The organism is Bacteroides sp. FSHCM14E1, from assembly GCF_019633785.1.
GTDB lineage: Bacteria > Bacteroidota > Bacteroidia > Bacteroidales > Bacteroidaceae > Bacteroides > Bacteroides hominis.
In genome coordinates this window covers 1-57671 of sequence record NZ_JADKYL010000015.1, presented here as the reverse complement: position 1 = coordinate 57671, position 57671 = coordinate 1, and the positions used below count along the sequence as shown (strand labels likewise).

The following is a 57671-nucleotide window of genomic DNA, read 5'->3' as shown; positions in this document are numbered from 1 at the left end:
TAATATCCGCGAACATTATCACGATATGAAAATATTCGAACTCAACGAAGAACTTAACAACAAAGACGAAGAGTTTATCAAATCGTTGACCCAATTCGTCATCGAACATATCGAAGAACCGGAATTGAGTGTCGATCAATTGACTGCACACATGAACATCAGCCGAACCCAACTATACAATAAGCTGAAGAAACTGTTAAATCTGAGTGCCACCGAATTTATAAATAAAATCAAGATCGATGTTGCCAAAGTAAAGATTATAAAAACCAATCTGACTATCGCCGAAATCTCATGGCAGCTTGGATTCAATAATCCCAGCTACTTCAGCAAAACATTTAAGCGTTTCTGTGGAGTGACACCCAATGAATTCAAGAACAGCAAAGGTCAGTAAACAGACCGGTTCATCACCCATTCGGAAAAATACATTCTAAAAGTGGTCGGATACATTCGTTTTTTGTAAATGCCGGATAATAGCCTCTACTCCCATAAACATTACCCATATGAATAATAAGAGCTATTAATATTCTGTATTTTAACACGAATACATGCTCAACAACATACATACCAGTTCGTACCTGTTCAAAATATTATGTATATATTTGCCATTGTTAATCCAAACACAATGAAAACAGGAACAATATTCAGCATAGAGGAGTTTGCCATCCACGACGGACCGGGAATCCGAACAACGATATTCTTAAAAGGATGTCCTTTACACTGTGCATGGTGCCATAACCCCGAGGGCATCTCACCACAACCACAATACATGATTAAGAAAGGAGTCAAAAGCATTTGTGGATATCAGATAACTGTAGAAGAACTGATTGCCATAATTGAAAAGAACCGGGATATCTATAGGCTTAACCGGGGAGGAATAACACTAACAGGAGGAGAGCCTTTGTTTCAACCGGATTTCATCACCGAATTGCTCGAACAACTTCCGGATATACATACTGCTATCGAAACAAGCGGATATGCAAACACTCATACTTTCAGCAAAGTTATTTCCTTGGCAAATCTGATCCTGTTCGACATCAAACACACAGATCCGGAGATGCATCGAAAATATACAGGTGTAGATAATACGATCATACTAAAAAACCTTACCGTACTTTGCGATTCAGGGCAGGATTTCATCCTTCGGATACCACTGATTCCAGGTGTCAACGATACCCGGGAAAATATGACAGCCATTTTCGAAAGAATCAAAAATGCCCAAAACCTGATACGCGTCGAGATCCTCAGATATCACCGGACAGCAGGTGCCAAATACGCAATGATCGGAGAAAAGTATCACCCTCCGTTCGATACCGGAAAAACACCACAAATCTATAATGTATTCGAAGAAAATAATATCAAAAATCTAATTGTATGAACGAAAGAATTAACTATCTAAAAACGTATATTTTAGATAAACAACACCACTCACAAAGAAGAACACTACAGAGCGTAGGACTTGATAAATTGAGTACGTCCTATGCTCTACATGGTTTATCTCCTGTAGAACGCGCCACAGCTTGCTTTGCTGCCTCAATGGATGCCGAAACTCCGGTTATACTTCCGGGTGAAAGAATCGTTTTTACCCGCACCCTCACCCAAATACCGGATCCCTATACCCCGGAAGAATGGAATGAAATCAAAAGCAAACATTATATCCATGAAAAAGGTACGGTATGTAACATCTCTCCTAATTATGCTTACACAATCCGACATGGGTTGGAAGCACGGAAACAAGAGATTCGGAAACGTCAGGAAACACCCTCATTAAATGAAAGAGAAAAAACATTCCTGCAAGCAATGTATCAAAGCATCATATCCATACAAAATTTAATTGAGAAATACGAGCAATATGCATTATCCATTAACGAGACAGAAACAGCATATACTTTGCACACCGTCAAAACAGAAGGAGCCCAAAACTTCAGACAGGCCCTACAACTTTTGAGGATTCTCCATTTCTCCATTTGGGAAGCAGGTAACTATCACAACACACTCAGTCGTTTCGACCAATATATGTATCCTTTCTATCAAAAAGACTTGGAAAATGGAACACTTACCAAAGAGGAAGCATTTGACTTACTTGAAGAATTTTTCCTGGTATGCAACAAAGACAGTGACCTGTATCCGGGTATGCAGCAAGGCGACAACGGTCAGAGCTTAGTATTGGGAGGACGCAACGCAAACGGTGAATACTTGTTCAACGACCTGTCACGCATGTGTTTGCAAGCAAGTTACGAATTGAAGCTGATTGATCCCAAAATCAACATTCGTGTAGACCAAGGTACTCCCAACGAGATATTCACTTTAGGTTCCCGCCTGACAAAAATAGGGCTGGGCTTTCCACAATACAGCAATGACGACGTCATCATTCCGGGACTTATCCGCAAAGGATATTCGAAAGAGGACGCATACAACTATGTCGTGGCTGCCTGCTGGGAGTTCATCATCCCCGGTAAAGCCATGGATATTCCCAATATAGACGCTGTTTCTTTAATAGGATGTGTAGACCGATGCATTGAAAAGCTCAACACTTGCCCGGATTATCCATCTTTTTATACACTGGTTGAACAGGAAATACAAAAAGAAGTCGATACAATCTGCGAAAAACACCGGAATCTCTACATTATCCCTTCTCCTATGATGTCTTTGCTTATGGATGGCACCATTGAAAGAGCCAAAGATATTTCAGAAGGATCTTACTATAATAACTATGGCATTCACGGGACCGGCATTGCAACTGCCACCGACGCCCTTGCTGCTCTGAAAAAATACTATTTTGAAGAACAGAACATAGATTATACCACTCTGCTTACTGCTATAAGAAACAACTTCCAAGGCTATGAAGAGTTACAGAAAAAGCTAAGAGAAGAAGCTCCCAAAATGGGACAGGATAATGATTATGCCGACCTGATAGCCGGAGCTCTACTCGACTCTTTCGATCAGTCGTTAGCCGATAAACGAAATGAACGCGGAGGAGTTTATCGGGCAGGTACCGGAACAGCCATGTACTACATTTTTCATTCCAATCAATTGCGTGCTACTCCCGATGGACGTAACGATGGTGAAATGATCCCGGCAAATTATTCCCCCAGCCTGTTTCTCAAGCAAAAAGGACCGATATCTGTTATTAAATCATTTACCAAGCAGCACCTGGATCGTGTTGTCAATGGCGGCCCCCTCACCCTGGAATTCGACCAGTCTGTATTCAGCAACGACGAAACCATTGAAAAATTGGGTATGCTTGTGAAAACCTATGTTGTCCTTGGTGGTCACCAGCTACAGTTAAATACAGTCAGCCGGGAGAAACTGCTACATGCCCGTAAACACCCCGAACAACACAAGAACCTGATTGTCCGGGTATGGGGATGGAGCGGATACTTTGTAGAGTTAGACGAATGTTACCAGAATCATGTTATTAACCGGATCGAATTCGGTCTATAAAACATCTGCATTATGAAAAATACAGTAAAGAATTTCATGTTTTACATTGCCTTCGTGGCATCCCTGGGAGGATTACTTTTTGGATTCGATACCGCAGTAATATCCGGAGCCGAAAAATCCATCCAAACAGTATATGGCCTATCCGATTTCAGCCATGGTTTTACCATTGCCATCGCTTTAATCGGTACTATCATCGGAGCTTTCATCTGTAGTAAACCCGTAGAGAAATACGGACGCCTGAAAGCACTAAAAATAATTGCTTTCCTCTATTTTGTTTCTGCCGTGGGCAGTGCTGCCATCATCGACTGGTATTCCTTTTTATTTTTCCGCTTTGCCGGTGGACTGGCCGTAGGAGCCTCATCCGTAGTCGGTCCCATGTACATTGCCGAAATATCTCCTTCACGCTGGCGTGGACGTTTTGTCGCATTCTTCCAGTTCAATATTGTCTTGGGTATTGTACTTGCCTACTTCTCCAACTATTGGATACATGGCATTGCACACGACTGGCAATGGATGTTGGGAGTCGAAGCCATTCCCGCCATTGTGTTTGCACTCCTACTATACACCGTACCGGAGAGCCCTCGTTGGCTGGTAAAGCAAAACAAGGAAACCGAAGCCCGTCGCATCATAAAAGAAGTCAGTAATGCGGATATTGAACAAGAAGTACATGAAATCAGAGAATCTCTGGTAGCGACAGGAAACTGTGGCGAAAAGCTCTTCCAACGCAAATACCGTAAACCAATCCTCTATGCTTTCCTTATTGCTACCTTTAACCAGTTATCTGGAATCAACGCTATCCTTTACTACGCTCCCAGAATTTTTGAGATGTCAGGTGTATTTACTGACTCTGCCATGATGCAATCTATAGTAATCGGGCTGACAAACCTCACATTTACCATGATCGGAATGATTCTGATAGATCAGGTAGGACGAAAAAAGCTACTCTACATCGGTTCTATCGGTATGGCTATTTCTTTGGCATTAGTAGCTAAAGGATTCTGTCAGGATACTTTCTCAGGTTATTATATGCTTGCCTGTCTGATGGGATTTATCGCATTCTTTGCTATTTCACTGGGTGCGGTTATTTGGGTTTTAATCTCTGAAGTTTTCCCCAATAGTGTCCGGTCTAAGGGGCAAGTGCTGGGTAGCATGACACACTGGGTATGGTCCGCCCTGCTTTCTTGGATGTTTCCTGTCTTCATCCGTACAGGAGGTACTTTCATTTTCAGTTTCTTTGCCATTATGATGTTCTTAAGCTTTTTCTTTGCCCTCAGACTTCCGGAAACAAAGAACAAATCCCTGGAACAAATACAAAAAGAACTGACCAATTAACCATTTGCGAATAATAAACTAAAAACATGAATCGTATGAAAACTAAACTCATCATTTTATTAATACTCACTGCCATGATACACACAAACACAGTACAAGCTCAACATTCACAATTGAAAAGAGCCGACTTTCAGCAAGTAATCGACGGGAAACAAACCGATCTCTACTTTCTGAGAAACAAAAACGGAATCGAGATTGCCATTACCAATTTCGGAGGACGAGTCGTTGAGTTCTGGACCCCGGATAAAAACGGTCATTTTGAGGATATTGTCCTCGGACACGACCATGTGGACAAATACCTCCACTACAAAGGTGAAAGGTTTCTGGGAGCCACTATCGGACGATATGGTAACCGAATCAGGAAAGGAAAATTCACTCTGAACGGAAAAGCCTACCAACTGCCAATCAATGATATTCCCAACAGTCTTCATGGTGGATTCAAAGGATTCGACATGGTAGTATGGGATGTTGAACAGCCGGATAGTCAAACTTTACAACTTACCTATCTGTCTAAAGACGGAGAAGAGGGATACCCGGGAAATTTACAAGTATCCATGAGTTACCAACTGACGGATAAAAACGAATTTATCATCACTCACCAAGCTCGCACAGACAAAGAAACGGTTATCAACCTCACCCACCACTCCTTTTTCAATCTACACGGAGCAGGCAACAAAGATATCAACGATCACATACTCATGATCAATGCAGATAAGTTTACTCCTGTCGACCATACACTAATCCCTACCGGTATTCTTCAGGAAGTAGGAGGAACTCCAATGGATTTTCGCCATCCCACAGCCATTGGAAAACGTGTCAACGACTTATTTGAGCAATTAAGTTTCGGCCATGGCTACGATCATAATTGGGTACTGAACCGCAAGACCTCCGATAAGCCCGAACTGGCAGCAACCGTTTATGAACCAACCTCAGGACGCTTTCTTGAGGTATGGACTACTGAACCCGGACTACAATTTTACGGTGGTAACTTTTTCGACGGCACAATGACCGGAAAGCATGGTAAAAGATACAACTACCGGGCTTCTTTGGCACTCGAAACGCAACACTATCCGGACAGTCCGAATCAACCTGCCTTCCCGTCAACAAACCTTCACCCCGGCGATACTTATAAACATATATGCATCTATAAAATCAATGTACAATGAAAACCACAACACATTTATCCGTTGCAGCGGTACTCACAGTACTGATGCAGATGGGGTGCCAGTCTCCTGCAACTGACACCCGGCAAATACTCCACCTACCGGAGTTAGACCAGGTCCGGATAGAAGATGCTTTCTGGAGTCCGAAACTTGAAACCTGGAGAAAAGTAACAGCTAATGATGTATTAGACAAATTCGAAGGAAAGTATACTCCTTTCCCCGGATGGGACGATACACGAGATGCCTTCCGGAATTTCGACCGTGTTGCCAAAGGACAGAGAGATATCAAACAACACGATGGTCCAGAATGGTATGACGGACTCGTTTACGAAAGTATCCGGGGCATTGCAGACTTCCTTGCCGGACATCCCAATAAAGAAATGGAAAAACGAATCGACGGATATATCGACCGTATTTATGCCGCTCAGCAAACAGAACCTACCGGCTATATCAACACCCACACCCAACTCATGGAAAATGACCATAGATGGGGAGATAATGGGGGGCTCCTGCGCGGACAACACGATGTATATAACGCCGGAATGCTAATCGAAGCCGGAGTACACTATTATCAGGCAACCGGAAAAACACGCTTACTTGAAATAGCAACTCGATTTGCCAACTATATGGCAGATTATATGGGGCCGGAACCACGTAAAAATGTCGTTCCTGCGCATTCCGGTCCCGAAGAAGCCGTAATGACCCTCTACTGGTTGTATAAAAATGAACCGGAATTGAAAGATAAACTCTCCATACCTGTCCGTGAGTCAGATTACTACGACCTGGCCACTTTCTGGATTGAGAACAGAGGACATCACTGCGGTTATCCGCTATGGGGAACATGGGGATATCGAAAATCTGAAAAATGGATTAAAGACGCTTGCTATCACCAAACGGAATTCGGTCCCCATTCCCGTCCCTGTTGGGGGGAATATTCACAAGATTCCATCCCGGTACTTGAACAAAAAACAATCGAAGGACATGCTGTACGAGCTACCTTGATGGCAACCGGTTTAGCCGCAGCCGCACTTGAAAACCAATCTCCTCAATACATTGAAACGGCTAAACGTCTTTGGGAAAACATGGCAGGCAAACGGATGTTCATCACAGGCGGAGTCGGTGCCATCCACGAAGATGAAAAGTTCGGTCCGGACTACTTCCTGCCTACCGACGCCTATTTGGAAACCTGTGCAGCCGTAGGAGCAGGTTTCTTTAGTCAACGCATGAATCAATTGACCTGTAATGCCCGCTACATGGACGAAGTGGAAAGAGTACTCTATAACAATGTACTGACAGGCGTTTCTTTGTCTGGTGATAAATACACTTATCAGAATCCCCTGAATACTGACAAACCTGACAGATGGGAATGGCATGTATGCCCCTGTTGCCCACCGATGTTTCTGAAAATCATGTCCGCCATGCCCAGTTACATCTATGCATATCAGGGAGATAATATCTATGTCAACTTACTCATAGGAAGTGAAGTACGCATACCGATCGATAAAAATAACAGTGTCCGCCTGAAACAGTTAACCTCTTATCCGTGGCACGGTGCCGTTTCCATTCAAGTCAATCCCGATAAAGCCAGTACCTTTTCTATAAAAGTGCGTATTCCCGGATGGGCACAAGGTACAGAAAACCCATATGGGCTTTACCAGTCGAACCTGAAAGCCCCCGTTAAATTGAAAGTCAACCAAAAGGATATTCTCCTGAGAATTGTCGATGGATATGCGGAAATCAGCCGGGAATGGAAAAAAGGCGATCACATCGAACTTGAATTACCGATGCAACCTCGCCTGATCACTGCGAACGAAGCAGTCAAAGACTTACGTGGACAAGTTGCGCTGGCATCAGGCCCCGTTATTTACTGCTTTGAGGATGCGGATAATCCGGAATTGCCTACACTGACACTTCAACCACAAACACCACTGGAGCTTTCTCACGACAACGATCTGCTTCATGGAGTCAATATCATCAAATGCCAGAGTAAAATTCCGGCAAAAGCCATCCCATATTATGCTGTAGCCAACAGAAAAGAGAGTCATAGTTACAAAGTATGGATTCCCCAAGAGTAAAGAAACAGATGATTACTACAAATTTATCTCAAATGAAAAATAATGTATCGCCATTTATACGTAAATTTGCGGAACAAGAATCATCTTAATTATACAATATCATATGGAAAAGAAAACAATCGTGGCACGCGTAGAAGTGCTACCCGGCAAAGAACAAGCATTTTTACAGGCAGCCGATGCTTTGATTAAAGGTACGAGGGCAGAAGAAGGCAACATTAGTTATAACCTGTATCAAAACCCCTCTCAACCTGTAGCTTTCATCTTTTACGAAGAGTACAAAGACCAGCATGCTATGGATGTACATGCAGCATCACCCCATTTCCAGACTTTTGGAGAAGCGATCAAAGGAATGTTGGCATCCGACCTGATAATTGAAACTTTCTAAATGAATATGAGGGTGCTTTAATGCACCCTCTATTAACTCATCACTCCATTTACTCAGCTACTGCCAACGTCAACACACTGATACGTATTCCGCTCACCCTTGCGAACGCAGATGCACAAGCCACAGTCGTGGCTCCGGTAGTTAACACGTCATCAACAAGCAAGACATGCTTCCCCTCAAAATGAACAGTATCACATAGCCTGAAGATTCCTTCTACATTCTCCCAACGTTCAAAAGTAGACTTACGGGTCTGAGTTTCCGTATTTTTTTCACGTATCATACACTCTGCACATAATGGAATACCCGTTACAGAAGCTATCCCACGGGCAATCCATTCACTTTGATTGTATCCTCTAAGTTTCTGTTTCTTTCTGTGCAAAGGTACAGGAATTATCATATCCACGCCATCAAAAAATTCTCCCGAAGATAGTTCTGCTGACATATAGCGTCCCATCACCTCTCCCAATTCTTTATATCCGCCATATTTCAGCATATGCAGAATGCGTCTGAAATCACTACCCTTACGATAAAAAAGAAAAGAAGAAGCTCTTTTTAGGCCAGGAATACGTCCCCAGAAAAGACACTCTACCGGATTATCTTTCCGCAAATGAAATCCGGTACGGGGTAAATTTATATTGCAACAGGTGCACAAACACTCCTCCCCTCTTGACAATGGCGAACCACAGACTACGCAACAACGCGGAAACAAAAGAGACCAGAAAGAATGGAACCAGGTATTCATGATGTGTTTTTCTATTTGATCAATGTCCGAAACTACATATCCAACGGAGGAACTTCTTCCAGCAACTGCTGAAAGACAGCATGCAAAGGACCGTTAGTAGCAATTATATGATGCCCTTCTATGAAATGTTCACTTCCATAAAAGTCAGTTACTTTTCCACCCGCTTCCAATACAATCAACGCCGCAGCCGAATAATCCCATTTCCCGATAAATGCTTCTGCCCAGGCATCAAAACGTCCGGCAGCCACATAACAAAGAGCCGATGCAGCCGAACCATTCATCCGAATGCCCCCTACCACCCCATACAATTGCTTCAGCAGATATTCTGCCGTCCGTTTATACTGTTGATGATTATAGGGAAGTTCGGTTATTACAAACGCCTCTTCAATGTTCCCCACTTTCGAAACATGCAACTCTTCTCCGTTCATCCAAGCCTTTCCACCCTTCCAGGCATAAAAACACTCATCCCTGCAAACTTCGTATACTACACCTAAAAGTAGCTCCGTACGACTCCGGAGGGCAATACTGACACAATATGGAGCATTGTCATGAATATAATTAGTTGTTCCGTCCAGCGGATCAATTACCCAGCAATATGCCTCATCTTTATAAACACCAGAACCTTCCTCGGCAATGAACCCGGCCTCGGGCAACAGAGCAGACAGTTGCCCCACTAACAGCCTCTCAGATTCCTTATCGACATATGATACATAATCATGCGCATGCTTCTCTACTACGCTTTTCCGGCTAAAGCTCTGCCGTTCTTTTCTCAGAAAATTCCCCGCTTCGGTTGCTATCCGGCGCACCTCAGTAGTAAGTTGTTGAAGTTCCAGTTCCATATTCGACTTTTAACGTATTTCGGCAAAGATAAATGATTCTTTTGAAAAAACATTGCAGCATTCAGCATATCTCTGCGTCTAAAAAACATAAAGAACTTAACTATGCAGAAATTCAGATTGACAATACTATTGATTATTTGTAGTAACGGACTTGCTTACGCACAAACGTTCAATGAAACGCCTATACTCCCCTTTATGCCACAAAAAGAAATGAAGTTCCCCAAAATCTCCGGACTTCCCGACATAAAGAGTACTCTGCCAGAAACGAATCCGGTTTTCAGCAACAGCCTGCCATTAGCCAAACAATATGAACTAAGAAAAAGATTCTCCTATCTGGATCCTGTCTTCACCAGTTATTTCAATCAAGAGCAACACCGGCTGCTCAATTCCCATTATTTCGGATATGAATTATACGGCTCCAGTTATTCACTCCGGGGAGTAGGAACTCAAAATATGGCAGGTGGCAGATTAGTATATCACCTCAACAAACAACTGACTATTCGGATAGGCGGTAATGCTTATCAATACCGTTCCAACGGGCGCATGTTCAATGACTTCACACTGAATGCGGACCTTACCTACCGCCTCAATAATTGGCTGACCGCTTATGTTTACGGACAATACCGGCTAAACTGCACTCCCAACTCCGGCGTACAAGGTTTCCCATTATCTCCACAATCTCATTACGGCGCTTTGTTCCGTATAAACCTTCTGGAAAAGAAAGAGTATGGCATCGACCTTAATCTCGGCACCGACAGAAGCTACAATGCTGCCACCCGACAATGGGAAAATACTTACAGAGTAGGCCCTGCCATACGGTTAAAATAATCGATCCAATATAAACCTGGCTATGAAGAGAGGGCTGTCCGGTACCGCCAATTTTACCGGATAGCCCATTTTATTACCTATCTGCATATAAACACCTTACATTCACCGGGAGCAAGCTTTACTATCCATCCGGTAGAAGTATCAGGAACAATTCCACCTTCCATGACATTATAAACCTTGTCCAACGACAATCCTTCCACCGTCTTTTCATTCAGCTCCACATCCACCGGACCGGATATCCGGTTCAGGCAGGCTATCGCTTTACTTCCGTCACTCAACGGCTTTACCCAGATATCATAATGATCGGCACGAATGGCACGTTCCGCCTGAATACCCAACGGATCCTGGTTGATAGCAATCAAATCTTTATTCAGAAGAATCTGCAGCGTACTGTCATTCATCTGCCGTACATCATTGCCACAGAGTAGCGGAGAAGCCATCATGCACCACAAAGCAAAATGTGACTGATACTGCTCGTTCGTACAACCTTCCGATTCATAACCGATGCTCTTACTCTTTCCGTCAATCCCCACAACAAGCATATCCGGATCATTCCATCCGGCAGGCCCCGCATATTCATTAAGCGGAGCATTTATCTCTAAAATATTCAGAACTCCACGAAGGCCGCCTTTCTGATCTGTAGACCGATTCCATAAATCACCGATATCACCGGATACACGCCAAAGATGTCCGCCCACTTTCTTTGCCCATTTCCAGGGTTCACGCTGTCCCCATTCACAAACAGAGAATACCATAGAACGTCCGGTCACCCGGAGTGCCTTCCCCATTTTTTCATATCTTTCCATCGCCTCTACCCGTCCGGCAGGCGCATTGCAGTAGTCATATTTTAAAAGATCGACACCCCAGGAAGCAAAATCCCGTGCATCCGTTTCTTCATACCCGTAACTGCCACAAACCCCACCACAGGTTTTGTCCGCGGCATCCGAATAAATTCCAAGCTTGAATCCCCGTTCATGCAAATAGTCAGCTACATATCTGATGCCCCTTGGAAACTTTGTTTTATCAACCTGGATATGTCCGTCTGCCCCTCTTTCAGGCAATTGCCAAAAGTCATCAATGTTTATATAGGCATATCCCAAGTCACGCATTCCATTCTCTACCATTGCATCCGCAGTTTGCAACACCAATTCCTCTGTCAGATGACGTCCGAATGTATTCCAGCTGTTCCATCCCATTGGGGGAGTCAACAGTAACTCATCACCTATCTTAATCAATAACTCCCGTGTATCAGATCCGAGGGCATTTTCTGCTTTCAGCACCACTTTATATGTTCCTTTCTCAGCTACTTCCCCTTTGATAATCCCTGTTTTTTTATCCAGCTTCAATCCTTCGGGAAGATTTTCAGCATGCCACTTTATCGGTCGTTCTCCGGAGGTGGGAATATAAAACAAAAAAGGGGTAGCAGGATAGTTTCCCACCACATGAGGGGGATTAATACACGGTTTCCCCTCAAAAATAGCGGTTCGCACTTCGCTCGCCTGTACTGTCGGACTCGCCAGCATCACACATAAGCAATATAAAAAAGAAACATAACTTGTAATTTTCATACGTTTAAAAAGAATTTATATAGATTTTATTTTAATGTTACAACAACCATTACCGGATTATCCTCTTCATCCAATCGGTTTATCAATTCATCCAGTTCTTTTTTTCTTTCCGGCAGTAAAGCTTTCGAATAGCGTTTACCTTTACTCAGATAACCTACCATCCGGGCATTTGCCAACTGATTTCCCAACCCTGTTCCGGGAGGAGTAAAATCAAATCCTGCCGCCAAATCATCTTTTATAATCACATTTGAAAAACTCTTCTTCTGTCTATCATACAATCCCACAAAACTTTCATTCTTCAGAACATAAAGCACAAAGAAATAACGGTCTGACTCAAAAACCTGTTGTACTGCGATAGACTTAAAACGTTTTGCGGGATCTATCTCATTGGCCGAGACATCCACATCTTTACCCGAACAATCAAGTTTCCAAGCCAAAGTCTTCTTTCGATCGGTATCAATCTTGTAAACCAGATTCTCCAGTGCCGGTTTAAAATAAACACTGCCACCATGAAGATACATTACGTCACGGGTGGACAAGTTAATACCATACTTCTTGCCTGGTTCAATATACCCTTTCCAGCTTTTCAGCTTCTTACCATTCCCGTCAATAAGAAACAGTTGTTGAGGATTATCCTTCCTTATGAAATAGTTATTATCACAATATAAGATGGATTCTCCGCTACTTACAGCTCCGGTACCCATATTTAAATGAGGAGCCGGCATACGACGGATAAATTTACCATTGAAGTCATAACAGATTAAATCCTGAAAATCCTGAACATACAGCTTTTGGTTATCAGGATCAGTAAAAAACAACAATCCTACCGCATATTCTTCAGGCCCTTGTCCATGCTGACCTATCTTATTCATAAACTTACCATTTTTATCAAATCGATAAAAACTTCTGGTCTGTGCATCACCTGCAATAATAGAATTTCCGGCATAAACAATACTGCACTCATTACCCAACAGACAATTATCAGTTGTCTCTAAAGGGAAATAACGCACATCAGATGCCAGTTCACTCAGCATTACCGTTTTAGGGCTCTGCGTAATGGCTTTCGCCAGATTCAGTGTTATGGCTGCATTTTTCTGGGCAAAAAGCGGAAATGCCAATACATGGGCCAATAAAATACAAAATGTAAACGATTTCATGGGACCTCCTATTTTTTAAATTTATAAAGAATCACTACCGGATTGGCATCATCCCCTACATTCAGCGCAGCAGGAGCCTCTTTCAGGTATCCTTTCTCCCGTAAAGAAGAAAGTATATCTGCATTGACCACCTGTGCACGTTCCCCGTCAGCCAGTGCATACTCCGGCCAAAAAGGTATTCCCCCATCTATATCATTATCAATGCCAATTATATTACTACCCGGAATACTATTGCTGCATTCCAAATAATCTTTCGGAATGCGTTGTGATTTCAACTCACCGGTCTTTTTATCAAATCGTTGTATAAACAACACATCTCCTTTATACAAGCGTAAATAAAGATAATGAGAAGATTCAAACAGATCGTAAAGCCCAATGACCTGATCCGTTTCGACTGTCTTATCTCCAAACTTATTAATATTGGCAATGTCCATATAATATTCAACCGGATTTTCTCTCTTCAGCACATAAGCCGGTTCTATTCCATTATTAGAAATCGCAGATACCGTATCATTACAGGCAGTAAATACCAATACCCTTTCGTCCGAAGGAGAGAAACAGATTTCTTTCATAAAGCAAACATCCCGGGAAAGCCCCGATGGGAAAAGGGCCTTACACTCTTGTAACGAACCATTGGGTTGTTGTAATGCTCCTGCCCATGGCGCCTGCTGAAAAGGTTTTATAACCAATCCTTTCAATGCCCTTTTTCCATCCGGAAAAACATACATCCCGCCTGCTTGTTTCACAGTTGTATCATTTCGTAGAAAAGTCCCGTCATACGAATAAACCAAAGCATCTCCTCCATACTGAAATAAAGACAGTTCCTTATTCCTGTCATCAACCGCCAGATCACTTATCATGCCATACTCTCCCGGACCGTTTCCCTGACAGCCGATCTTGCGTATAAATTTACCTTCCCGATTGAATTGCAGCACCTCTTCAGTCTTTCCATTATACATAAACATGTAATCTGCCGTCACCTGTAGATTCATCAGATTACTTATCAGACATGAATCAGTCGTTTCCAAAGGAACGTATTCTATACTCTCCACATCTTCCTTCATGGAGATCGGAGCCTCTTCTTGCAAAGCAGAGCGGATATTGACAACCGGACATTCGGATAAAGAAGCTACAGGTTTCGGCTGGCAAGCCACCAGCCCGAACAGCCACAAGCTGTTCAACAATAATATTGTGTTTTTCATAATGATTGTCTCTTTAATATTGTTTTTAGGGAAGTGTATATACAAAGATACTTCTTCAATTTGAAAAATCACTTAAAATCAATCTATTTTTATTCCCCATTATAAATCCGACAATCAAATATCATATAAACTTAGTATAGTCAGTCCGGAAAAATTAGTTTTTCAAGCCACCTCAACATCTCTGCTTTACTCCTTCTGCAAGTAGCCAACAATGCTTCTAAATTACGTTTATCCCGCTCCCCCATATCAAAACCCGAATTGATACCCCTCGGATGATGAAGGTGATATAACGGTCCTTTTACACGCGCAATGGGCAACTCTAATATTTCCAGGCGTTTCACTCTTTCGGCATCTTCGGGTCCCCAACCATAAAACGCTTCATTCTCTCCGCCTGCCCGCAGATAGGCAACCCTGTTCACAAGAAAAGCTCCTCCCACCGAAGGTCTCATCCCTATTGAAGTAGCATCCACCTTTTCCAACACTGATACGTCCTTACGGATTCTGTCACTCATAGCTTCATTCAGAAAGATAAAACGCCCGTCATACGGGAAACACATCACACAGCCCGAACAAATCCTGCCGACCGCCTCTCTCAACTGAACCGGCGGAATAATCACATCCGTATCCCAGATACCTGCAATCGGGAACTTAGCCGATCGCAACAATATATTTAAATAACGTGTCCGGTAGAACACCGGATCATCATCTTTCACAAACCGATAGCGTACCCTCTCACACGTCTCAGACAAATAAAAACGTTGCTCCGTATCCGCTTCAAGAATATCCACAGACACCTCTGTCTGCTGTAGCAGCAAAGAAAGGATAAACCGAAGATTCTCCGCCCTCTCCGGATTATCTACCCGCAAGGGGATGACAATGCTAACCTCTCTTGTCAGATCCATACCGCCTCCCTTCCAGATGTAATCATGCCCTTCTCACAGTACTCCATCAGTTTCTCGACTTTTGCATTGAATACATCCAACCGATGCAACAGGCAAAGAATAAAAAACACCTCTTCGAAAAGTGAACTTTCCCTGACTCCGGGCAGTGAGTCTGCTATCCAGTCAATCAGGTAAATTAAATGCTCTTTCATTCGCAGCACCTTGATGTCTTCCTCACCTTTCCTCCGGGACAACCGGTAATACAGATAATAAGCGAGACCACAAATACCTTTCACGATGCCTAAAGTTCCGATCGCCCTACTATTAATCGTGTTAAATACCCTGCAATCGATCTGCCACAGAATCTCGTCGGCATCCCCTTCCACAAAGCCCTCCTGCAACAGATACTCAATTCCGACACCTACTCCGCACAAACCGTCACCATAAGTCACCGGAAGTTCCAAAGAACAATTCTCCATCACCTCATCCAGCAACACTTCTGCTTTCTCTTCCCACTCTTCTTCAGCCGTCTGCCGATAAAGACGATAGAATCCGATGATTTTCCCCATTTCTCCCATCATCCCCGGATTTTCTATCCCTCTTACGCTTTCCATATTTTCTTTATTGACGTAATCAATCATTTTATTACACCGACCAGGCAACCACTTCCGGAATTTGCCTTTCCTCCTCCGGGGGAAACGTTCTATAATCTCCATAACAACGGGTCAGATAAGTATCGTATCCTGACGGAACCGGAAACTCCACTCCTTCAAATCGTGCAGTATCCAGATATTCCACCTCATCCAGCCGCAAATGAATACGGCTCTCACTCAAATTCCGTTCAAAACTGTTCGACAAAGCATTCTCATACTTACCATCCCAATCATAGATGAAAAGATCCAACTGTAATCCACCGAACTGCATCGGCTCGGCCGGAGTCTTTTTATCCGGAACATACCGGCTGTGCCGATCTCTCAACCGCGCCTCAACCAACCAGCTCCATGGAGCCATGGCCGGTTCTGTTTCCGGAGTCTGAAAGAAAATATCCTGAGGCAGTTCCGGTACACCCTTCTCCAGAAAGAGTGCATAATCACTCCTTAACATCCCCACATCCGTATCTGTATCCCAAGGTATAAACCCCTGATGCCGGATAGCTCCCAGCAGTGTACCATAATCGAGCCAATAATCAATATCGTGCTTCTTGCAGACAGTATCGAAAGACTGCAATAAATAAAGCATCCTCCGATGTGCCTCCTTTATATCTATATTCATAATTTATATTTTAATATTCCGGCCAAATACCGGTTTTCCTCTTTACTCCTGATAGCAATACGAATATACTGCTTTCCATACATTCCCCTCTTCAAGCTACAGTCTTTTACCAGAATATCATGCTCTCTCAGCAAAACTTCCGCAAGCTCTCGGGCGCTGTACTTATGGGTCACTTCACATAAAAAGAAGTTTGCTTGTGAAGGAAATACCGCTAAATAGCCTACCTCCTGAAGTTCTTCAAAAAAGAGCGCTCTTTCCTCTCTAAAGCGGGCACATGCCTGCCGGTAGTCGATTGCATATTTGTCCAGAATCTGTAAATAGTACTCCGCCAAAGAGTTTATATTCCAAACCGGAAGTTTCTGCTGTAATTCATCCATTAATTTATGGTCACCGGAAACAGCAATTCCCAATCGTAATCCGGGAATTCCATGTGACTTAGACAGGCTCTTTATCACCACCAGGTGACTATACTCCTTCAGTATCTTGTCATCAATCAGAGAAGTTTCCTCTCCTCCCTCCGAGAAGTCAATAAAAGACTCATCCACAATCAGCCGTATCGAACGCTCCTGAGTCCATCCCGCTAATGAAATCAAATCCTCGTAAGGGATACTATTTCCAGAGGGGTTATCCGGATTCAGCAATAGTAATGAAGTCACTCCCTTATCCTCAAAAAATGTTTTCAGGTCGCTTACGGTATAGCGATAACCTGGCCTCAACGGCAAGAAAGTCTCTATCCGGTCATCACCTACCAGATATTCTTCAAATGTAGGAAGAATCACCCCCATTCTACCGGGAAGCAACTCCATCAGCTTTCTTATCAACTCTGCCGCGCCATTCCCCACCGCGACAGCCTCCGCAGGAATGTTCCAGTGCTTCGCCACCAATCGCCTGTTTACATAACTCCCCGAAGGGTATTGCCTGAGCAGTTTATCAAAATTAGCCTTCAGTTCTTCCAGCATCCTTTCTGTCGGGAAATGTGGATTCACCAGATAAGCAAAATCAAGCAAGAAAGGGAAACGCCAATACCCTCCATAACGTTTCTGGTAACCGGGCAAAAGCCCTTCTTTCTTACCAAATAGCGTTTCGGCAATATCTAAATCCTGCATGTCGTCTATCTCATACCACTTTTCACCCTCAAGCGGCAAAGCCTTCAGCCCGGCTTTATCCAACAAAGACAAAACGGCCAGTATTTGTTCGTAATATGCACTATTATCAAAACATTTGCAATAGGCTTCCAGAAAAGGTACGTACTTACCTACAGAAAACTCCTTACTAAAACGATAGATATTCACCGTCTTAAAATAAGTAGAAGTTTTTTCGTACGAAAAAGTATGTTTAGATACAAAGTCCACAATAAACTGCTTTTCATCCACAGTCACCATAGTCCCGTCCATCCAACTCTTATAACGGTCTACTACTGCTACATCCGGATACGGTTCTTCGAGCACTCTTTCAAGTATTCTCTTCTCAAAAACAATATCCGATTCTAACAATAAAGTATCATCAGACGCTAAGTGGTGCCGTGCCAGAAACAGAGAATAAATATTATTGGTATATGCATAGTAAGGGTTTTCCAGATAATAAATAGGAATTCCGCAATATTCATTTCCCAGATACGCCCGTAGTTTGTCACCTTGAAAACCAATCACAAGCACAATCCTCGATAGTCCAGCGATTTCGAGGTTTGCCAGTAACCGATCTATGATCCGGATACCGTTCACCTCAATCATACATTTAGTGTCGTACCGGGTCAATTCTCCCAGACGCCTGCCCATTCCTGCTGCCAATATAATAGCCTGCATATCTGGCCTCTTATTAAGTTCTTAACTCCGGCTAACTCTTCATACAACCGATAACACAATCCACTTCTTCGCTATCTCCCACTCCTAATACTAAACAGTATCACATATCTCTCTACCCATCAACGATCGAATAAAAAACTATCACTTACATAGAAGTTTCTTCTTGAATAACAAAGAAACATCATCGCATGGAAAGTATGTTTAGGATAGCTCTTACCATAATGTTTCGAAATTATGCGAAAACCAGAAGGGGTGCACCCCATGACATCCAACTGAAGATAGTAAAAAAAAACAATTTCATTTAACATCACACAAGTTATATGTATTAAGACAATATTCAACGTCTGTTATAGAGGAACAAAGAACAGAAAACAAACAATCAGAACACGGTTTAATATCTTTCCTTGTAACAAACCAATGTCTGTATTGAGAAAATTCTCTAATTAATAAATCATATACATTATCATAAGGAAGTCTACCGATACTTGGTTTATTTACATTTGAATAGACTTCACCATTAGATAAAATAACTAAATGCCCAAAGTGATTAGAATCAAGAGCTGAATTAGCCAAAAGCTGTTTTTCCTCATGCCTTCTATTGAAAAGATCATCTATTGAAAAAGAAAGATTTTCAACACAAAACTCTTTATTATTGCCAGTATAATAAAAGCATATAAAACAATTTTGAGAATCAGAGTAAGACTCTAATTCTTTCAATTCACGATCATCACATATTAAAAATTGGAAAAATAGCTGCTTAAACTCTGAATAATCTCCTAACTTGCATAAGTTATCATAAGAATTAGTCCAAACAACATAAGTTATATCAACAGATTTATCTTCAGAAAGAGCTATTTTCTTAAATTCATCAATCAGGATGTAGACAACTAAGTTTGTTTTCACCTTTAACATCTTTATCAGATTATTTATATTTACAATACTATCATCTCCAACATTCCCAATAATTAAATTAACCTGAGATAAATTAGGAAAATTACACTCAACAATCGTGTTTATCAGTTCAAAACTTAATTCAGTATTCTTTCCTATTTCAGGAAACATGTATTGTCTATATGCCTCAGGATACCCCTCCCATTTATCATTACATGAAGCATTTATAAAAAAAGATATCTGAAAAACATTTTCATTATAATGCACGTAAGATTTTTGACGACTATTTTCCGTAAAGATTTTTTCTTGAACAACCTTTCTATTAATAGCTCCAGGTACTTGTTCATTTAAAACTTTTAAAGAAGGAACTATATGTATTGGCATATGTTCACTATCTAAAGACAGAATATTACCAGATATCGATTCTAAAACGAACTTAGTCAATTCCTGAAAATCGATCACTTCAGCAATATCAGCATCTATTCTGATACCATAAAAGGATAGATCCGAACATTCTTCTAACAGACGAAGCTTTTCTACCAATAACAAGTTAGAAACTGTCATGTGAGCTCCATTTATAGTGTTATAAAGCAATGCCGTATGTTGGCTTAAAGAAATATGCACAAAATTATAAAAACACAAATATTCAGCCATATCTACTATTTTAATTTTACTACAATTAACGCAGGATTCAATTCTTCTTTTAAAGGTTGAGTTCTAACAGAAATCAAATAATTGCCATCTTGGGAAATATACTCCGGGAAAAAAGTATCACCCTCCAGATAAGGAGGAAGCTCACCTGTAGGTTCACCAAAATAATCCATCTCTTTTTTTGATAATTTTAGTTCGAAAAGATCCGCCTGATGATTTGCCTTATCATAGAATGCAGTTAAGTAATATTGCTTCTTCTGATCTATGTCTACTGTAATAGCCCCTAAGACTAATCCATTAGCAGTCATACTGAACAAAGGAACGTATGGCATGTGCAAAAACAATTCTTCGTCCGGATTTTCCAAAGAGTAACGCAATCTATCGTTAGATCTCAGCTTTCCCCAGTCGATTATATATTCAGGAGAAAGAGAGTGCTTTACCGTATCCACAGAGAAAATAGTGTCATTAAGCAACTGCTTAAAGTACAACTTATCATGTAAAGATGAAAATTGGGCTTCATGAGGAAAGAAACAAACTTTTTTTGCCTGATAGTTTTGTTGATATGGAATAGCCCCCCTCTTTTCATCCCGTCGATAGAACACAAGACGTTCTTTTTCATCTCCTCCATTCTGAGCTTTAAAGCCTATAAAGTTCTTGTCCGACATTGGATAAATGGCAGAAAACATTTCCGGAAGTGCCTGATAAGATTCAATAAACTTCCCATTTAAGGAGTAAACATTAACTTTATTGTTTAAGTCTGTAATCAAAACACGATTGTTTATATAAAGCAAATTCATCAACATTGTATATTCCTCCGGACCACTTCCTTTCTGAGCTATATCACAAACAAATTTTCCGGAATGAGAAAAAAGAGAGCACTTCTTACCATATCCTATGATAAAATACTGATCGGTCATTATTAACTGGCTCACGTATGGAATCAGTAACGAATCATTCGTCTCTAATTGCACAACCTCTACACTTTCCGCAATATCATATACAGATTTCTCCACCGGATTTTCGATAGCATCGGCTAAGTCTATTATAGGATAAAGACTATTTTCTTTCTTACTACACGAGTAAAAGAGAAATGTACTTAAACAAAAAAATAAAAGTGATTTCATAATACCGGTAACTTTAAATGGTTTCTAAATTTATGACACACATTAACCATATCACATATATAAGAAGTCATATCTTTACGAGAAACTGGGGCGCAATTTATATCATGTTGTAAAAAGCATTTGGGACAAGACTGAATCCTATAACATAAAGTACATTTAGGACGTAAAATATCATAATACGAATTATATCTCTCAACAACCTCTTTCAGGTTCAGAATAAATTCATTCTTATCATTTACATAACCCAATGAATATTTATAGCCAACTCTCTCACAAGGATGAACTTTACCATCTGCAGAAACAAAAAGTTTAGAAGTAAATGGAATACAGGCTCCCCCCGGAACATAATTCACATATTCGTAATCATTTACCAACTCCTTAAAAGTCTTATAAAAATAGCCACTATATGCTTCATAAAAACGACTCAATGTAATTAATGAAGGATTCAACTTTAAATAATCGTCAATAGGTATATTGTGCAGGCATAGTGCTTCTGAATTTAATCCACGATACATGTGATTAAAAGTTCCAAAAGCATTCTTTTTTACAAAAGAAGTAGCTAACGTAGAGATCATTGGTACTTTGTTTAATTTGTGATGATAAAAATGCAATAATGACGATAATTCATTTTGATCATGTAAAACGGCATTAAAAGATACATTCTTAACATAAAAATCAAAGTGCCTTTTTTTTAGCTCTCTAATATTAGAGTATACTCTATCGTATGATTGTCTCCCACTTTTTAATGTTCTATAAGAAGAAGCTTTCTTATCACCATCAAGACTAATAAGAAGAGAAATATCCTGCTCAACAATATAATCCATATATTTATCTAGTAATACGGCATTAGTTGTCATATTATAAGTAAATGTAAGAAACTCAGATTCCCGACTTTTTGTATAAGATATTATTTGCTGTACCAAATCAAATCGCAACAAAGGCTCTCCACCATAAAAGCCTATTGTAATAGTTCTTTTTAAACCACTTAATTGGTTTCTCATCCCCTTATTCAAGCAAAAATCAATGACAGATTTTGCTACATCAAAAGATAATTCATTCCCAACACAATCTTTTTCGGTCTCATATAGTTCTCCATACACACAATATTTGCAACCAAGATTACATTTCTGAGTCAACTCAAATGTTATAACTGGTACACTTGCAATGGAATATTCTATATCCTCTACATCTATACCCGCACCAACTTTTATATTGTCAAAATCCAAAAAACCATATTTCTCAAAAAAAGAGCATGTTCGCGCAGCTATACTATCCCCTTCCCAACATTCCCCTTCAGCCCAATAAACATCAAGCATATTATAAACCTCAGGAGTTATCTGTAGAAGTTTTTTCTTACCAAAGCTATACAAATAGCAATAATTATATTGATCCTTAAATATAATAGATTTCATTTCATAATTTACATAAAAGAGGTGGTAGTAAACTACCACCTACATTAAACTAAGCTCCAGGGTTACCTTGCCAAGAATAAACGTCCTTGTTAGAAGACATCTGCGTTTCTTTACTTGCATCTGTTTCTGTCCATGCATGGTTACTTACTAACCAACCTGTACATGTACAGTTACTTTCGCGACAAGTACCAGGCCCGGTACAACTACCAGCCCCTCCCGTAATCTTAAACTGCTCACCTTTTGAGAGATTTAAAACTTTTAGCTTTTTCATATTTACCTCCTTGTTAAATAATTAATAATGATAATATATCAAAATGGGATTATCCCCAGATTTATTACTCCTTAATGTTTCATCACTATTTGCATTGATATACCCCGACTTTCTCAATTGCTCTATTTCGCCAGAACTAATACTCGATACATAAACCTTTTGAAGAGGAAACGAATACTGGAAACGGATTGGAATATCACCATTCAAATGGTTTACATATCCTCCCAAAATACCATTAGGAGGATAATTGACTCCCTGAAGAACCTTATTTTTTATATCATATCGCATAAAGCATAAAGTTGGACACGGATGCGGAGCCTTTGGATGATAACAACATAAATAGAGACTGGAATCTGTTTCTATGGCCAAAGAGTTCCCACTAACTCCAATTCCTTGAACATGATCTATTTTATCTCGTGTATTACCATTAAACAAATGATACACCGGAAAAATAGAATCAACAGTTACCTTATACAAAGTGGTATAAGGCTGAACAATTGGGCTGCCACTTCCCCCATTATTCCAAACCAACATGCTTCCATCTGATTGATAAGTGAAACTATAATAGCTAACCTTACATAAAGCCAAAGTGTCAGACGGAACAAAATAGTTCAACTGATGTACCATTTCCCCCTTTTCTGAAAATACGGCTCCGCCAAAATAATTCTTATCAGTCAATGGCATACACCATGGTGAAAAAGCAGCCAGGAATTTTTCATTCAGTCGATGTACATATTGAGAATGATATGGCATATTATACAATTCAGCAATATTTCCTTGATAGTTACCATCATAATCATAGACTTCTGTAGTGCCCTCTGAACCGCCTTCCTGATTCAGATAAAGCAATTCCTTGAATTCATCAGCTCCAATCCATAATTTTAAAGACGAATAATCGTTGGATATAATCTTCTTTATAAGCTTTCCTTTCCTATCGTATTTAAAAACTCCTGCATCACTACCGGCCAATACGAAAATATAGTCTTTAGTCACTGCCATACTGAGTATACTGGCACGAACCGGCAATTTCACAAAATTATCCAACTGGACATACGAGATGCTATCTACCAATTCCTTCACTGAGATGGAGTCCTCTCTATCTAAAACACTGGTCATCTCAACAATCGGACAATCAGATGGCACCTGAGCTAACAAATCAATCTTCTCTGAACGGGAAGAAGAGCAACCGATCAGATGCGTCAATATACCACAATATAAAACTAATCTAATCTTGTTCATTTTGATTTTATATTTAAATAAAAGTCCAACATCTTATTTCTAAATAAGTCAAAACCATATAATTGTATATACCGATTAACCAAATAATCTTTAATACTTTTTTTTTCTAACAAATTCAGACTCAAAGCAGTTATCATCTGCTGTGCTAATATCTCAACATTAATAGAACAAATCTCTTCCTGAGATATATTAACTCTAAAAGGATAAGATGGTCCAACCATTTCATTTACTCCTGCTACAGAAGTTGCTACCAAAGGAATTCCTCTCATCATCATTTCAATCATTACATAACTACATTGTTCTGTATATGAAGCAATAACCCCTAAGTCAGCCATAGAATAAATACAATCCAATTTATCTTTCTCAACTCTACCAACAAACGAAACTTTATGCCATATTCTTTCACACAGTTTCAAATAAGTAGCGAATTCACCATCTCCAACAATGACTAAACGTACATTCTGTATTTTATCCTGTACTATGCGAAAGGCTCGCAATAGTTCTTCTATCCCTTTATTATGATCCAAGCGTCCTACAAATAATATCAAAATTTCTTTTTTACCTAGAACCGGCTCCTTTTCACATTCATTATCTTGAACAGATAGCTTATGTGGCAAGCCATTTGCTATATATTTGAGTTTAGCTATAGGGACTTGATAATCATTTATCAGGATCTCTTTAGTACTTTTTGAAAGACAAATAACATAGTCAACATAATTAAACATTTCTTTCTCAACCGTAAATGCATCAAACACATCTATTTCCTTCAAACTCCTTTTGGTCGCATCTTGAGATAAAATAAAATGGAAATAAGTCCTATTTCCCTTTAAAACAAAACACCAATTAAGATAATGCACGGTAAAACAAACCACACATCTTATCTGCCTGCTCCTCAATGATCTTACAATTGCCACATCTTGGTAAAAATTCAAATGAAATACATTAATATTAAATAAATCAATATACTCCTGAAGGATATATGATATATTTCGACAGTACCTTTCATACAAAAAAGAATTATCTTGAACATCAACACTAGGAATAAGAAATTGCCTTATACCATTATTGGTTCTCATTTCAATATTTTCAACATTTGCACAAATCTGGACTATTGTTAAATTTAAGTCCGCACGTTCTCTTACCACTTTTGTCAACTGTTCAACATATGTTCCTACACCATATTGTGAAGCTACACTTGAATTATTAACGATATAAATATTCCTCATATCGAAGATTGATCCCAAATTATTTTTAATCCTTTTTTCCAAGACAAATTATTATCGCCATCACTCCCTCTTATGATCTCTGCCTGTATCTGTTGTATAGAATAATTCACAGGACAAGCTACACATAATGCTTGAAGAAAAGCCGTATCAAAAAACGACTCTCTACCTATATCCAGTACTAAACGAATACGTATATATGAAGCTATACCAAGCAAGCCTGTTTCCAGAGAATGATTATTCATTTTTAAAAGATTGTATTCCAACAGCTTATTATCAAGAGATTTTAAAACGTCATCCACATTTCCATCTACAAATTTTTGCTGAAACAGATATACTATTCCCCACCCAATGCCACATAAGCCATCCGCAAAGTAAATCGGTATATCTTCATGAACATCTTCAAAAACCTCATCCAATAATTCACCAGCAAATTCCTCATATAAAGGGTTTTGTATATAACGGCTATAATGAAAGAAAAACAAGACAAGTCCCATCTTGCCATTAAAAAGTCCCAAACTTGGAAGGAAGCTTCCATGAAGCATATAGTATTGAGCTATTTGTTGTAGTTGTGAATCCATATCTTTATTAGATTTGTTTGCAAGGTATGTCCACCTTACTTCATATCCAAATATTATCAGAAAAAATGTACCGAACGTAGCCTTTTTTTATACCGAACGTCATATACCTATAGAAATAATCCTTATAAACAGAAATATATCTAAAAAACTGATACCTTTGCCTCTGACAAATAATCCTTTTTAACCACACAAGCATGAAAACCACAATACCAATCTTCTTTGCAATCAATGAAGAATACATTGACCATTGCTGTACCTCTATAGTATCTATTCTTGAGAATAATAGATCTTTGAATATAAGCATACACATTCTGACAGATTGTATTTCGTTAGAAAGCAAAGAGCTCCTTCAGGAAATAGAAAATGTATTTACCTGTGTAACGATCCAATGGGAGATAATAGATTCAGAATCATTCAAGCAACTCAAGAAAAAAGAAGGATACATCACCGAACACGCTCTTTATCGTTATGCCATTGTAGATCTTTTTCCCAATCTGGATAAAGCCCTGTACTTGGATGCAGATTTAGTAATCAATGGCAGCATAGAGCCATTGTGGAAACTGGATTTGGAAGGTTATTATTGCGCAGGAGTGGATGATATCTTTATAAGACGAATCAATTATAGAAAGATACTGGAACTAACGGAAAAGGATGTATACATCAATGCAGGCGTACTGCTGTTGAATCTGAAAGACCTTAGAAAAGATAAAATACAGGAAAAGCTATTGCAACACACATCAATCTATATAAACCGGGATCGATATCAGGATCAAGATGCGATTAACTGTATATGTAAAGGCAAAATAAAGCTGATTCCCAATATCTACAATTTCACTACCAGTGAAACTTTGCATACCCCTGAAATGTTATCCGGCATCATCATCATTCATTATACCGGAAGTATAAAGCCATGGCATCAAGAGTACCCTTGGCAAGTATTAAAAGAGCTATATTGCAAATACAATAGCTCTATGAACAAAATCAAAGATCGACTTTTATCAAGGTGGATGGAACGAACGATTGAGCTTTTTCAATTAAGCCAAAAAACGAACGATACAGAATTAGAAGAGGGGGCAGATAAATTACTGAACAAGATAATAGACCACTGCTCTCTGGCTGTTCCTATCACTTACGAGAATGGGTTATGTGGCATTGGAACGGGAATCGAATATTTACTGCAAAAGAAACTGATCGAAGGCAATAGTGATGAAATACTACATCAAATAGACTCCGCTGTATATTCAGTCATTGAACAAAAGTCTTTGACTGCCCTCGGATTAAGAAAGGGAGTTTCGGGCTTAGCTTACTATTTCTATTTACGTCTATGTGCAAGAGAAAACTTCAGCACTCCCACAGCTTTAAAAATAAAAGAATATTTCTCTAAAAGGGGAAAATCATTTCACATCTTTTAGCTTACACAATTTTGCCACCTTGTTACAAAATTCTACTATTGTTATCTTTAAATTTTCTGGAGCTGATAGATTTAATAAATCCAAAAGACTTATTTCCAGATTTACATACTTCAACACAGCCTGAAATGATTTTGTGCCCCAAGTATAATTATCACATTCATTGCCCCCCAAAGCATATATTAATGACGTTTTCACATTTTAGCATTTTCAATATTACATGTATTTGGATAAAAAAATAGCAGAGAAAGATAAAAAACATCTTTCTCTGCTATAAATTCAAAGAGCCATAAATGGATTCTTTCTATTTAAGATCACGCACACAACGCACATATCCGTTCCTATCATTCACAAGCCTATTTTTATCACCTCCCCACTGCGTGTCTACAGTCGTAACAAACCTGAGATAACCATCAAAATACATCTGATAGCCGGCACTAAATGATCTTCCTCCGTTCATATCCCGTCTGGAAAATCCTGTCCGAGAATGAATAACTTGTCCATCTTTCATATTCAAAGAAGATAAATTTCCACCAAAGTCATAGACTTTAGGTCTCTCACGGTCATCCCAGTCAAACAGACTTCCGGCCATTATCATCAGTTCGGCTTCATTGGGTAAGCGCCATGTTCCCAAATCGCTCTGATCCGGATTCTGAAAATAATAAGTACACGGAGAGTTTCCTTTCTCTATATCGTTCATCAAGGTAGTCCAAGTTTCGTAGTAATATTCACCACTCCTGTTCGGATTATCCAAATCCTTCCGCTTGTCTATTCTATTGGCTATATATTTGGCAACTTCGAATCCTTTCTGATAAATCGTATTAATCTGTGAGGTCTCGTTATGTGCCGGAAGTTCATAAATAGCCCTTGCAGATCTGGTAGTGTTGGAAGGTAAATTGTCAGCCCTGAAAATCAGATACTCATCCTCTGTCCATTTGTTGATCAGTGTCTTACTGAGTTCCTTAGCTATTTCATCAAGATGATAACTATGATCCTCCGAGGTTTCCAAGATTCCCAGATCCCTGATCAGTCTCACATCCGAAAAAGGAGTTCTTTCTCCAGGACTTGCCGTTTTCTGGTAATCAAAATTATATATAGGAGTCATACTATGCGATTCTTCTACAAAGATAATAGTATTAGGGCTGTTCAATGTCAAGTTGGTACTTCCCATAAAAGCTCTTGAGGTGAATAATGCTGTAGCATTATCCGACGGAGCGTGCCCAACAAGCCTGCTCTTTAACGGCAATGCCCGCTCTGCCACATACAACATGTTTGTTTCACAAACAGAAGGAATATACCATTGCATTTCATTCGCTTGCATCTGTCCGTCACGGTTGTTGTCCCTGTTTCGCAAGAACGGGGTGAAGCAGGCATATGTAGCATGATAATTCTTCATGGCCAGGTTAGTGTGATCCATACTTAGTGTCAACTTCGCATTATTGACCTTTGTCATAACTTGCCATAAAGTTTTCTCTTTTCCTCTAAGCATAGGATCAGGCATTATATTATCAGTTAATCCTCCGGTACGCCTGCTCATCAAAGACCATGTGTTTGCCCAACCATTGGAATAGTATTTATTATAAAAAGCATCCGGTTCACTAGGAGCTCTTACCGACCAATCCAAATCAGGGGTTTCATTCACATTCTCCACGCCCCAAACGCGCATACCGTCAGGACTGTTGACAAACACCGTTTTTATGGACATTTGCCGAATAGTAACAATGGCTTGATGATAGCGTGACTGTCCGTCAGGAGAAATTTCATGCGACGTGTTCACCAGCAAATCAAACGTACGATCCGGGGAGTTGGCAAAGGTTTTCCACAAATTTTTATCCTTGGGAGCATTCTCCTGCATAGGATTTTGTTCGTAAAAAAATTCATTGGCATAAACAGTTACTTTACAAAGCCCCGAAGCCGCATTGAATACATAATCAGGTTCATTCATCAGCCTGTAAAGGAACTGCTCCAGCGAAAGCAGATTAGCACCCGTATCGGAGAAATATTGCATATCCTCGTTTCCATTGTCGGCCAGAGTGCTTGGATGGATATAGAATTTGAGCCAGTTCGTATCAGCCTTTTTTTCTTTAGAAGGAATATAATTGTTATTCTTCAACTGTTCCAATTCCGCTTTCGTATAAGAGATAATCTTGTCACAGAACGGTGTGCGTATAGCAAAAGAAATCATGGCGTCATCTTTCAGAGTACCATCCGGGTTGAAGATGGCAAGTTCATCTTTCTTAAAACGCATCAGCCCCTGTTCATAATGACAGTCAAAATTGAATGACCGGTGTGCGTCATACACCAGTCCCTCTACTCCAGGAGCAGATTCCTCCTCTTTTGCCTTGTCCGATTTTGCTTCTACAACCAGATCATTCATGCCTTTAATGGTCACATTATAGGTATAATGTACGTTACGTTCTATATCATAATCATTGACCGGATCATTTTCTGCCGTATATCCCAGATAAATGCGGTAAGTCACCCTTCCGAAACGTTCGGTAGAAGTATCACCGGTTGCAAGATTCTGACGTAACTCACCTGTAAATTCAATATAGGGAGCCAGATCCGGGGCATATTCCGTCTCACCGTTTTGCAGATTAGGTTTGTCAGTTGCACCTGCAACGGGAGACTTCAGTTGCTTCTGCCTCAGGTCATACCCCTTCCTTTCCGCACTATAACCGGGGGAAGCCGGGGAAATAGCCTTCTTTGCAACCTTTCGGTTTTCGGGCATATAGAATGAAGTGGTGACATTGTCGGCATCACCCTCGAACTGGAAATATTCCGAGACCCAGTATAATTTTTTGTCCACCCCATCAGCATCCCATGAAGCAGTCTGATCAGCTCCTTTTGCATGTTCCGCAATGAAGGTCGATCCCGGCACATTACCAAGACGATATGTTCCAGGCTCAAATGTGAGTCCGGCAATTGTTTGCAGGTTCAACGTGATTTTGGCTTCCGAGCGTTTTAAGGAGACTTCGATCTGTTTTGTAGCGGTAGAAACCATTACTGTTTGGGTTAGCGACATCAATAAGTTACCATTCGGACGAAACAGGGTATGAACAGTCATGGCCGCTCTTACTTTTTCCAGGTCTGAATATTTTGAAATCCCGTTTAATACTTCAGACTCCACATGAAACAACCCGTCAGCGTCCGATTTATAGTTCCCCAGAAGAAACAGTGTCTTTTTCCCTGTTGTAAGACTGATATTTTTCAATAATCCCATGCTGGTGGGCGCATCTGCATCCACTTCACCTGTGGATGTTGTAAGATCAGTTGCAGCCTGAATAAGATCGGCTCTTGAATATTCACGTGAGTATTCCACGTTACCGGAAGAATTGAAAACCCACAGGTAAAGGTTATAGATTTTTCTCTCTTCACTTTCCAGTAAGACGGAACGTGTCTTGGCCGTATTAGCTGCCGTACCGACACTTATGTCCACCGTCGTGGGAACTCCCTCCGTGACACCGCTCCCTTGAAAAATTTCTTCATCCGTACAGGATGCAAAGAGGGACAGTAACAGCAGAATAAAATAAGTTATTTTCAGCTTGTATCGTTTCATAAATAATAAAAATTATCGTGATAAATTCTCGTATACATCATTGGAATGGAGGAAGATCTACCTTTTTACTATTCCAAGGCTCAACCCGATAAATAATCTCTTTATCTGAAGATTCCGGCAGGACTATGAATACTTTATAATCCCGATTCGGATAAATAGGACCGGAATATACTCCGGGAGAAGTCTCCTCACCAACATCAAGCAGGAAAGTCCTCGTTTTTGTTTGTGATTCATCTCCTCCTGTAAAATAATCCAATGTCAACTGTATTTTCGGGTGATTTTGCTTTTTCTGCCAGGAATTACTTTCCGGAATATAAGGAGCCAGATACTGGGGCACAACAAACTGTTCGTATAATCGAGCTTCCATTGCCACATAATCAATCTCTCCCTCGGCAGTAAGGGGAGCCTCGTATACAGTCAATTGTGCTCCTTCATTTTTTACCCCATAAGAATATGTACCTGTATGTTCCATAGCCTTTCCTGTTCCTGGGGTGGAGGCGGCCAGCTGAGTTTTCTCGGAATCATTTTCCCTGAAAGAGGGAGACATCAATACAGGAAAGTTCAAAAAGGAAATCCCTTGGTAATTATATGTAACCTGACCGTAACGGGGTGCGCTTGCTATATATACTCTGATACGGGCAAAATCACGGAATAGGGGAACTGTTATCTCTTGCGCCAGCTTTCCTGATGCGGGCAGAACAGATGCCACCGTTTTCCCCGAAAGCAAACTCAAATGTAGTCTGTTAGACACGCCGGGCAAATCTGCCCAAGCGACAACAGAAGTTCCTTTCCAGTCAATAATCTTTTCATCTGCAGGAGAAGGAGTTACACCGTCATAAGGATTATTCACAGGTAATCCCAGACTTCCATCCTGCTGTTCCTTAATAATAGCAGGAAAAGCAGCACCTGCAAATTCCTCTTTGGAGATTTCCTCCGTACCAGATCCTAAGAAGTCCCATGGAATCTTATTCTGAAGATTGCCTTCAGGAGTATAATAAGGTAGATCCTTTCCTGTCTGGTTAGGAGCATACAATGCATAAAACTCGGTTTCCCCCTTAGGAATACGTATATTGATCTGATATTGTCCGTCCACCCCGGTTGAATTGAAGGGAAGCAGTTGATTATACACATACCGGTTCAAATCCCTGTTAAAGATCATAAGTGCTATCCTTGGCTGGGCGGGAGCTTGAGGAAACAGCGTACCGGTCTTAAACCACTGAAAAGGATCAGAGGAAAGTTCATCCAGCAGATCGCTGTCACCGGTTTCAACACCTCTGGTTGTAAGATTTAGTCTGACAGTCACAGCATCCTCATCGGAAAACTGTTCCGAAACAGTATCTTCCTTCTGGCAGGATACCGAAATAAAGCAAAGGACCAATGACATCGTTATCATAGAATACCTCACAGCCTTCATCATACGAATATATTTAATATTTTTCAACATAATATTAATCAATCAGTTATAGGAACCACATCAACAGCTTCCCATGGTTTTACACTTATACTCAGTGAGAGGGGATTCTGGCGGAAAAACAGTGGAAGAACCGCTTCTTGCCGTCCCGTTATCCGTATCTGCTCGGGATATTGTGCGATATATTGTGCCACATCTACAGTACAAAGAACCTTGTCACCCTGCATAAGACGGATCGTTAGCGGGTCCTTGTCATCAAAGCGCAGGGTATTGAAGTCAAGCACGAAGCGATCATTCTCCTCGCCTGTGACAAACGGAAGGTCAAAAGAAGTTTCACCAGCCCGCTGTCCGGAAAGATAGAAACGTGCGGAAAGTGATTCCATTGTCAGGCGAAAACCTGCCTCCTTGTTCTGCTCAAACCAAGTCTGCGAATTGTTATCATCATCGGAAAGGACTACCGCATGGATTTTCACATGCTGGGAATAAAGGCGAACTACGTCACGGGACTCGTTCATAACTTTAGATGTAATAGCTGTTTCTCCCAGGTATAACCTGTCAAACGTACCGGATGCCCGTCCGTCCTTTTCCATAAGTTCGGGGCGGGAAACCGACGAACCTTTGTAGCTGTCCTCTTTACCGATAATCGTTTCTGTCAAAGCGTTGCCTACGGCCACCACTTTATAATCCCCTTCCGGAAGCGTGACCTCCAGCGGTGAAAGTAACCGTTCCCTCTCCAAGTGATGCCTTTCTACAAGAACTTCGCCTTTGGCATCAAAAATAAAGACATCAATACCATCCACATATTCCTGTAGATGTTCCTGATTGTCATCAGCCAGATAGGAAAAGACAATCGTGTTGCCAAGACAGCCGCTCAAATCGTCATATACCCGATCACAGGCGGTCACGAGATATAAAGTGAGTAGTAGCCCCAGCCAAGTGGGTATGTATCTTATGTTCATACTTTATACTAATTATTATAATTCAATACAGATAACTTCCCCGAATAGATAACATATACTTCTCCCGGGAATAATAAAAAAGGGAGGGGATAACCTTTCCCCTCCCCGAGAGTACAGGCGGATCCGGTATTGACCTGTCAGAGCCAACACGGGAGAACCGCTCCGGCAAGTGGCTATTACTCTCCTATCTATTATCAGTCAAGGATAGGGAATACGTTCACAGCAGTCCAAGCTTGTACTTGAACACGAACAATAACATTCACATTTTCATCTTCCAAATCTTCCTGACCGCCCGGTTCGGGAGTCACTCCTTCCGGAATGGTCGGATCTGTATCCACCAGGATACCTTGTCCGTTGTTCAATGTGCTAAGATTCAGATTAATCAGGTAACCACCCTTACCGGCCGGAACATCAGTCGTACCGTCTGTCGCACCTTCTGTCTTCGCATAACCGGATATAACTACAAAACGTCTGTCTGCAGATACGCCCGCATCACCAGTTTTGAAAACGAAAGCAAGTTTGGGAGCATTATTAGTCTTTCCGTAACCGGTAATTCCATTTGCGAAAAAGTTAAATGCCGCAGCTTTTTTACCTGCTCCGAAATCAAAGGCAGTTGCTGTAAAGTAGGAAGATACATCGGACAGGTCTGTCTTGCCATCAGGTTTGAATGTTCCATTGGTAAAATTATATCTGTCACCTGCATAAGTCTTGGCCCAGAACCAGTTTGCCTCTTCTTCCACTGTAAGTGCAGGAATAGAAAGCGTTCTGCTGAAACGGTTCATCAGGATACCCTGGTTCGCAGAGGTCACGTCAACAACCTGCAACCATTTGCTCAAAGCGGCTTTCTTGCTAAGGTCAGACTTACCATCCCACACTTCCTTATTGAAGCCATCGGCAGCAGCCTTGAAAGCCGTCCATGCATCATCACTGGTTTTTCCGTTGTTTTCAGCCTTACCCAGCCATGTCTTGCACCACAGTTCTGCCTCGGCCTTTTTTCCGTCTTTCCAAGTAACTTTGATAAATTTAGTTCCAGTCACTTGGAAGCGGTTCATGCTGGCAGCCAAGGTAAGTTCCGCTTTCTTAACAGTACGCTTATCCTGCTGGGGACTGACACCATAAGATTCAGCTCCAACAGTGGTAAGTACTTCGGAACCAGCATAAATCACTTCATTAATTTTTGCCTTCAACAGTTGTTTGCTAATATCAGACACAGGTTTGTTCTCAACCAACGCTCCTTGAGGGTTTGCAATAACAAGAGCTTTTGTTGCACCTTTGTCCACATTAAGGAATTTATAACCTCCTGTCGCTTCACCGGGTCCCACAGCGATAGTTGAAGTCAGCTTGTTAAAATCATCAGACCCCTTCGCAAACTCTTTCGCAAAGACAATACTATCTCCATTTAACAAGTACACATGCAGTTTTTCAACCGTTGCCGGATCACCATTGTTGGCAGTGTCCTGCAAATCGCCCATGACGGCACGTGTCCCGGGACCGGGCAATGCTACTGACATCATCACGTCAACCGGCTGATTAGCACCCTCCGGTACAACCAGATTTTCTTCATTGCTACATGCAGCAAACAACGCCAGCGAAGCCACTGCAAAATACTTCATTACTTTCATGATTTGAATTGTTTTTAAATTTAAAATACTAATACTATATATATCTGAGTTACATCCGTATCCCTTGTTTATTTTCTCGTCCTTCGGCTATTCGGAAAGTTTTTGCATGGAGCCACCGCTCACACCGGCTTTCTTCAGCAATTCTTCCGCCTGTCTCCAGTCACCCTTCATGTTATAGGCTACAGCCATGGGGAAAAGGGCACGGCTGTCATTCTTCACCGCCTCCAATACCCGCAACGCACCGTCCGCATCCTTCCCGTACTTCAACAGAGCGTTGGCATAGTTAAGGATTGCCACGATGTCATCCGGGAACTGTTCGTATGCCTTCTTGTACACCGGTAGAGGATTCTCACCTTGGGAAGCATACAGTCCGGCCAGCTGGTACATCTCGTACTGGCTGAGACACTCGGGTTTCATCTCAAAAATTCCAGGAAGTTCCTCCACCGTATAGGGTCTCACGTCAAAACTGAGACTGAAGGTTGTGCGTCGCAGGGACGGGTAGAACTCTTTCAAGAGCACCTGATAGCTTCTGCCGTCATCCAGAGCGCGGATGGCTGTCTCGCGTTCGGTATCACGCCCGTTATGTTCGATGATAAAAAGGATTTCTTCTTTGTTGGCAAGAGTGGAGCTGCTGACCGCCGCCTTAAGGCCCTCCCAGTCCTCCCCGACACCTTCGGTACGATAAACCGATGCTTTTTTCAAGGCGGGGTATTGACTGGAAATATATTCTGAAAGGGTTTGAGTCCGTCGTTGTGCGAGGGATTTGTTGTAGTCGAAACCTCCTTCAGGAGAGGCATAGCCTTTTATATTCACCTCCTTGAGTTCCGTTCCCTGAATGTTCAGGTTCTCCGAAAGGAACCCCTTCAGTCTGTCAAGCTCCTGAGCGTTGCCGGCAAACTGCTTCTGCAGGTCGTGACGTGCCACGGGAAAAGCCACCTTGCAGTCAAAGGAGTCCTTGTAGCACTTGACCAGCACTTTCTCCGGTTCAATGAAGTTGTAGGCATAATCCTTCGATCCAAAAAGTGGAATGCCAGCTTGAAACACAACACCTTCATTCTCACTCACACCACATTCGGCACAGCCATATAACTTTTCATCCACAACAAGATGACCGTCAGCCATCCATCTTTCAAAAGGAAAACTGCTTTTGAACGTCAGAGGTGTTTCTTTCAACTTCTTGACTGAATATACCTCTCCGTAGCCAAACTGGTCACTTTTCAGATTATGCAGGGTCTTGCGGCGTTTAATGACCTTATACCTCTTTTGACCGGAAATACATATAGGCTTCAACTCCACACTTTTTGTACCATCCACTGAAACAAAGCGAGGAGAAATACACATCATTTGCTGGCTTTTCAACTTTTCGACAAGCCCTATTGAGAATTCTATATCCAGCTTATTCCCATCCATACGTCTCTCTACACGGCTTCCGGAATAATCCCAATACAAGCCACCATCTGACGATAAAGTTTCCTGGGCAAAGGTCAACAGGGGAAACACCCCCAAGCAACCAATAATAAAAATCTGCTTCTTGTAATATTGTAACGATTTCATAATATACTTTTTAGTGTAAAAGAATAAAAACTCGGGTACGCAAATCAACTATTTCAACATATAAATAATGGAAATTGCCGCTCTGGTGGGACCGATATAGTCAGCATCCCCCTTTCCCTCCTTTTTCCCGCAGGTCGTGCACTTGTACTTATCATAACGGGTATGCACATAACCTACTCCAAAAGAGGCCTCGATATTGAAACGGTTGGAAATCACCCACTGGTAACCAGCACTCAACCCGCCTCCCCAGAAATAGCCCTCGTAGCGGTGGTCCTTCATTTTTCCATCCCCTTTTTGGAGGACGAAAGGCACGTCAATGCCACCTATGTTCATCTGCCCGCCATGCGCATGCAATCCGAAGAACCAACCGTTGAAAACGTCACACGTCCAGTAACGGAGCTCGGGCTGTACCAGCCAGTGGCTGAGCTTTTTTGTCTTATACCGGGAGGAGGTGGCATCTTTCGTATAAAAAAAGAAATTCATACCCACCTGGGTGTCAAGCGTCCATTTCCTTCCCATTGAGAACTCAAGGGAGAGGTTCGGAGTCTTCAAGGCGTCATACGCCAGATTGTTCTTAATGGCGACCTTTTGCGAAAAGGCCCCTACCGAACAAAGCAAAAATACCAGAAGAAAAATCTGTTTCATCATACTATTATTCATTTATTTTCATTGTTTATTAAAAGAGGACAGACAAGGATTATTTTTACATAACAAGCATTAACGGGAATGCAACTTCCAGGGAAAAAATCTAAAACTTTTCTTATGCGTATGGAGTGAATAGATGCAAACTCTTGACCGCGCCAAAATACTTCTCCCAAATGGAGAACATGTATAAAAAAGTCCTTCCGCCGATCTGGCAAAAGCAGAATAGGCAAAACCGTCCTGTATGTAAAGGTAAATCGAATCCGTATTGCACTATTCCGTATTAAATATTTCATAACTCATTCACATAACATAAACAAATTTTGTGTGATTTTTAATTCTATATTCCCGCTCCTAAAAAATCAGAAATATTTAAATGATCTATCAAAAACAGCATAATCCTCTTCTTTTTAATCACGCTGCAAAATTAAGATCTATGACGCGTCTTATTATTTCCACTTCAGCTCTATTATTTATCATTTCTATATGTGTAGGCTATTTTATTAGTTTTACTAACCTTTGTGGAAGATTCCCCAAATATATTTTGCTGGAACCCCCAAATACATAAGGAATTGCTGCCGTAATGAAGATTCGCATCTATACCTTTCGAGCGCGGGAAAATAGGAGTGAAACGTGATTGATAAAACCCCATGTATCATATCAAATCTCCCCCTAACAACAAAAGATAGCGATTTCCGACCGACCTATTTTCGATTATCTCCTTCCCGGCAAGATAGGAAAGATTCCGAGGGTTTAAAATGGGGGACTTTGCGAGTCGGGATGCATATGGTTATATGCTGTTGGATATTCTGCGCCTTCTTTGCTGCCCTTTTCTTTAAAGAAAAGGTACCGAACCCGCGCAGGAATACACTTCTGCCCCTGCCGAGTGCATCCTTCACGCATTTCATAAAACCCTCGATTACCAGGGCAACAGTCTTACGGTCAATCCCCTGCTCTTCGGAGATCCGGTTTATAATATCAGCCTTAGTCATATTACAGTTTTAATGTTCGTACTATTTCTGTCGTTTAGGAGCAGGGGAAAATCCCCACCACCAAGGAGCAGTCCGTTCTTCAGACATGTCCCTGCCCGATATCGTTAATACCGTTTGAACAAACAGTTATTGTTTCTTTATCAGGTCACGTATTTCTGAAAGTAGCTTTTCCTCATTGCTCGGGGCAGGTGGAGGCAAGGGAGCCTCTTCCTTCTTACGCCTGAGGTTGGAAAGCAGGCGGATAAACAGGAAAATGGCAAAAGCGATAATTACAAAATCCAGCATGGTCTGGATAAAGTTTCCATAGTTTATCGTGACAGCCGCCCGTTCAACCCCGTTGACCACCCGGGCAGGCTCCAACTCCCATCTCAGTTCCGAGAAATTGGTCCCGCCCACCAGCAGTCCTATCGGGGGCATGATGATATCTGCCACCATTGAAGAGATTATTTTCCCGAAGGCACCACCTATGATTATACCCACGGCCATGTCTACCACGTTTCCGCGCATAGCAAACGCCTTGAAATCTTGTAAAAAACTACTTCTTGACATATTTCTATTTTAGTTGTTAATGTATCAAACAAAGAGGAATGACAGGAAAAGCGCGTTCTCCAGTCATCCCCTTTCTATCATCGCTGTTTGTCACTATGAATACACACGATATGCACGAGGACAAGTGTCAACCCGAGGCCAAGTCTGCCAATTTGCCACCTTCCTTCTTTTCCTTCCGAGCAGTACACACCCAGCGTGATCGCTGGGTTTATATGACAGCCGGACACCCCGATCATCTCAAACACATACCTGTTCATAACATTTCAAATTACATGTGGAATTAAATACAGTCAATACATTCAGTTCATGTGACTGCACTTTCCCAGTTATTTCCCGGCAGCATTCAGCGGTTGCGTGATTCCGTTCTCGCGTTGATCGTACAGATACTTACCCGGTTCCAGTCAGGCTCCTCAAACATATTTCCTACTCCCTGACCTTCGGCCACAATCCGTTCTTCTGCAATTCCATACCTGTTCACCAGCATTTTTTTCACGATCTCCGCTCTTTGTCGGGCGATTCGATCGTTAACTTCCACGCTTCCCTCAGGGGAAGCATATCCTTTGATGACCACGCTTGCTTCCTTGTGGTTCTTTAAATAAGTCGCAATACGTTCGACGTTCGGGAGTTGGGAGTTGTCAACGGTTGTCCTGCCCTGACGGAAAGTTATGACGGATTCCAATGTCTTCCTGCTGTTGTCAATGGTATCTTTCACAATTTTCGGCTCTTGATTCCGGCATTTGTCCAGCGCAGTTTTCAGTTCCGTCACTTTCCGGGCTGCTTCCTCCAACGCTTCGGTATTTTTCCCGACTTGTGAATGAAGTTCGTTGATTTTCTCATTCAGGATATCTACCTCCTGCTGGTCGTAGGGTTTCACCTTTGTAAAGTAATGTTTCCCGTTGCTACACCCCAAATGATACTTCAGTCCAACAGATATTTCCCATACGGCCCGTTTAGAATGGAAACGCACGGCTTCAGCCCCCATAGCGTTCATGTCATAGACCAAAGCCGGTTTAAGGGCCAATGTCCATGCCTTGCTCTCTCCCAGATTGAAATTAAAATTCAGTCCCAGTTTTGTTGACATGCTGTTCTGATCGGAACCCATTCTCCGGTTCATGTAATAATGCAACCATCCAATCCCAGCCACAGCTTCGATTTCAAAGGGTCTGGGAACTCCCGTATAGGTTCCAAGGAGATTGTTTAGGTTCACCAGCCCCAACAGACTGACATTGGAACGGTCGAAAGCGGTCCTGCTTTGTGAAGTGTTAAAACTCCCAACTGCCTCCAGGCCGAAACCGAAAACCGGTGTCAATTGTTTATTCAATTCTATCCCCGTAATTGGGCGCAAGTTTCCAAAGAAAGAGTAATGTGTCAACGGGGTTGTCCCTCCCGCACTGATGCCGATGGACCAATTGTCCAGGAACTTGTTACCTTCTACAGCAGTCTGGGCATTTGTATGACACACAACAATACCTGCCAAAAACAAACTCACAAAAATTTTCTTCATAAGGCTTTATGTTTTAATTGTCTTGCAAATATTGGTGTTTTTGCAAAATCCACCATTTCCATTTCAGCTCTTTTTTTTACCATTATGATTTAAGGAACAATCATATTCCTAAAAAAGTATATTTAGTTAGGAATTTTGTCGAATTACACAACGGTTTGGCATTAATAATAAGGCAATGAATTATATAATAAGTTAAAGAAAGTGACTAATCAATAGTGCAATGAAAATCAAAGAACTGTTGTTAAGAATAACAGTACTATTCTTTTATATAGCAGGATTTACCAGTTGCAATAACGATAATCTAAATTTTCGGTTGCCCAAACTCTACAAGTGTTTTTCGATATGAAAAACAGCTACAATGGCACAGTGGATATTGCGTATTATGGTGGTGAAGCTACAGATTCCATTTACAAGGATATTCTGTTGACGTTAATAATTACGCCATTCACACATTAAATCCGCTCCTGCCAGATTACTGACATTAATCCTATTAAGCTATCATTAGAGAAAGACACCATACCCATGCCACACTTACAGGATAAAATATAATTTTTCATAAGCTATTAATCAATAGATCTGTTTTTAACTCTTTCTCTAAGAGCTGTAAAACCTCTCTTAACTCTGTGATTTTACATTTCTTGCCGATTGTTTCAACATTAGTTTGATGTAGTCACACGGGTATACTTTGACTTTTAGAGTTGACAAAGTTTTCTATTATCACCGAGTTTTAAGATACAAATACACACAAAGGATATTTCTGAAGGACCTGAATCATTCTATACTAATAAAATAGCAGATTTTATTTTAATTGTCGCTAATCGACTTGTTATGTAAGCAGGAATTCCCAAAAGGAATATGAAACAGAATATACAAGAAAAAGTGAAAAGACAATCGAAAAATAAAGAATACTCATTGTTGTAACCTCTTTTTAAGTAAGTCCAAAGCACAAAAGAAATCTTATGATAGTGTGAGATTCAGATTACTCGCCGTCTGAGACGGTATAAAAAATATTAGAGCGAATAGATTCTTTAGTTTTTATAATAAAAACACACATAACTATTCTCATTTTGGCTCTATCATTTACCAATCACTTACTACTATCTACTTAAGGTGTTTTCGACTCACTTTTTATCTGCTCTCTCCATTCTTTTGGAGAACATCCCAGGCATCTCTTACAAAATCTAGAGAAATGCGCTAAAGATGAAAAGTTCAGTTCATAGACAATACTTCCGAGTGGTATGTCTGTAACCGAAAGTTTATACTTGATTTCTCGCACTAACTGTTCCTCCATCCATACAGCCGGTGTTTTCCCGAATTCTGCCAAAAACTGTCTCTTGAAAGCGGACAGGGAAATCCCGCAGGTCGATGCCAGTTCTTTCACTGTTTTACACCTTTTGTAATTATTCAGGACCTTGTTTCTAAAGTCCTGAGAGCGACCTATAATCATGTAGAAGAAACCTGCCAATTCCTTCTTAGAATAGTAAAAACGCATACTCCAGAAAAGCTCCTTAATTTTTATCTCATGAAAATGGATACAGTTCGCCCCATCTTTCAGATAACACTCAAGGAGTTCAAGAAATCTGTATAATCGGTCCTTAATCTCAAGAGGTTCCATACGATATTCGATAACATCCCTCAAATGGAACAGTTCTGAAAAGGAGACCTTCTGACAAGGCCAAATACCGCCCTCGAACAGGGCAACCACAACCTCACATTTTTCCAACGAGTAAGTGCTGAACAGACTCTCACGACAAACAAAGACCATTTTCCCCTCTGAAATCGTAAATTGGAATTCGTTACACGAAAGGCGAAGGCTTCCCTTCAGCACAAACAGTATGCAGTCATTCTGTAACTCTTCCTCGTGTTCCAGCCCCTCATCAAATATATAGTACTGGAACCCCTCTTGCACACATCTCGCATAATTGTAACAAGACTTGTGTTCGTTCAAATAAAAAAGTTTCATAGTTTATTCTCTTCTTATTGGAGCTCAATATTATTTCTCTAATTATCAGACATTTATACAACAAATACCTATTTCATTGTCTAATTAGTATTACAACCCACAATATAAGTACAAAAAATATACATTAAAAAAATCAGTGAGAAGCACCCGTCAATCACTGAACTGATTGACGGACGTCCTCTTAACTAAAAATAAAAAAATTATCTTGTCAGATTCGGATTCTTTTGAGAATCAGTATCGGGATATGGAAGGTACATCAGGCCGTCATTCCACACTTTATTCGGATATTCCACTGCTTCTTTCACCTTAACGCCATTACCGACTTCTACGTACTCGTTGGCCACTCTTTCCTCAAAAGTGTCCTTCAGCTTATTCATACGGAACTGATCTGCACGACGTGTGACGAGAGCCACCCAGTAACCTGCCACCTCCCAGCCATGTTCCTTATAAGCTGCTTCGGCAAGTTCATAAGCAGAAAGTCCATTCAGTGCTCCCAGTCCGGCACGCCCACGGACATCATTCAGACACTTAAATGCCAACTCATCTGTCTGACCCGTCCTGGCCTTGGCTTCCGCATACCACAACAAAACCTCCGAATAACGAATGATTCTATGCCGATGATCATTGCACATGTTCTGACTGGCCGGCTTTGTATAGTCATACGGGGCATCAGTATTCACCTTTAACGCAGGATCCCAGTTTACGGAGAATATACTGAACATTGGGTGGTGTTCCGGAACGACGGGGGTACCATCCTCCTTTAACTCCCACCAGTCAACCAAGGTTCCGTCTTTCAGACGAATCTTGGGATCATAGGTCGCATCTTTTCTCGGACCGTCAGGAAACTCCTTCCAGAAACGAATTTCCCCCCAAGCGTCTCCCCAGCCACCCAGCGATTCAAACTGGTTACAGGAGGTGAGTTCCGAATCCTGAGTCCAATCCACGAATGGAGAATAGTTTATACCGAGTACTGTTTCCAAGTTATAATTATTGCTCATGGCATACACATCTTTGTAATCCTTATCGAGCTTGTACTCATATTCACCTTTGTTCACCCCGTCAATGACCTCCTTTGCCTTTTCAGCAGCCTTTGCATAGTATTCCGTTTTATTCATGGGCCAACCGGCCATAGCCATATATACTGCTGCCAAAGTTGACTTTACAGCTTGTCGGGTTACATACACGTTTACACCATTCATAAAGCGAGGAGCTGCACTATACACTGTAGGCAATATGGCCTCGGCTTCGGTCAGGTCCTGTATAATTTGTCCATATACTTCTTCCACTGGTGTTAGGGGCTTGGTATAATCGTCATTAACATTGTCCAGATTCATCGGCAATGCTCCCCAAAGACGTACAAGAGTAAAATAAGCATATGCCCTCCAATACTTCGCTTGTCCCAAAGCAATATTTATTTCATCCTGCGTGGTAGGTGTTTTCGATGCCCCTTGTATAATTAAATTAGCAGCCTTTACAATAGCGTAGTGCATGTTCCATGCATCTTTCACTCCCTTATTATTATTTACTGCTGCAAATTTATCCATTTCAGCGGCCGGCTGCTTGTTACTCCCCGGGTTAGTTGTTATATCATCCCCCTGCCACTGAGGTAATTGCATATTTGCATATATCTGAGAAGCATTAACCTTCTGATAAAGGGCATATACACTCATGTTCAACTCATCCTGTGTTGAAAAAAAATTTTTAGGAGTCAGTGTACCTCTGGGTTTCTCTGTTAAAAAATCACTACATGATAATAATAACAATGATAAGGTAAGCATGCTGCCTACAATTATTCTAATATTCATAAAGTATCTCATTTTTAGATTTAAAAATTCATCCGGAGACCGAAAGTGAATGTTCTCGGGGACGGATAGGCACCCATATCAATACCTGCATCCACATCAACACTATTGTTTGAGAATGTGGTACCGGCAGGATCCATTCCTTTATACCCAGTTATCGTAAATAGATTTTGACAACTAAAAGTAAGCCGCAAATCAGCAAAGCCCGTTGCCTTCTTGGGGAAGGTATATGAAAGGCTTATATTTTCCAGACGTAGAAAATCTGCGTTCTCCAACCATTTGGTTGAGACAGGCTGCAAATTATTGCCACCTGCGGTCAGACTCGGATAAATTGCTGACAAACCTACCTTGTCAAACCCCTTCAAATAAGCATCTGCCAAGGTCACGAAGCGGGAGTTTCCTTCAGCAGACGCCATTGTGTATCTTACAAGATTCAAACGTTTGGCTCCGAAAGAACTGTTAAAAAACAAGTTCAGATCCCAATTTTTGTAAGACAAAGAATTATTCCATCCCAAAGTAAAATCAGGAGTAGCCTTACCGATAGCTTTGCGGTCTCCACCATCTATCGTCTTATTGTCATCTACATCCTTGTAAGTATCATGTCCTTTTTCATCCAAACCGGTCCATTCATAACCCCAGAAAGTGCCAATAGCCTCACCCGGCTTGATGATAGTAGCATAATCGACCATACCGGAAGCCGGACTGGATCCGTTAATAAAATCATTCTCACCGCCGGAAAGACGTTCTACACGGTTCTTCAAATAAGTGCCATTCAAGGTGGAGGACCATTGGAATTGATCATTCTGTATGATTCGGGCGGTCACGCTCAAATCAATACCACGATTACTGATCTCACCGTCATTCACCCAGAAAGAGTTACCGCCGACATATCCGGGGATACTTCTTTTGAGTAACGCATCAGTAGTGCGCTTGTAGAAATAGTCCACACTGAAATTCAATCTTCTGTCAAACAAAGAAAACTCCACCCCTAGGTCGAACTGTTTGGTCTTCTCCCACGTAAGGTCCGGAGTCGCTATGTCATTTGCCCAATAACCGGTAAAATTACTGGTTGTCCCGAAATTGTATGCAGTAGCACTCATAAGCCCCATAGTCGCATAAGGACTGATGGCTTGACTACCCACAATACCATAGCTTGCGCGAAGTTTAATATCCTGAACCGTAGAAACGTTCTTCATAAAATCCTCATTGCTCAACGTCCAAGCTGCGGCAATAGAAGGGAAGCACCCCCATTTCTTCTTGGCGAAGCGAGAGGAGCCGTCGGCACGGAATGTACCAGTCAACATATACCGATCTCTGTAATTATATATGACGCGGACGACTCCAGACATCAGCGCCCATTGGTTGTAACCGTTGTTTGCATCACGAGAGGAAGCCATACTCACATTCCACCAGCCCACACCTTCGGTCAGCAGGTTATTACCCGTTATACCAATAGTCCTGGTTTCGGACGAGGTCACTTCATATACGGCCGTAGCTGTTAAATGGTGGTCGTTCCAGGAACCTGTATATGTCAGATTGTTAGAGCTTTGCAACATCAGGCGGTAAATATCATTATTACCCATTCCACTCTTGGTACCTACCCTTTTAGAACTGAAACTATAGTTTTTCTCGTCATAATAGTCCACTCCATTGGTTGTTGTGAATGTTAACCCTTTCATTACATCGAAACGTAAATCCACACGTCCGTTGAAAACGTTGGTCATTGTTTCTCCCGATTGTAACTTTAGGATACCAACCGGGTTGGAAGCTATGGAATTATAAGTATCGGTATTATAGTTCCCATTTTCGGCCATCATTGCCATTGTCGGCGAATAATTCAAAGCAATCCATATCGGATTGTCCTTGCTTGATGCAAAAGAACCACCATGACGAATACCATGGGAAGCATTGACATCGGCCGTAATATGCAACCTGTCTGCAAGTTGTGAGGAGATGTTTACCTTAGCCTGATAACGTTCGTTCTTCGACTCAATGACCACACCTTCCTGACTCATATAATTGGCAGAAATATAATATTGGGTCTTCTCACTACCATTGGATACAGCCAATTTATAATTTTGGGTAATCCCGGTCCGAAATACCTCATCCTGCCAGTCGATACCGGCTGAACCATTCTTATAGGATTGCATTTCCTCATCCGAAAAATCGATACCCTTGACCTCCTTCAATGCCAGAGCATAATCGTAAGATCCCAAAATGTCATATTTCTTATAAACATTGGAAATGCCCACTGATGCATCAAACATAATTTCTCGCACACCAGCCTTACCACTTTTAGTGGTGATCAGAACAACCCCGTTCGAACCTCTGGAACCATATATGGCCGTAGATGAAGCATCCTTAAGAACCTGCATGGAACGGATATCCTCAGGATTGATACCATCCAAACCACTTTCCCGGACAATTCCATCGACCACATACAAAGGATCATTGCTTTTACTGATAGAGTTCGCACCGCGGACACGAATCTTCACACTTCCGCCAGGGACACCACTGTTCTCTACATGAACACCACTGACACGCCCCTGAAGAGCATCTGCAACCTGAGTTATCGGCTGATCTTTAAAATTCTTATTATCCAGTACGGCAACGGAACCTGCCATATCCGCTTTTCTTACCACACCATAGCCAATTACAACCACTTCATCCAATATTTCAGTATCTTCCTTCAGAACAACATTCAAAGATCCCCCTGTCCAAGAAATCTCCTTAGCCTGATAACCTACATAAGAAATAACAATGGTATCCCCCTTTTTTACATTCTTCAAGGAAAAATCACCATCGAGCCCCGTAATAACACCGTTAGTTGTTCCTTTAGCCAACACGGATGCTCCGATAATACTTTCACCATTGGAATCCTTGACAACCCCATGGCAGATATCATTCTGTTGTACAATTTGTCCCCCCGAAGAAGAGGGATCAGGGAACGCATAAACCTGCATCCCACACAAAAGCGAAAGCGACAGAATTGCCCCCGCTGTTTTTTGAAGTGCATTCATAAGTTAATTAATTAAAAAAACGCTCTTAGGCATTACAAAATTTCAATACATAAATTACATTCTCCTATATTATATCTCCTTGGTTGACACATTAAAACTCTCAATAAGGAAATTTACATCCGTTGCATACTCCTTCTCCATACGGTTAACTTCTTTGTCATTAATCGAAGCCATTACTTTTATATGAAGTCGTTTACCCGCCTCCGAGATACTGTGAGGGAAGCATCACAAGTTATGAAAAAGACCTTTCCATTTATACAGCAAAATATGGCTGTCGCCTTTATTTAAGCAGAGTAAGAATCACCGATATCATCGTACAACATGACGGAGGTACTCTTGTCAGCACACCGATACTTACACCGAATGAATCAGTGTCACTGGCTACTGTTTGACTGTTCTGGTTATGAGCTATCGGACAACTATTGGCAGCGGTCAGTTTATGAACTTTATTATTTTCGTGCATTATAATTCTAATATTTATTATTTCTACAAATATCCAACAATCACACAAGATAAAGCTTATCAATTCAGACCTCATGCTTATCAATACGCACATCTATGAAAAGTAATTACAAACAACTTCCTTATTTAATCAATACCACAAATGAGTAACTTTTGCACATTGTAAGTAGCCCATTTCTTGATACAGACCACAGATATATCTTTTCGTATGTTTCAGAAATCCCGTGTTATCCCTCCTTATTTCCATACCAGGTATCTTCCGCAGCTACCACGGATAACCGCTCAACTCCCACTCGGCACAGACATAAGATACGGAACGAAGAATGCCCCTCCTCCCTTCCTCTCCAGCGATCCTTATATATTCCACCAGATTCTTATCTCCGGAAAATCCTATTTTCCAGGTTCAATCTCGTGGAGATTCCAAAAGATATAAGCCACCACGATATTAAACCCCATTCCTTTCATCATCTGCAAACGGTGGCGCCAATATTGGTGTGGAATATGGGTGTAATGACACATGTTATTTCCACTGACCAGCTTTAATATCGCCTTGCGACAAGTGATATTTATTGATTGGTCGTATCGGACTGTTTGTTATTGTTCAACGACACAACACGTACCCAATCGACCCACATCTCTCCCGGCAAATCTTCATCGTGAATTTCTCCCGGCCATGTCACCCTACCGTTCAAATCGCCTCCCAACGAGAAGTTCAGAATTATATTGAAAGTGTACTCACAAAACGGATACTGTAATTTCTCCTTATCCAAATATTGGTTCTCATATCTCCAGGTCTCTTTGCCGTCGACATAGAATATAAGTTCCTTTTCAGTCCGCTCCACTGCATATATATGATCCTCAGTCACATCAAAATTTTTGTCAGGATTCTTGTTGGTTACCCCCGCAGAACCGCTTTCTCCATTTATATAATAAGTATGTACCGTCTGATAGATCTGCATGGGAGTGCCTTGAACCCATTCCATAAGATCTATTTCTCCCCCTCTGGGCCATTCCGGTGCTCCTATGGGCATTTGCCAGATTGCGGGAAATCCACCACGAACCAACCCTGTTAATCTAGCCTTAACCTCTAAACGGGTATCACAGGGAAAACCTATTTTGGAAAACACCCCACCATTTTTATAAATCCCATTATCTTTACAGGCTCTCAACTTCAAATAACCATTTTCCACTCTTACATTTTCATACCCATCCACGGCCTTGAAATGCTGTGACCAGGCATTGTGGGCGTACGTGCAGAGTTTCCATACCGCCGTATCAGGTACGACGGAACTCCCGTCAAAACCGTCTACAAATAAGACATTGTCCAATGTACTCGATCCGACTTTTACTTTTTCTCCAGCACATACATGGGTAGCAATTCCACCCGCAATAAATAGCAAATAATATAAGATTCGTCTCATATAATTATATTTTGAAAAGATTATAAACTCTATTTTTTCTATAAAGCATGTCACTTGTTATTTTTCTCATCAGACTTTCGCAGCAGGACATCACCGTCATCCCAGTTCGAAGGCCATCCACCAAGGAGCACAGAAGAAAAAAACAAATAAAATTATTTTTCATACTTTTTTAAGTTCATATTTAAAACGTCCATCAACAAGAGACATCCAAATATCCACCCCCAAAACATCACAAAGAGTAAATAAAATCATATATATTAATTTAGGATTATTTATGGATGCAAAGGAAATGTGCATAAATCCAAAAACAGTCAGAAATCATTTAAAAAAACTCCTATAACATCCAAAAACATAAAAAACGCTTCAATACAGAAGCGACAAAAATCTAACACTAATTCCATCCCCTACATATTGCTTTTGAAGAGATATTTTGTAGATATCAAGGACTCTCTGCTTAAGCTTACCGCTAATTAACACAGTATCACCAAACAACATCAATGAGATATCTGGACTAACCAACACCAGAAATAGGCAATAAAACACTCCTATTTCCCAAACCATACTATACGCCAACAACCAATTAGTAAAACAGCATTATTCTACAGTCTACAAAAAACAATCAGGTTTACGATTCTTTAATAACGCTCTCTAATGATATCCTCAAAAAATATCATAGTTAATACCACCTACACGTTTTAAATTATCCTTAAATAAGATGCTGATACATCAAGAATGCTGAAAGCGGCCGAGCCGTCGTCATCAGCATAACGCACGCCCATTCCTTTTATTTATGAGTCATATTCCCAGTAAAACAGCATGTAGTGTATAAAGAAAACTATGCCATCAACTTTAACAGCAGAATCTTGGCTGAAACTTTATCCAACATAAAAGAAACATACGTCTTCTTTTGCAAACTAATCCCCAATAGTTGATTCCTATAAATATTAGGTACAGAGAGAGAAAAATCATGTAGAAAGAATTATGCATTATCCAATACCATATTTTTTACTTAGTATAAAGAATTAATGAACATTTCTTATTCAAATGCTGTTTATAAACAAAAAACGAACTTAAAATATCACAAAAAGTAAAAATGTACAGAACATTTACCCTATTTATAATATTGACATTTATCAATACATTCTCAATTTTAGGTCATGACATAAACTACCAGTTTACGTCTATTTCCATTGCGGAAGGATTATCTCAGTCCACCGTTCAATCCATACTGTTAGATAAAAAAGGGAAATTATGGATAGGAACCAAAAATGGTTTGAACTTTTATACTGGACAAAATTTAAAAGTATTCAAAAAACTCTCCAACGACAGATATTCTTTACCCAATAATGACATTATACATCTAACCCAGGATTCTCTTAATAATATATGGATATCCACCAGACAAGGTATGGTGACATATGATGAAAAACACGGAATTTTCATTCCCATTAACCAGAATATAATTTACTCCTCTTTATGTGTAAAAGGGGGAATACTTTTTGGAAGCGAGAATCGAATATACAAATATGACTATCAAAAGCGCTCTTTCAAATCTGTTTGTATCAACCCACAGGGGGATACAGACAATGATACTACAAAATATAGAGTACAGAGAATTATAGCCTTTTCTGAAAAGGAGGTACTAATTGCCACCAGAAGAGATGGGATATACATATTAAACCACCAGACTATGCAGCTACGACATTTTTTCTCTTGCTCAAACAATATTTTGCAAGGGGCATGTCTGTCTTCAAACGGATGTATATATTTATCCTTCTGGGGAGAAGGACTATTTTGTTATGAAAGAACAGGAAAACTTATAAAACAGTATACAAGCGAAAACTCTGGATTAACAAACAATTATGTATTGGATATAATAGAAAAAAAAGGATATCTATGGTTAGCCACTGATGGTGGGGGAATCAATCGTTTAAAACTGTCGAATGAAAAATTCTCGAATTTTTACCATATTGCTGGAGATGAAAATTCACTCCCTGTAAACTCTATTACTATATTATACGAGGATGACAATGGATCTTTATGGGCTGGAAGTGTTAGAGGAGGAGTTTTCAACATCAAAGAAAGTTATATACGTACCTATAAGGACTCCCCCTTAGGATATATTAACGGATTGAGCGAGAAATCAGTGACGAGTTTTTACGAAGAGCCTAATGGAAAACTGTGGATTGGTACGGACGGGGGTGGAATAAACCTGTATGATCCTCAGTCAGGAAGTTTCAAGCATTTCCCGTCTACTTATGGAGATAAGGTGGTTTCTATAGCCCCAGTATCAGAAAAAGAACTAATGGTATCTGTTTACACAAAGGGAATTTTTTTATTCGAAAAGCATACGGGGCTTTATCGACCGTTTTTGATAAAAAACGACAGTATTAATTTCAGGCAGTGCTTTTACGGATATATTCCACGCGCCCATCGGGTGACAAACGATAAAATATATATACTAAGCAAGGATATATGGGTATATGATATAAATAATAAAAAATTCTCTCCGATCAAAACTGATAAGAATTATCAACTGCCAACCTCAGTCATGGCATATTCTGATGAAAGGATATCTCTGACAATGAGTGGGAACAAAGTATTCCAGATTACTAACAAAAATGACAGTATCAAACTTCTTTTCCAAATAGACAAAAAAGAAGTCATCACTGCAGTTGATTATGACGGGAAAAATAAAATATGGGTGGGAACAACAGCAGGAATGGGATATTACAACATAAAAGAAAGAAAATATTTTAAAATTGGGTCACAGCTATTCAGTGACATTACTGCGCTCCACTATGACCTATCTTCAGAGAGGATATGGATTTGTGCACAAAACCATCTGTTTTCCTATTGTATAAAAGAAAACAAGTTTATTCAATGGAACAGAAGCGACGGATTCCATCCCAATGAAATAATATTTACTTATCAACAACGGACTGAAAAAAATAATCGATATCTTTATTTCGGCGGCATAGAAGGATTGGTCCGAATTAACACAAATACCCCGAACCCTAATGAGCCATACCCTGAAATAGAGCTATATAGTATAGAACTAAACGGACAGCCACAAACATCCGAGATAGATATCCAAAATATAAAGATTCCATGGAAATATAATACACTGGTACTACGTATATATATTAAAAACAAAGATATTTTCCAGCGCGTTCCATTCCGATACATCATAAACGGAGATGTTTATAAGAGTATTGAATCATATAATCCGATGCTGGAGCTGTCCAATTTGGCTCCAGGTAAATATCACATTGAAGTAGCATGTATGACAAAAGATGGAAACTATACCACCCCCATCCATCTCACAGATATCCATGTCACCCCACCATGGTATAAAACGAACTGGTTTGTTGTATTATGTTGCATTTGCATCGCAGGGGGAGTCATTGCAGGAATGTTTATTTTTAATACAAGAAAAGAAATTAGAATACAAAAAAGATTAAAAGAATACAGGCAATATCTTAATGAAAAGAAGATAGATTTCCTTATCCACATAAACCATGAATTACGTACTCCTTTGACATTAATTTATTCCCCGCTAAAACGCCTAATAGAAAAAAGTAGGTCACAAGACCTGCCTCAATATCTGATACCACAATTACAATCGATATTCAATCAAGCGCAACATATGAGGGAAATAGTGGACATGGTGCTGGACTGGAATAGCCTAGAAGCAAGCTATAGTAAATTGAAAATACAAAGAAATAAATTAAATGAATGGCTAACCGACATTATCAAATATTTTGCTGATGAAGCAAAAGAAAAAGGAATATATATAAAATTGCAACTAGACCCCAATATAGAGGAGGTATGGTTTGACAGACAAAAGTGCCATACTGTACTATCAAACTTGCTAATGAATGCACTGAAATTCAGCATGGCTGATAGTTGTATAACAGTATGCACACAAAGATTTGAAGACAAGTTCAGAATATCAGTTATAGATGAAGGAACCGGTATACAAGATTCGGATATGGCAAATCTTTTCACACGATTTTATAAAGGCAATCACAAGGAAAAAGGGAGTGGATTCGGATTATATTATGCCAAAATAATCATGGAAATGCATGGAGGAAATATTGGGGCACATAATAACATCAACAAAGGAGCTACATTCTATTTAGAGTTGCCGTTTCTTAATACAAATGAAAAAGAAGAATCCACAAGGCTACAACTACAAGAATCTCCCCTTACTGACATAATACAAGATTCACATTTCGATTGCACCGAAAAGACTATACTTATCGTAGAGGATGAAAAGGAATTAAGGGAATACCTAATAGAATCTTTAACAGAGTTTTTTAAGAAAGTTTATGCAGCAGACAACGCTATCTCAGCGTTAGAAATATGCAGAGAGAAACAGCCATCTGTCATTGTCAGTGACGTTATGATGCCCCAAATGAACGGTTTTGAATTATGCCGTCAAATAAAAAATGACATCCAGATAAGCCATATCCCCGTAATACTCTTAACAGCACGTTATGACCATACAGGAATAACAACTGGATATAAATCTGGAGCTGATGCTTACATTCCCAAACCGTTTGATATAGACTCTCTAAAGGCCGTCATTGGAAACATCTTTCAAAATAGAGAAAAAATACACAGTCAATACATTACTACGAACCAGACAATTTCCCTCCAGACTTCAACAAATAGTAAAGCCGATGAGGATTTTATGAAAAAGATAAATGCAATTATACATGAACATTTATCTGAAGAGGAGTTTTCCGTCCAAACATTAGCAGACGCCATGACAATAAGTCGATCTTCATTATACAGCAAGATAAAGATTATAACAGGATTAGGTGTAAATGACTATATAAATAGATTACGAATTGAAGAAGCAATATCATTGCTTATTAATACAAATTTAAATATAAATGAAATTGCCAGTGAAGTAGGCTTCACTTACCCCCGATATTTTAGTTCAACATTCAAACAAATGAAAGGAGTGACTCCGAAACAATTTAGAGAAGAAAATCGTATAAAATAAGTAAAACTATATAAACTACAATATACGAACAATTGGCACATAAAATTTTAAATAAAAACATATACTCTTTTTTTTGAAGAATAAAGAGTATATGTTACTTAATACATTATACATTAATTAGAGATATCCCCCAATAACTACAGAAAAGCTAACTAACTCGTAATAAATCAGTTGGCTTTTTTGTGTCTTTAGATATTCCCCCGCAAATATGGTTTAACTGCTAAAATGAGAGAAATACACCCTGTTAGGGGGGGGGACAGTTCCCCCATTATTCCAAACCAACATGCTCCCATCTGATTGATAAGTGAAACTATGTTACCGCCGTACCAAGTATACTTGCACGAACCGGCAATTTCACAAAATTATCCAACAGGACATACGAAATGCTATCTACCAATTCCTCCACTGAGATAGAATCCTCTCTATCTAAAACACTTGTCATCTCAACAATCGGACAATCAGATGGCATCTAAACTAATAAATCTATTTTCTCTGAATAGAGAGAAGAGCAACCCATCAGATACGCCAATATACCCCAATACAAAACTAATCGAACTTTATCCATACCTATTTATATTTAAGCAGAAATATGAATAAAAAATCGGCTTCATTTATACTACCTATTTAATGAATAAAAAGTTGAATACAAGTACCCTAACTTCTCAATAATAATTCTTCTATTTTAAAGTTGCAATCATCAAAATCGGATTGCTATCCTCAGTCACACTTTCCAGAACTCGGATTAGCTCCTTTTTCTTGGATTCATCTATTACAGTAGTTGATTTTATTTGGTCGATATCAATCCAGTTTTCATCACCACCGGGTTCTAATATATCTATCCAGTATTTACCGGAAGAACGGCTGTCAACAGTAAAATCACCTCCACCTAAATCATTATCTAACACAAAATCACGTTTCATTTGGCGCAAAGGAAAGCTGAACCAGGGCACATCACGCTCGGTTATTGCGCTTTGTCGTTTCTGCAATCTGACGCTTCCATCTTCTTTATTATAGCAATAGGTATATACCTCCTCTCCTTTACTACCCACCAAATAAATGAAATCTTTAGTCGGATAGTAGGACTTGATCGAAAAATAATCGAAAGCCTTTCTATCTTTAAACCATAAATGAGTAACCTCATAGTCTCCTTTCTCTTCTCTTGTACAAATTACATATTGAGGCAAGAGGTCATTCGTCGCATCGTCATAGTAATAAATTGTATCAGTATCTGGATATTTAAGGGTAAGTTGATTATTGTAAGTGTCTATACTGGTTTGATATTCCATCCAAAGATTAATCATTCTACCTTTATCGACACAGTTAGCTATAATTTGCTCTTCTCTACCCATATGTGCTGGATTCTTAAATAATTTTTTTTCTTGAAAAGCCGTGTCCAAAAAAGCAAAAGACCACAATGAATCTTTATCTATTAATTTATATAAAGCTATATTCTGAGCAGCAAAGAAATTTCCATTATATAAGATATATTGACTATATACAGATGAGAATAGATTATTGATTGTCTGCTGATCAACTATTTTCTTTTTAAACTCTCCCTTGAAATTATATACCAAAATACCATTGTTATTAGAAATAATATAGACCTCCTTTTTATATTCATCAACGAGAAAGGTTGAAAAATTGACATATTCTCCTGGAGCTTGCCCTATACTGCCAATTCTATTCAAAAATTTCCCCGTTTGGGAAAAACGATAAATATAAAATTTATTAAAATCATGAATCCATATATCATGTTCTGTCGCTTGTATTCGTCTTATTTCACCTAACATAGATTGATCTGTCATTTCCAAAGGAACGATTTCCAATTTCTCCGCCACCTCACTCAAAAGAAGTGAAGGTACAGTCGATACATCCTCAGAAAGATTAATGACAGGTATTCCTGACTTGGAGATAGGCTCTTGCTTCTTATTGGAACTGCATCCCAATAATACAAATACACCGATCAATAATAAGAACATGTGTTTCATAGCCACAATCGAATTAAGATTTATTGTTTGTGCATAAGGATCCCACTTGCCCCATATTAGAAACGAGTATCTCCCTGCATGATACTTTCACGGCTACAATATACTACATTTTCGTAGTATATAAAACTTTTTGGTATTTTTCTTCTATATATTCTTCTAAAGACTAAACTTGGATCGTGTCACTTTTTGCCATAAGGGTCCTTTTGAGTATAGCCACTTTACGAGTGCTAATCCTATAGATTTTATTATTATCCATCTTTACATGATATACTCCATCCAGACATACAAGATCCATAACATGTTCTATATTTACTATTATTCCCCTATTTATCAGAAGAAAATTTGCAGGCAATTTTTCCAGAACATCATGCAAACTTATTAAAAACAGAATACTACCTCTTCCTTCTATTTGTATCATACAATAAGGCTTGCCATATTCCACGGCGATCAAATCCTGATACAAACAATCCCCATACGATTTCTTATATGAAAACGTTATCTTACCTTCTCCAAACTTGATTTTATCCATGACTAACAGTTTTAAATTATATAACTCAAAAGAGGCCTCCCTCCTTGGTTCAAAGTTAAATCATGGTAAACAAATTCGCAAGTTATAGACCCGGACAATTTTTTAAGGGTTAGACGCCTATATATAAGCAAAATACACATACAACAATCTAAAACGACCGGACAATCACAGATCTTTTATAGGGGTTAATTTCCTTTTTTCAGCCTGATATCAGCTTTTATTCACCAAAATCCCGCCACAAATGAGTCCTGAAATTCGCATTCGACTTGCTCTCCAAACAGACAATATCCAATTTCTTTATGTCTGATTCTCAAATTCAATAATTAATTAGTTTATTGCTCTGATAGGGCCACTACAGGATTGTCTTCAGTTTACCTATTAAGAGAACATTATTATCATTTCATGCAAATTATCTTTCAGTTTGGTCAACCCGCTTCGCTTTTATCGGGCAAAGAAATATATTGTCCTGAAGGACACCCTCCAATAAATCCTTTAATTCAAGAGGTTCATAAAGCCTAAATATTTACTAGAACCTTTTTCCTACGCCACCTATACTACATATAAAGAATGTCAGAATAATATAAATATCAGACGAATCATTTACAAGGAAGCAAACCTATTTTATTCGTTTCATAAACCATTATTAATAAGAACATTTACATTACAAACGGTATCTTTACCTAAGCCCGCATACCCGGGCTCATCAGCCTACATGCCCGGGCTCATCAGCCCGCATACCCGGGCCCATTAGCCCCCACACCCGGACTCAGATAAAGAAACAACCATTTCCACTAAAGATAGCAAGGAATACAAAATGCTTTTAAAGACTTAAACAGTTAAAAAACAAACATTATCTATTTATATATCAAGTCATTAAAACGAATATCCCTCCTAAAAAAGAGGGTGGAAGATGGAAGATAGAGGTGGAAGATAAATGGCCTTAAAACGGTATCTTCCACCCTATTAAACTACAGATAATCAATCGGTAATCTCAAAAAAGGTGGAAGATGGAAGATCGAAATGCACTTTTCGTATGAGAGGAGAAGATGGAAAGCCTTAATACAGGGCGGACGCTCAATAAGTATAACATCTTATCATTTTCTATATTTTTTCAATACCAATGACTTTATCTCTTATTTTCTCATCCCATCCACATGCTTTCCTCTTTCCTGCCATTCCCAGTTTGATG

General features: G+C 40.2%; 41 protein-coding genes and 2 pseudogenes (1 of these 43 running past the window's edge). 10 read left to right on the top strand and 33 right to left on the bottom strand.

What is annotated here, in order from left to right:
• From ISX59_RS18510 to ISX59_RS18480, 7 genes are all read left to right on the top strand, one after another.
• Positions 1-391, top strand: partial view of a two-component regulator propeller domain-containing protein gene (locus tag ISX59_RS18510; protein WP_032539158.1) — the end only. Its footprint begins 3638 nt before the window's first position; the window shows 391 of its 4029 coding nt (coding positions 3639-4029); its start codon lies off the left edge, out of view; it ends in the stop codon at positions 389-391.
• 198 nt (positions 392-589) lie between these two features.
• Entirely contained in the window at positions 590-1375 is a 786-nt protein-coding gene (locus tag ISX59_RS18505; RefSeq protein WP_032530302.1) for a glycyl-radical enzyme activating protein, read from the top strand.
• Positions 1372-3441: a pyruvate formate lyase family protein gene (locus ISX59_RS18500; RefSeq protein WP_032539157.1), complete on the top strand. Its 2070-nt coding sequence runs from the start codon at positions 1372-1374 to the stop codon at positions 3439-3441. The genes ISX59_RS18505 and ISX59_RS18500 overlap by 4 nt, the downstream gene beginning before the upstream one ends.
• Before the next feature lie 12 nt (positions 3442-3453).
• The gene (locus ISX59_RS18495; protein ID WP_005781934.1) at positions 3454-4773 is read left to right on the top strand and encodes a sugar porter family MFS transporter; all 1320 of its coding nucleotides are present in this window, start codon (positions 3454-3456) and stop codon (positions 4771-4773) included.
• 35 nt (positions 4774-4808) lie between these two features.
• Entirely contained in the window at positions 4809-5939 is a 1131-nt protein-coding gene (locus tag ISX59_RS18490; protein ID WP_175413937.1) for an aldose epimerase family protein, read from the top strand.
• Positions 5936-8011 carry a glycoside hydrolase family 127 protein gene (locus tag ISX59_RS18485; RefSeq protein ID WP_032539155.1) on the top strand — a complete coding sequence of 692 codons (2076 nt, stop codon included), beginning with the start codon at positions 5936-5938 and terminating at the stop codon, positions 8009-8011. Before ISX59_RS18490 ends, ISX59_RS18485 begins: the two co-directional genes overlap by 4 nt.
• 103 nt (positions 8012-8114) lie before the next feature.
• Positions 8115-8396, top strand: a complete 282-nt coding sequence (locus ISX59_RS18480; protein WP_005781928.1) for a putative quinol monooxygenase — start codon at positions 8115-8117, stop codon at positions 8394-8396.
• Between the two features lie 49 nt (positions 8397-8445).
• On the opposite strand, the gene ISX59_RS18475 is transcribed toward ISX59_RS18480, so the two are convergent.
• Together ISX59_RS18475 and ISX59_RS18470 are read right to left on the bottom strand one after the other, a co-directional pair.
• Entirely contained in the window at positions 8446-9138 is a 693-nt protein-coding gene (locus tag ISX59_RS18475; RefSeq protein ID WP_032530296.1) for a ComF family protein, read from the bottom strand.
• A gap of 32 nt (positions 9139-9170) precedes the next feature.
• On the bottom strand, positions 9171-9977 hold the full coding sequence (locus ISX59_RS18470) for an inositol monophosphatase family protein (RefSeq protein ID WP_032539154.1): 807 nt from the start codon (positions 9975-9977) through the stop codon (positions 9171-9173).
• 102 nt (positions 9978-10079) lie between these two features.
• Between ISX59_RS18470 and ISX59_RS18465 the strand changes: the two genes are divergently transcribed.
• Complete coding sequence (locus ISX59_RS18465; RefSeq protein ID WP_032539153.1) at positions 10080-10805, top strand: hypothetical protein; 726 nt, start codon at positions 10080-10082, stop codon at positions 10803-10805.
• 77 nt (positions 10806-10882) lie between these two features.
• Here ISX59_RS18465 and ISX59_RS18460 read toward each other — a convergent pair whose 3' ends face one another.
• The 14 genes from ISX59_RS18460 to ISX59_RS18395 all read right to left on the bottom strand — a co-directional run bounded on the left by ISX59_RS18460 (position 10883) and on the right by ISX59_RS18395 (position 26079).
• Positions 10883-12373, bottom strand: a complete 1491-nt coding sequence (locus ISX59_RS18460; RefSeq protein ID WP_032539152.1) for a putative Ig domain-containing protein — start codon at positions 12371-12373, stop codon at positions 10883-10885.
• Between the two features lie 26 nt (positions 12374-12399).
• A complete protein-coding gene (locus ISX59_RS18455; protein WP_220576139.1) occupies positions 12400-13530 on the bottom strand; it encodes a 6-bladed beta-propeller in 1131 nt (376 codons plus the stop codon).
• A gap of 8 nt (positions 13531-13538) precedes the next feature.
• Positions 13539-14732 carry a 6-bladed beta-propeller gene (locus tag ISX59_RS18450; protein WP_032539227.1) on the bottom strand — a complete coding sequence of 398 codons (1194 nt, stop codon included), beginning with the start codon at positions 14730-14732 and terminating at the stop codon, positions 13539-13541.
• Between the two features lie 140 nt (positions 14733-14872).
• On the bottom strand, positions 14873-15634 hold the full coding sequence (locus ISX59_RS18445; protein ID WP_005781912.1) for a galactosyltransferase-related protein: 762 nt from the start codon (positions 15632-15634) through the stop codon (positions 14873-14875).
• A complete protein-coding gene (locus ISX59_RS18440; protein ID WP_032539226.1) occupies positions 15625-16227 on the bottom strand; it encodes a hypothetical protein in 603 nt (200 codons plus the stop codon). Before ISX59_RS18440 ends, ISX59_RS18445 begins: the two co-directional genes overlap by 10 nt.
• Before the next feature lie 31 nt (positions 16228-16258).
• A complete protein-coding gene (locus ISX59_RS18435; protein ID WP_005781908.1) occupies positions 16259-16885 on the bottom strand; it encodes a phosphorylcholine transferase LicD in 627 nt (208 codons plus the stop codon).
• On the bottom strand, positions 16882-18687 hold the full coding sequence (locus ISX59_RS18430; protein ID WP_032539150.1) for an aminotransferase class I/II-fold pyridoxal phosphate-dependent enzyme: 1806 nt from the start codon (positions 18685-18687) through the stop codon (positions 16882-16884). The genes ISX59_RS18435 and ISX59_RS18430 overlap by 4 nt, the downstream gene beginning before the upstream one ends.
• A gap of 297 nt (positions 18688-18984) precedes the next feature.
• Positions 18985-20232, bottom strand: a complete 1248-nt coding sequence (locus tag ISX59_RS18425) for a hypothetical protein (RefSeq protein ID WP_220576138.1) — start codon at positions 20230-20232, stop codon at positions 18985-18987.
• Positions 20233-20237: 5 nt separating this feature from the next.
• Positions 20238-21353, bottom strand: a complete 1116-nt coding sequence (locus ISX59_RS18420; protein ID WP_032539148.1) for a 6-bladed beta-propeller — start codon at positions 21351-21353, stop codon at positions 20238-20240.
• Positions 21350-22765: a radical SAM peptide maturase gene (locus ISX59_RS18415; protein ID WP_080715490.1), complete on the bottom strand. Its 1416-nt coding sequence runs from the start codon at positions 22763-22765 to the stop codon at positions 21350-21352. The genes ISX59_RS18420 and ISX59_RS18415 overlap by 4 nt, the downstream gene beginning before the upstream one ends.
• Before the next feature lie 49 nt (positions 22766-22814).
• Positions 22815-23036 carry a hypothetical protein gene (locus ISX59_RS18410; RefSeq protein ID WP_032539146.1) on the bottom strand — a complete coding sequence of 74 codons (222 nt, stop codon included), beginning with the start codon at positions 23034-23036 and terminating at the stop codon, positions 22815-22817.
• A 21-nt stretch (positions 23037-23057) separates the two neighbouring features.
• A complete protein-coding gene (locus tag ISX59_RS18405; protein WP_032539145.1) occupies positions 23058-24275 on the bottom strand; it encodes a hypothetical protein in 1218 nt (405 codons plus the stop codon).
• Positions 24272-25501, bottom strand: a complete 1230-nt coding sequence (locus ISX59_RS18400) for a glycosyltransferase (protein ID WP_032539144.1) — start codon at positions 25499-25501, stop codon at positions 24272-24274. The genes ISX59_RS18405 and ISX59_RS18400 overlap by 4 nt, the downstream gene beginning before the upstream one ends.
• Positions 25498-26079 (bottom strand): hypothetical protein, encoded by a 582-nt coding sequence (locus tag ISX59_RS18395; protein WP_032539143.1) that lies wholly within the window; start codon positions 26077-26079, stop codon positions 25498-25500. Before ISX59_RS18395 ends, ISX59_RS18400 begins: the two co-directional genes overlap by 4 nt.
• A gap of 194 nt (positions 26080-26273) precedes the next feature.
• Between ISX59_RS18395 and ISX59_RS18390 the strand changes: the two are divergent.
• Positions 26274-27455: pseudogene (locus tag ISX59_RS18390) on the top strand (glycosyltransferase family 8 protein); the annotation flags it as partial.
• 337 nt (positions 27456-27792) lie between these two features.
• On the opposite strand, the gene ISX59_RS18385 reads toward ISX59_RS18390, so the two are convergent.
• The 15 genes and pseudogenes from ISX59_RS18385 to ISX59_RS18310 form a co-directional block, all read right to left on the bottom strand.
• The gene (locus tag ISX59_RS18385; RefSeq protein ID WP_220576137.1) at positions 27793-31047 is read right to left on the bottom strand and encodes a fimbrial protein; all 3255 of its coding nucleotides are present in this window, start codon (positions 31045-31047) and stop codon (positions 27793-27795) included.
• Between the two features lie 37 nt (positions 31048-31084).
• The gene (locus ISX59_RS18380) at positions 31085-32491 is read right to left on the bottom strand and encodes a DUF5042 domain-containing protein (RefSeq protein ID WP_005781886.1); all 1407 of its coding nucleotides are present in this window, start codon (positions 32489-32491) and stop codon (positions 31085-31087) included.
• 8 nt (positions 32492-32499) lie between these two features.
• Positions 32500-33417 carry a FimB/Mfa2 family fimbrial subunit gene (locus ISX59_RS18375; RefSeq protein ID WP_005781884.1) on the bottom strand — a complete coding sequence of 306 codons (918 nt, stop codon included), beginning with the start codon at positions 33415-33417 and terminating at the stop codon, positions 32500-32502.
• Between the two features lie 194 nt (positions 33418-33611).
• Complete coding sequence (locus ISX59_RS18370) at positions 33612-35039, bottom strand: hypothetical protein (RefSeq protein ID WP_022011234.1); 1428 nt, start codon at positions 35037-35039, stop codon at positions 33612-33614.
• 87 nt (positions 35040-35126) lie between these two features.
• Positions 35127-36593 carry a DUF3868 domain-containing protein gene (locus ISX59_RS18365; protein WP_022011233.1) on the bottom strand — a complete coding sequence of 489 codons (1467 nt, stop codon included), beginning with the start codon at positions 36591-36593 and terminating at the stop codon, positions 35127-35129.
• A 48-nt stretch (positions 36594-36641) separates the two neighbouring features.
• Positions 36642-37238, bottom strand: coding sequence for a DUF3575 domain-containing protein (locus ISX59_RS18360; RefSeq protein ID WP_032530970.1), 597 nt, complete (start codon positions 37236-37238; stop codon positions 36642-36644).
• Between the two features lie 701 nt (positions 37239-37939).
• The gene (locus ISX59_RS18355) at positions 37940-38227 is read right to left on the bottom strand and encodes an HU family DNA-binding protein (RefSeq protein WP_005781872.1); all 288 of its coding nucleotides are present in this window, start codon (positions 38225-38227) and stop codon (positions 37940-37942) included.
• A gap of 126 nt (positions 38228-38353) precedes the next feature.
• Positions 38354-38776 carry a large-conductance mechanosensitive channel protein MscL gene (gene mscL / locus ISX59_RS18350; protein WP_005781870.1) on the bottom strand — a complete coding sequence of 141 codons (423 nt, stop codon included), beginning with the start codon at positions 38774-38776 and terminating at the stop codon, positions 38354-38356.
• Positions 38777-39119: 343 nt separating this feature from the next.
• Positions 39120-40280, bottom strand: coding sequence for an OmpA family protein (locus ISX59_RS18340; protein ID WP_005781867.1), 1161 nt, complete (start codon positions 40278-40280; stop codon positions 39120-39122).
• Positions 40281-41385: 1105 nt separating this feature from the next.
• A complete protein-coding gene (locus ISX59_RS18335) occupies positions 41386-42243 on the bottom strand; it encodes an AraC family transcriptional regulator (protein ID WP_032530930.1) in 858 nt (285 codons plus the stop codon).
• A 200-nt stretch (positions 42244-42443) separates the two neighbouring features.
• Positions 42444-44048 carry a RagB/SusD family nutrient uptake outer membrane protein gene (locus ISX59_RS18330; protein WP_032539141.1) on the bottom strand — a complete coding sequence of 535 codons (1605 nt, stop codon included), beginning with the start codon at positions 44046-44048 and terminating at the stop codon, positions 42444-42446.
• A gap of 20 nt (positions 44049-44068) precedes the next feature.
• On the bottom strand, positions 44069-47065 hold the full coding sequence (locus tag ISX59_RS18325; RefSeq protein ID WP_032539140.1) for a TonB-dependent receptor: 2997 nt from the start codon (positions 47063-47065) through the stop codon (positions 44069-44071).
• A gap of 280 nt (positions 47066-47345) precedes the next feature.
• On the bottom strand, positions 47346-47528 hold the full coding sequence (locus ISX59_RS18320) for a hypothetical protein (RefSeq protein WP_005781856.1): 183 nt from the start codon (positions 47526-47528) through the stop codon (positions 47346-47348).
• 150 nt (positions 47529-47678) lie between these two features.
• Positions 47679-48097: pseudogene (locus ISX59_RS18315) on the bottom strand (beta-galactosidase); the annotation flags it as partial.
• On the bottom strand, positions 48094-48948 hold the full coding sequence (locus ISX59_RS18310) for a glycoside hydrolase family 16 protein (RefSeq protein ID WP_022011226.1): 855 nt from the start codon (positions 48946-48948) through the stop codon (positions 48094-48096). The gene ISX59_RS18310 and the pseudogene ISX59_RS18315, both read right to left, overlap by 4 nt.
• A gap of 1093 nt (positions 48949-50041) precedes the next feature.
• On the opposite strand from ISX59_RS18310, the gene ISX59_RS18305 reads away from it, so the two are divergent.
• The gene (locus ISX59_RS18305; RefSeq protein WP_220576136.1) at positions 50042-53965 is read left to right on the top strand and encodes a two-component regulator propeller domain-containing protein; all 3924 of its coding nucleotides are present in this window, start codon (positions 50042-50044) and stop codon (positions 53963-53965) included.
• 677 nt (positions 53966-54642) lie between these two features.
• Here the strand turns inward: ISX59_RS18305 and ISX59_RS18300 are convergent.
• Entirely contained in the window at positions 54643-55953 is a 1311-nt protein-coding gene (locus ISX59_RS18300; RefSeq protein WP_022011223.1) for a 6-bladed beta-propeller, read from the bottom strand.
• Positions 55954-56116: 163 nt separating this feature from the next.
• Positions 56117-56482: a LytTR family DNA-binding domain-containing protein gene (locus ISX59_RS18295; RefSeq protein WP_032539139.1), complete on the bottom strand. Its 366-nt coding sequence runs from the start codon at positions 56480-56482 to the stop codon at positions 56117-56119.
• Between the last annotated feature and the right edge of the window lie 1189 nt (positions 56483-57671).

Excerpts from the sequence above, each read along its gene's own strand:
- ISX59_RS18355 (WP_005781872.1), bottom strand. The coding sequence starts at position 38,227 with ATGACTAAGGCTGATATTATAAACCGGATCTCCGAAGAGCAGGGGATT.
- ISX59_RS18340 (WP_005781867.1), bottom strand. The coding sequence starts at position 40,280 with ATGAAGAAAATTTTTGTGAGTTTGTTTTTGGCAGGTATTGTTGTGTGT.
- ISX59_RS18295 (WP_032539139.1), bottom strand. The coding sequence starts at position 56,482 with ATGGATAAAATCAAGTTTGGAGAAGGTAAGATAACGTTTTCATATAAG.
- ISX59_RS18435 (WP_005781908.1), bottom strand. The coding sequence starts at position 16,885 with ATGAATATAGATATAAAGGAGGCACATCGGAGGATGCTTTATTTATTG.
- ISX59_RS18420 (WP_032539148.1), bottom strand. The coding sequence starts at position 21,353 with ATGAAATCACTTTTATTTTTTTGTTTAAGTACATTTCTCTTTTACTCG.
- ISX59_RS18380 (WP_005781886.1), bottom strand. The coding sequence starts at position 32,491 with ATGTTGAAAAATATTAAATATATTCGTATGATGAAGGCTGTGAGGTAT.
- ISX59_RS18325 (WP_032539140.1), bottom strand. The coding sequence starts at position 47,065 with ATGAATGCACTTCAAAAAACAGCGGGGGCAATTCTGTCGCTTTCGCTT.
- mscL (WP_005781870.1), bottom strand. The coding sequence starts at position 38,776 with ATGTCAAGAAGTAGTTTTTTACAAGATTTCAAGGCGTTTGCTATGCGC.
- ISX59_RS18440 (WP_032539226.1), bottom strand. The coding sequence starts at position 16,227 with ATGGAAAGCGTAAGAGGGATAGAAAATCCGGGGATGATGGGAGAAATG.
- ISX59_RS18485 (WP_032539155.1), top strand. The coding sequence starts at position 5,936 with ATGAAAACCACAACACATTTATCCGTTGCAGCGGTACTCACAGTACTG.
- ISX59_RS18475 (WP_032530296.1), bottom strand. The coding sequence starts at position 9,138 with ATGAATACCTGGTTCCATTCTTTCTGGTCTCTTTTGTTTCCGCGTTGT.
- ISX59_RS18445 (WP_005781912.1), bottom strand. The coding sequence starts at position 15,634 with ATGGATCTGACAAGAGAGGTTAGCATTGTCATCCCCTTGCGGGTAGAT.
- ISX59_RS18400 (WP_032539144.1), bottom strand. The coding sequence starts at position 25,501 with ATGAGGAATATTTATATCGTTAATAATTCAAGTGTAGCTTCACAATAT.
- ISX59_RS18500 (WP_032539157.1), top strand. The coding sequence starts at position 1,372 with ATGAACGAAAGAATTAACTATCTAAAAACGTATATTTTAGATAAACAA.
- ISX59_RS18300 (WP_022011223.1), bottom strand. The coding sequence starts at position 55,953 with ATGAAACACATGTTCTTATTATTGATCGGTGTATTTGTATTATTGGGA.
- ISX59_RS18450 (WP_032539227.1), bottom strand. The coding sequence starts at position 14,732 with ATGAAAAACACAATATTATTGTTGAACAGCTTGTGGCTGTTCGGGCTG.
- ISX59_RS18375 (WP_005781884.1), bottom strand. The coding sequence starts at position 33,417 with ATGAACATAAGATACATACCCACTTGGCTGGGGCTACTACTCACTTTA.
- ISX59_RS18370 (WP_022011234.1), bottom strand. The coding sequence starts at position 35,039 with ATGAAAGTAATGAAGTATTTTGCAGTGGCTTCGCTGGCGTTGTTTGCT.
- ISX59_RS18365 (WP_022011233.1), bottom strand. The coding sequence starts at position 36,593 with ATGAAATCGTTACAATATTACAAGAAGCAGATTTTTATTATTGGTTGC.
- ISX59_RS18495 (WP_005781934.1), top strand. The coding sequence starts at position 3,454 with ATGAAAAATACAGTAAAGAATTTCATGTTTTACATTGCCTTCGTGGCA.
- ISX59_RS18330 (WP_032539141.1), bottom strand. The coding sequence starts at position 44,048 with ATGAATATTAGAATAATTGTAGGCAGCATGCTTACCTTATCATTGTTA.
- ISX59_RS18505 (WP_032530302.1), top strand. The coding sequence starts at position 590 with ATGTATATATTTGCCATTGTTAATCCAAACACAATGAAAACAGGAACA.
- ISX59_RS18470 (WP_032539154.1), bottom strand. The coding sequence starts at position 9,977 with ATGGAACTGGAACTTCAACAACTTACTACTGAGGTGCGCCGGATAGCA.
- ISX59_RS18415 (WP_080715490.1), bottom strand. The coding sequence starts at position 22,765 with ATGAAATCTATTATATTTAAGGATCAATATAATTATTGCTATTTGTAT.
- ISX59_RS18410 (WP_032539146.1), bottom strand. The coding sequence starts at position 23,036 with ATGAAAAAGCTAAAAGTTTTAAATCTCTCAAAAGGTGAGCAGTTTAAG.
- ISX59_RS18490 (WP_175413937.1), top strand. The coding sequence starts at position 4,809 with ATGAAAACTAAACTCATCATTTTATTAATACTCACTGCCATGATACAC.
- ISX59_RS18480 (WP_005781928.1), top strand. The coding sequence starts at position 8,115 with ATGGAAAAGAAAACAATCGTGGCACGCGTAGAAGTGCTACCCGGCAAA.
- ISX59_RS18465 (WP_032539153.1), top strand. The coding sequence starts at position 10,080 with ATGCAGAAATTCAGATTGACAATACTATTGATTATTTGTAGTAACGGA.
- ISX59_RS18430 (WP_032539150.1), bottom strand. The coding sequence starts at position 18,687 with ATGCAGGCTATTATATTGGCAGCAGGAATGGGCAGGCGTCTGGGAGAA.
- ISX59_RS18310 (WP_022011226.1), bottom strand. The coding sequence starts at position 48,948 with ATGAGACGAATCTTATATTATTTGCTATTTATTGCGGGTGGAATTGCT.
- ISX59_RS18460 (WP_032539152.1), bottom strand. The coding sequence starts at position 12,373 with ATGAAAATTACAAGTTATGTTTCTTTTTTATATTGCTTATGTGTGATG.
- ISX59_RS18305 (WP_220576136.1), top strand. The coding sequence starts at position 50,042 with ATGTACAGAACATTTACCCTATTTATAATATTGACATTTATCAATACA.
- ISX59_RS18455 (WP_220576139.1), bottom strand. The coding sequence starts at position 13,530 with ATGAAATCGTTTACATTTTGTATTTTATTGGCCCATGTATTGGCATTT.
- ISX59_RS18385 (WP_220576137.1), bottom strand. The coding sequence starts at position 31,047 with ATGAAACGATACAAGCTGAAAATAACTTATTTTATTCTGCTGTTACTG.
- ISX59_RS18320 (WP_005781856.1), bottom strand. The coding sequence starts at position 47,528 with ATGCACGAAAATAATAAAGTTCATAAACTGACCGCTGCCAATAGTTGT.
- ISX59_RS18335 (WP_032530930.1), bottom strand. The coding sequence starts at position 42,243 with ATGAAACTTTTTTATTTGAACGAACACAAGTCTTGTTACAATTATGCG.
- ISX59_RS18405 (WP_032539145.1), bottom strand. The coding sequence starts at position 24,275 with ATGAACAAGATTAGATTAGTTTTATATTGTGGTATATTGACGCATCTG.
- ISX59_RS18360 (WP_032530970.1), bottom strand. The coding sequence starts at position 37,238 with ATGAAACAGATTTTTCTTCTGGTATTTTTGCTTTGTTCGGTAGGGGCC.
- ISX59_RS18425 (WP_220576138.1), bottom strand. The coding sequence starts at position 20,232 with ATGGCTGAATATTTGTGTTTTTATAATTTTGTGCATATTTCTTTAAGC.
- ISX59_RS18395 (WP_032539143.1), bottom strand. The coding sequence starts at position 26,079 with ATGGATTCACAACTACAACAAATAGCTCAATACTATATGCTTCATGGA.